The sequence below is a fragment of the Escherichia sp. KTE114 genome, assembly GCF_000407765.1.
Taxonomy (GTDB): Bacteria; Pseudomonadota; Gammaproteobacteria; order Enterobacterales; family Enterobacteriaceae; genus Escherichia; species Escherichia ruysiae.
Map to the genome: position 1 here is coordinate 1,819,543 of NZ_KE136626.1, position 41,612 is coordinate 1,861,154.

Consider the following 41,612-nt stretch of genomic DNA (forward strand, 5'->3'; position numbering starts at 1 on the left):
GGCATGGCTGCGCGCCGTGCCGGTTCCTTCTTCCTTGCCGTCACTCTCTGAAGACGGATTCTGGAGTTTACGATGACTACTATTGTTGACAGCAATCTGCCGGTTGCCCGCCCGTCATGGGATCATTCTCGTCTGGAATCACGCATTGTGCATCTCGGTTGCGGGGCGTTTCACCGCGCGCACCAGGCGCTGTATACCCATCACCTGCTGGAAAGCACCGACAGCGACTGGGGTATCTGCGAAGTTAACCTGATGCCAGGCAACGACCGCGTGCTGATCGAAAACCTGAAAAAACAGCAACTGCTGTACACCGTGGCGGAAAAAGGTGCAGAAAGCACTGAACTGAAAATTATCGGTTCGATGAAAGAAGCCCTGCATCCAGAAATCGACGGTTGCGAAGGTATTCTCAACGCAATGGCGCGTCCGCAAACAGCGATTGTCTCCCTGACGGTCACGGAAAAAGGTTACTGCGCCGATGCGGCGAGCGGTCAGCTGGATCTTAATAACCCGCTGATCAAGCACGATCTGGAAAACCCGACCGCGCCGAAGTCCGCGATTGGTTACATCGTAGAAGCCCTGCGTCTGCGTCGTGAAAAAGGGCTGAAAGCGTTTACCGTGATGTCCTGCGACAACGTGCGTGAAAACGGTCATGTGGCGAAAGTTGCCGTTCTGGGGCTGGCTCAGGCGCGTGACCCGCAGCTGGCGGCATGGATTGAAGATAACGTCACCTTCCCATGCACCATGGTTGACCGCATCGTACCGGCGGCGACGCCAGAAACCTTACAGGAAATTGCTGATCAGCTGGGCGTTTACGATCCGTGCGCCATTGCCTGCGAACCGTTCCGTCAGTGGGTGATTGAAGATAACTTCGTTAATGGTCGCCCGGACTGGGATAAAGTGGGCGCACAGTTTGTTGCAGACGTTGTGCCGTTCGAAATGATGAAGCTGCGTATGCTTAACGGCAGCCACTCTTTCCTGGCGTACCTCGGTTACCTCGGCGGCTATGAAACCATTGCCGACACCATGACTAACCCGGATTATCGCAAAGCAGCCTTTGCCCTGATGATGCAGGAACAAGCGCCAACGCTGTCGATGCCGGAAGGGACTGATCTGAACGCCTATGCGACACTGCTGATCGAGCGTTTCAGCAACCCGTCTCTGCGTCACCGTACCTGGCAGATTGCGATGGACGGCAGCCAGAAGTTACCGCAGCGTCTGCTGGATCCGGTGCGTCTGCACCTGCAAAACGGCGGTAGCTGGCGTCATCTGGCGCTGGGCGTGGCTGGCTGGATGCGTTACACCCAGGGCGTGGATGAGCAAGGTAACGCCATCGACGTAGTTGATCCGATGCTGGCTGAGTTCCAGAAGATCAACGCGCAATATCAGGGAGCAGAACGCGTAAAAGCCCTGTTGAGCCTGAGCGGTATTTTTGCCGATGATCTGCCGCAGAATGCCGACTTTGTTGGTGCGGTGACGGCGGCATATCAGCAACTGTGCGAGCGCGGCGCGCGCGAATGCGTGGCTGCACTGTAACTGACTGATTCCCCGACAGACTTACTGGTCAATCAAACTCATATTTGGTTGACCAGTTTTCGTTTTTTTGCCCACCTGTACGTGCCAACTTCCAGTGCTAATGGTATAGTTTGTCATTAACGATCAACGTAAGATCGCCCGATGCGCACGCTTATCGAGCCTGGGTATCAATCACAACTTATTGAATACGCACTCTTTGTCGGCCGGATAAGGCGTTCACGTCGCATCCGGCAATAATTTGATTAACCGCACCTAACGGACACAACACCATGAAATCTGCCACCTCTGCGCAAAGACCTTACCAGGAAGTCGGGGCGATGATCCGCGATCTGATCATCAAAACACCGTACAATCCTGGCGAACGACTGCCGCCGGAGCGTGAAATCGCAGAAATGCTCGAGGTCACGCGTACTGTGGTGCGTGAGGCGTTGATCATGCTGGAGATCAAAGGGCTGGTAGAAGTGCGGCGCGGCGCCGGTATTTATGTTCTCGACAGTTCAACCAGCCACACTGCCGACAACGCAGATGTCAACGTCTGCAATGACGCCGGTCCTTTTGAGCTGTTACAGGCGCGTCAGTTACTGGAAAGTAACATCGCGGAATTTGCCGCTTTGCAGGCCACCCGCGAAGATATCGTCAAAATGCGCCAGGCATTGCAGCTTGAAGAACGCGAACTGGCCTCCAGCGCGCCGGGCAGCAGTGAAAGCGGTGACATGCAGTTTCACCTCGCCATCGCGGAAGCGACCCATAACAGTATGCTGGTGGAGCTGTTCCGGCAGTCCTGGCAGTGGCGGGAAAACAATCCGATGTGGATCCAGTTGCACAGCCATCTGGATGACAGCTTGTATCGCAAAGAGTGGCTGGGCGATCACAAACAGATCCTCGCCGCGTTAATCAAAAAAGACGCCCGTGCGGCGAAGCTGGCAATGTGGCAGCATCTGGAAAATGTGAAACAGCGCCTGCTGGAGTTTTCCAATGTTGACGATATCTATTTTGACGGCTATCTCTTCGACTCCTGGCCGTTGGATAAAGTTGACGCCTGATCCTTTATTTCTGGTGCAAAGTTGAGCAGCTTTGCACCAGGCCTTTTAGCCACGTAATAACCGATATTATTAATAATAAACGATGAGTAATTTAATAATTACTTATTACATGTCTTTTATAAACATTATATATCTATTTAAATCTGAGTGATTATTCGGAATAATCAAAATATATTGGTTTGTTTCTGTCTGGTTTAGTGACTTTTATCAAATTATATCTTCTTAAATAAAAAGTAAGTGGATCTTCATTTCTGTTCAGGGTCTTATACTTTGCGGGCAAGAATCAAGCCTGTTATCAGGCACGGATGCGATGAGCAAAAAGGAATGACTATGGAAAATGAGCATCAACCCAGTGGTGTCAAGCCGTCAGGGCAAGATATCGATGCCGCTAAACGTCAGGAGTGCGCAAAATGATGCGCCAATTACTTCAGACCGTATTACCTGAAAACACTGGCAGCAATACATCATCGCTGCGTGATTCCGTATGTCGGGATCTCTTTCAACTTTTCAATTCTCCTCACTCACCGCTACCCGCATTACTTATTTCAGGTATGCCACAGTGGCAAGGGGATAATCAGAGCGACAAACATCTCCAGAGCTGGTATTGCCGCCAGTTGCGTTCCGCTCTTTTATTTCATGAACCACGTATTGCTGCATTGCAGGTGAGTCTGAAAGAAGCATATTGCCACAATCTGACGATTAGCCTGGAGATGATGCTGTACCACGATAATGAACCTCTGACGTTTGATCTGGTCTGGCAGCATGGTGGTTGGTACAGTGCGACGGTGGGGAAAGTCAGCTAAATACCATCTTCTGCGTTTTACTCTGTCAGCCGTCCGAACGGGCATCCTACGTCCATTCGGGCGGCTGACAACCGCTTATGCAGTTTCAAACGTTCCTTTCACGCACGCCTTGCCGTCTTTGACCATCAGTTTGCCGTGAGCGTACACCTGCGCAATGCGCAGTTCCGGTGTCATAACCAGCAAATCCGCGTCATTGCCGGGCTGAATTTCGCCTTTCCCGGTCAGGTTGAGGAAACCGGCGACGCTGCTGGTGAGTGGACGCACGGCATCGCTGATACTGAAACCGTAGTCTTTGACCAGCACTTGCACGGTTTCCAGCAACGTCTCAAAACCGGCAACGCCGATATGCGTTAAATTCCCCTCGTCGTCAAAGAACGGCTGGCTACCGTTGCCGTCGGAGCTGAGGGTGATGCGAGCCAGCGGAATACCCGCCTGAACGGCGCGGGCAATCCCTTCGGCAGGGGCGACCGGTTCGTCAATGCTGCTGGTGATGTCGATGGTGCCGCCTTTCAGGGCGAACTCCAGCGCCTGTTCAAACAAAGGAACGTTGCGGTTAACGTGCGTCGGCAGCAACTTGCTGATTGGCACATCGCAATTTTCCAGGAGATCATAGATAGGCTGTAGCGCCTTTTTGCTGTCGCCCATGTGGAACACGGTGACGCCAGGTTTACCACCGAGCAAGCCACCAACGCGGGACTCCGCCGCCATATTGGCCAGATGATAAACATCCGGCGCGGCAGAGCGGTGGTCGGAGATGGCACATTTCACGCCAATCACGCGATCGATAATCGCCACGTCTTTTTCCACAGAACCCGTAATGGTGCGGGAAGGCACATGATAAGCACCGGTCAGCATCCAGGCGCTGATGCCTTCTTCATTGAGCGCACGGGTCTTGGCGAGCAGGGATTCCGGGTGGCGAGAGATAGAGTCGGTGCCAAGCAGGCCAATCACCGACGTGACGCCCGCTTCCGTCAGGCGGCTTAACGCCACTTCCGGCGTGCGTGTAGTGGGGCCAGCTTCGCCGCCGCCGCCAATCAAATGGACGTGTTGATCAATAAAACCAGGGCAGAGGATCTGCCCGCTGAGATCGACAATCGTGCAGTTCGGTACGATGTCAGAAGGGATATTACTGGCAACGGCGATAATCTTGCCGTTAGCGACGAGGACATCACAAACTCCCCGATCTTCCGGCGCATACAAATGCGCTCCCTGCAGCAGGATGAAACCGGCTGCGGAATAATCAATCATGTAAACTCCTTGTTAAACAATAATCTGCATAACCCAGATCGACAGCAATGCGTTAATCGCGCAGACCGTAATGATATGCAGATAGCATTTAGCATTCACTTCGGCTGTCTCCAGGCTGCGACCGACATTTTGCACCGGGTTGGCCATTAAATACATTGCGGGCAGTAAAACGGTGACATCATGGCCGGTTCGCCTGCGGTCGCATGGCTGACAGCAACGCCGACTGCGCTGCCCGTGGCTAAAGGGACAGCGGTAATCCCCACAACGTTTTTGTATCTGCGTGTTGCTACGTGTTTTTTGCAGAGTGGAAAAACAGGATTGAGTTGCAAAAAATTCATAAACCCAGTGACAATGACGTAGCTGAATAAAAACAGGAAATACAGGGAAGAAGACAAAATGGCAAAGTATGGCGAAAAAGAGTTGGCAGATACGAGTAAGTTTTTAAGTTTTGTCCTCCGACATAAACCAGAGGCGATTGGCATCGCGCTGGATCGTGAAGGATGGGCGGATGTCGATAAACTCATACTCTGTGCACAAAAAGTGGGCAAGCGGTTAACCCGTGCCTTACTGGATGTCGTTGTCGCCACTAGCGATAAAAAGCGTTTTAGTTATTCGAATGATGGTAAGTGCATTCGCGCTGTTCAAGGGCATTCGACCTCGCAGGTCGCCATTGCCTTCACCGAAAAAACACCGCCACAATTTCTCTACCACGGTACGGCAAGTCGCTTCCTTGAGGCGATAAAAAATCAGGGATTGATTGCAGGGGAGCGTCATTACGTGCATCTCTCTGCTGATGAAGCGACAGCTCGCAAAGTAGGAGCCAGACATGGATCGCCGGTTATCTTAACCGTCAAAGCCGAAGAAATGGCGAAACGAGGAATACCTTTCTGGCAAGCGGAAAACGGGGTCTGGCTGACAGCAACTGTTGCGGTTGAGTTTCTTGACTGGCAAGGGAAATACTGAGGCGCTCTTCTCTGGTATGGTGGGGAGAAAAATCCCCCCTTATGAAGTCGCCGTTTGCAGCTTAAATAATTGCACTGTGCTGATGAGCGCGGCAACAAACAGCGCCGCTGCGCCACAAAGCGTGGAGTTGGCGAGTGCCGACGTTCCGTTGCCGAGCATACTGGTCAGCGCCGGGCCGAGAATTTGCCCGATGCCATAAATAAGCGTCACAAAGCCTAACAGGTTGAGATTTCCCGGCACACTAAGCTGGCGGGCGATGGTCATCACCAGCGAGGTCGTGCCCATAAAGGTGCCGCCAAAGCCAATACTGCTGATGATGAGTAATAAAGGAGAGCTGCTGGCGAGGGTTAACAGCACGCAGATAGCCTGTACCAGCAAATTTGCCGTCAGGCAGGGTAACGCCCCCCAACGTTTTGCTGCCCACAACCAGCCAAAGCAGCCTGGCACAATCGACAAGCCGACCAGCGTCCAGAGATGGGCGGTCAGTAATGGCAGGCCAGCATCTTTCGCCATGAGCGGCAGATAAGTGGCAACGATGATATAACCAAAACCCGCCAGACCGTACAGAATAGCCAGCAACCACCAGCTCATGGGTTGTTGAGTGGTTTTTGCTAACGGCGTTGGCGCGATGGTGTGTTTTTTCGAAGGAAGCAAAAGCGCCAGTACAATCAATATCATGCCAGAAAGCGCCCCGGCACCTTGCCATAGCGTTTGCGAGGAGAGGGAAAAATGCAGCCCAGCCAGCACATATTCATTGCCTAGCGCGATACCAACACCAACGCCAGAAAACAGTGCCGCAAGTACAAAAGGATGGCGGGTATGTTGCATGATGAGCGTCGAGCCGAAAATCAACATCCCGGCGCTGGCGATGCCTGCCAGAAAGCGAACCAACAACACCAGAATAAACGACGGCAACCACGCCATCGCAAGGATCAACAATCCGGTTGCCAGGGCGCAAGCCAATAAAAACGGGCGCAGACGTGAGGGTAAATGAAATGCGCCGAATGAAAACAACAGGCTTCCAGCCAGATACCCAGCGTAGTTGCCGCTGGCAATCCACGACAGTTCGCTAAATGAAAACTGCCCCTCCGCCAGCATAACTGGCAGCATCGGCGTATAAAGAAAGCGACCTAACCCCATACCTAAGGTCAGAACCAGCATCCCGAAAAGCGCGGTGCTGAAGGAAAAGCGTTCTACGGGATGCGATGACGGGGACATGTTTTACCTTGCTTGTCTTTTTGTTGTTAACAAGTTAATAACAAAAAGGTGAAACATGCCAGTCTGTTAATGTGATGATGTAGGGGTAAAGCGATAAAAACGATTCGGTTCGCCAACGATATAAATATTGCCAGAGGCATCCATCGCAATCCCTTCAGCCTGTTTGATGTTATGTGACAAACCCCGGCTGCCTTTGGTTAGTGACATTTCACCGATAACCTCGCCAGCCAGCGTCACTTCCTGCAGTGCGCGTGACTCATGAGACAGTACCAGCAGCGTATTTTTTTGTTGGTTAAATTCTGCGCCGGACACATCATCTAAAGTAAATTGACGTTGTAGTTCCTGGTCTTTGCTGATGTGCAATTCATTGCTACTTAGTAGCCCGTTAACTTTGTAGACCTCAATCGGATTTTTCTCTTTAAAAAACCAGAAAGTGTGATCCTGGCGAGAATAAGCCAGCCCTTCAAAACCACTATTGGTTGGCGTTTTCTGCAACGGAATTTTTATTTTTTTGAGGATTTTCACTTCTGACTTTTCATTAAGTGAAATCACATAAATGGCATAATCGCGTTCATCACTGATGACGAACTTATTATCACCAATATATTCGATCGTCTCGAGATCTTTCACAAAATCCAGAGGAATGGTGCGGAGCAAATCCCCATTAGTGGTCATTTCAACAATCGCCGCAGGCTTATTGATAGTGCTAAACAGGGTATTACTCTGCGCAGACCAGGTCAGTGAGGAGATATTATTCGTTACACCTGCAATCTCTTTACCATCAATATTAACGTGGTAATTTTGAAACCCTGCGGGATAACTGCTTTTGCGCGCGCAAGATTGCACGAAGAATACACACACTGCGACAATGGCAAAAAGAATAATAATGCTGATACGTTTACTTAACGAAAACCTTTTTGTCATGGCATTTCCATCCAAGAAAATCAATAAGATATCGATAAGTATACGTAGTGATCTTAATGAATCCTTAACGCGGAGCCAGATCGTAATGTGCAATGCATTTCCAGTTGCTGTCTTTCTTTCCATTACTGACGAATGCGGGCAGTCATCGCATTCAGTTTGTTGCGCAATGACAAAGATTGCGCAGGTTCTTGCTCCGCTTCTTCGGTAGTTTCAGCTGAGGTGGAGCAACCGCACCGCAGGCAGTGTGCATCTTCTGCGGCATAAACGTGCAGTAAGTGCCGACCAGCGGAATGACGCACTTTGGAGAACTGCTCGAAAATGGCGGGTAGAACGGTGACAAGTGGCATGATTTTCCTTCCCCGTATACGGGAGACAATGAAAAAGGCCGCATTATTACCATGATTTAAGTGTGCTTTATTTGTTCTCTCTCGCGGTTAAAAATTGCCGAGGGGTAACAAAGTCGGGATTTGCGATAAAAGATACAGTATCAATCCAATACAACCACCAACCAGCGTACCGTTGACGCGGATAAACTGGAGGTCTTTGCCGATATTTAACTCGATTTGCCGTGACATATCCCGCGCATCCCAGCTTTTTACCGTATCAGTAATGTGGCGCGTCAGGAATGCCGAAAACTCTGGTGCGACGCGGTGCGCGGCCTGTTCCAGATGACCATTTAATGACGCCCGCAAGGCGTCATCGGCAATTAACGTCTCGCCAAACCATTGACCCGCCCGCGCGATACGTTCCTTCACGCGAGAATCTTCGCTATTGATATCGGCCTTCAACCATTCCCGCAAATCACCCCACAATTCACCGAGATAGCGATTAAACGCTTCATCTTCTTTCAGATACGCTTTGATATTGTCGGCGCGCGCCGCCATTTCGGGATCGTTTTTTAGCTTGTCGATCAGCGCAAAGGTGGCGCGATCAAACGCATGGCGGATCTGATGCGCGCGATCGCGGCTGATATCGTCAAGCAAGGAATTTACCGCATCGGAAACCAGCTCCGCACTGTGTTCACCCAGCCATTCAGTTGGCAAAATTTTCGCTTTCAGCGGATGTTCGTTCTCCAGCCAGCGGACGATCTGCTGGGCGATAAATTTGCGTGATTTATCGCGCTGGAGCAGGGCGATCAGTTGTGCGATCAGAGTATCCAGCAGCACCTGATGACGATCGTTTTTGGTCATGCTCTCCAGCATTAACGCACTGGTGCCGGAAAGATCCACTTTATCAATCGCCCGATGCACCGCGCGCTTAAGCAGACGCTGAATACGTGCATCATCGGTAAGTTCGAGAAAACCACTCATGATCTGCAAAAGATGCTGCCCAACGCGGCGGGCGTTTTCCGGCTGACTAAACCAGTTACCGATTAACAACGCCGGTTCATGACGACGAATTAACGCCACCAGGGATTGGGTATCGAGAAATTTTTCCTGTACGAACTGCCCGAGATTTTCGCCAATCCGGTCTTTATTACGCGGGATAATCGCCGTATGGCGAGAAATAATCGGAATCGGCACGCGGCGAAACAGCGCCACCACCGCAAACCAGTCAGCCAGAGCGCCGACCATTGCCGCCTCCGCAATCGCCTTCACGCCGCTCACCCAAAAATTGGGGGGCAAAAAAAGCGTAACGATAAAAGTCGCGGCAGCAACGAGCAGTAAAGAGAGCGCCAGCATTTTGGCGCGTCGGAGTTCAATGATTTTATTCATATCGTAAGAATAGAGCCTGACGGCAGGTTCACGCAAAAATCGAGACGCCTTCCAGAAAAATGTATCGCTTGCAGGAGAACAAAAATAGCCTGGAAAGCGCCTCGGGGAATGGGAAATTACCGGATGTGAGCGGAATTAGGAATCGCTAAAGTCGGGCTATCTCTTCAACAGGTGACGGATCGCCATGACAAACTTCACGACCAGCACGCCGCATGACGCATTATTTAAATCTTTTCTCACGCACCCTGACACCGCGCGGGACTTTATGGAGATCCATTTACCAAAAGGTTTACGTGAACTGTGCGATCTCGATACCTTAAAACTGGAATCAGCCAGCTTTGTCGATGAAAAACTGCGGGCGCTGCACTCCGATATTTTATGGTCGGTAAAGACCCGCGAAGGCGATGGTTATATCTACGTGGTGATTGAACATCAGAGCCGCGAGGATATTCATATGGCCTTTCGGCTGATGCGATATTCCATGGCGGTGATGCAGCGTCATATAGAGCATGATAAACGCCAGCCGCTACCGCTGGTTATTCCGATGCTGTTTTATCACGGTAATCGTAGTCCTTACCCCTGGTCTTTGTGCTGGCTGGACGAATTTGCCGACCCGATTACCGCTCGGAAACTTTATACCGCCGCGTTCCCGCTGGTGGATATCACTGTGGTGCCGGACGATGAGATTGTGCAACATCGCAGAGTTGCCCTGCTGGAGCTGATCCAAAAGCATATCCGCCAGCGCAATATGATGGGGCTGATTGATCAACTGGTAGCATTACTGGTTACAGAGTGCGCTAATGACAGCCAGATAACCGCGCTGTTAAATTACATTTTACTGGCTGGTGATGAAGCGAGTTTTGAAGAATTTGTCAATGAGCTTGCCAGGCGAATGCCACAACACAGGGAGCGAATCATGACGATTGCAGAGCGAATACATAATGCGGGATGGCTGTTGGGAAGGGAAGAAGGGAGGATCGAAGGCAAAGAAGAAGGGGAACAGCGTCTTCTCCGGTTGTTTTTGCAGAATGGTGCAGATCCTGAATGGATACAAAAGATTACCGGACATTCATCAGAGCAAATACAGGCATTAGGTCAGTCTTTGCCTGACAGTTACCGCGATTAAGGGATCGAATAATAATCAGAGACTGATGACAAACGCCAAACTTCCTTATGTGCTACGCTTAACAGGCTTACATAGCCCATGCAATATATTGAATTTGCAATATTTTGTATGCCGGATAAGGCGCTCGCGTCACATCCGGCATGAACAAAGCGCACTTTACCTAAGCCACACTGGAACGTAGCGATGTTGCTATAGAGACAAAACGAGCCACAGGCTATTCGTCAGAGGAAATTCAGGCGTGTCGTCACGATTCCGTATTTATTCCATTGCCCGATACACTGCCTCGCCAATTTGCTTCAGTGCTTCGCGATAGGTTTCGCTGAGCGGCAAAGCGCAGTTGATGCGCAGACAATTACGGTATTTGCCGGAAGCTGAGAAAATCGAACCTGCCGCCACCTGGATTTTCATGCGGCACAATTGCCGCGCGACGCAGACCATATCAACCTGTTCAGGCAATTCTATCCACAGTAAAAATCCGCCTTTCGGGCGCGTAATACAGATTTCGCAGGGAAAATATTCCCGTATCCAGCAGGTATAAAGCGCCATATTGCGCTGATAGTTCTGCCGCATCCGCCGGATATGACGATGATAGTGACCTTCCTGCACAAACGTTGCTGCCGCCATTTGCGTGGACGGTACATTAAAGCTGCTGGTGGCATATTTCATATGCAGCAGTTTATCGTGATAACGCCCCGGCGCGACCCAGCCCACGCGCAGGCCTGGCGCAATGCTTTTACTGAACGAACTGCACAGCAGCACCCGACCATCGCTATCCCATGAATGAATGGTACGCGGGCGCGGATATTCCGTTGCCAGTTCGCCGTAGACATCATCTTCAAAAATCACAATATCATGACGCTGAGCGAGAGAGAGAACGGCTCGTTTGCGCGCGTCCGGCATAATAAATCCCAGCGGATTATTACAGTTTGGCACCAGAATGATGCCTTTAATCGGCCATTGTTCCAGCGCCAGTTCCAGTGCTTCAACGCTGATGCCTGTTTCTGGATCGGTTGGGATTTCAATCACGTTCACGCCTATGCCACGCAGCATCTGCATCGAACCGTAATAACAGGGCGATTCAACCGCGACAATATCGCCCGGTTTACACACCGCCATTAACGCCAGCGACATCGAGTTATGGCAGCCGCTGGTGATAATAATGTCATCGGCGGTGACCACCGAGCCGCTGTCGAGCATCAGGCGGGCAATCTGCTCGCGCAATACCCGCTGACCGGTTAACGAATCATAGCTGAGAACGGTTTGCAGATTATGCTGCACCACCCGGCTAAGCTCCCGCCAGAGCGGTTTCAGGCTGGGCGCCTCGACATCCGGCGTGCTTTTACTGAACGGAATAACAGAACTATCGCTATGCGCTTTCAGCATATCCAGCACCTGATCCCACTGGGTAATTTCCACCGGACGTTGCACCGGACGCGTCATCGGCGGCACTGGCGGCTGGGCTTTGTGTTGCGCGACAAAATAACCCGAACGCGGCTGTGGGGTGATGAGCTTCATCGTTTCCAGCGTCTGATACGCCTGCTGCACGGTGCTGATACTGACGCCGTGCTCCTGACTTAAGCTGCGCACCGACGGCAATTTCTCCCCGTGACGATACAGCCCTTGCTCAATCCGCTCGGCAAGTAGAGTCGCCAGATGTTGATAACGCGTCATGCTGTATTCCTTATTTGGAGCATACAGAGAGAAAAACCGGTACAGATGCTGGCAAAAAACCGGATGCAGATGCTGTTTTACCCTGTCTGTATGTTAAATAAAAGTAATATTTGCATCTGTATTGTGAACTGCCAGAAGGCGGATGATGAAGCCTCTGAAAGATGAGGAGGCAGCAGATGGAATTTCACGAAAACAAAGCCAAAGCGCCGTTTATCGGCTTCGTGCAACTCTGGCAGGCGGTGCGAAGCTGGTGGCTGAAAAAGCAGACCCGGCGTGTGTTACAGCAGATGAGTGATGAGCGGTTGAAGGATATTGGGCTACGCAGAGAGGATGTGGAGTGAGGGGACAGTTCGTCGCGGATAAACAGGATTTCTCTATAACCTCCACAAGGAAGTGTTTATTATTGTGAAATCATCGCTTCACGGAAAGACGTCAGAATGAAAGCAACAGAAGCCCGTTTACTCGATTTTTTAAAACGTTCGCAGCAGTTTGTTATTCCCATTTATCAACGCACCTATTCATGGACAGAGCAACAATGTCGGCAACTTTGGGACGACATCATTCGTGCCGGAAAGCGTGACGATATATCAGCGCATTTTATCGGTTCGGTTGTTTATATAGAGCAGGGGTTGTATCAGGTTTCCGGTATTTCTCCGTTGCTGGTCATTGATGGTCAACAGCGGCTGACGACCGCAATGTTGCTGATTGAGGCTTTATCGCGCCATCTTGGCGAAGAAGAAGTTTTTGATGGCTTTTCGGCAATGAAACTGCGTAATTATTATTTACTCAATCCTTATGAGTCCGGTGAGAAAGGATTTAAATTACTGCTGACCGAGACCGATAAAGACAGTTTGCTGGCGTTAATAAAACAAAGACCAATGCCAGAAAACTATTCCCATCGAATAATGGAAAACTTTACTTTCTTTGATGAGCAAATTGCCAAACTCGGTGATGATTTGATCCCCTTATGTCGTGGGTTAGCAAAGTTATTAATTGTCGATGTGGCGCTTAATCGTGGTCAGGATAATCCGCAACTGATTTTTGAAAGTATGAACTCCACCGGTAAGGCGTTAAGTCAGGCCGATCTGGTGCGCAATTTTATTCTGATGGGTCTCGAACCAGAGCATCAAACCCGGTTGTATGAAGATCACTGGCGTCCAATGGAAGTCGCTTTTGGTCAGCAAGGTTACAGCGAATATTTTGACAGTTTTATGCGTCATTATCTGACGGTAAAAACGGGGGAGATCCCTCGGACAGATGAAGTCTATGAGGCATTTAAACTACATGCCCGCAGCCAGAGTGTTGCTGAAAAAGGCGTAGATCGGCTGGTTGAAGATATACACATCTACGCGGAGTATTGCTGTGCAATGGCATTGGGTAAGGAAAGTGACAAATCGCTTGCTACGGCTTTTCAGGATTTGCGCGAGTTAAAGGTCGATGTGGCGTATCCTTTCTTACTGGCGCTTTATCATGACTATAAAAATGGTGATTTGTCTCACGAAGATTTCCTGCGCATAATTCGTTTAATTGAATCTTATGTTTTCCGCCGTGCAGTGTGTGCAATTCCGACAAATTCTTTGAACAAGACGTTTGCCACTTTTTATAAGATCATTAATAAAGAAAAATATCTGGAAAGTATTCAGGTGCATTTTATGAACCTGCCTTCATATCGTCGTTTTCCCAACGATGATGAATTTAAACGGGAATTAAAAGTTCGCGATCTCTATAACTTCCGCAGTCGCAGCTACTGGTTACGACGACTGGAAAACGATAAACGCAGAGAGCGCGTGGAAGAGTTTACGATTGAACACATTATGCCGCAGAACGAAAATCTGTCGGCTAAATGGCGCGAAGAGCTGGGAAGCGACTGGCAGCGTATTCATAAAGAATTGTTGCATACGTTGGGGAATCTCACTTTAACGCGCTATAACTCCCGCTACAGTGACAGACCTTTCGCGGAAAAACGCGATATTGAAGACGGCTTTAAGCATAGCCCGCTCTATTTGAATATCGGTCTTGGACAGTGCGAAAAATGGGATGAAGCCGCCATTCGCACCCGTGCCGATCGTCTGGCCGATCTCGCGGTTCAGGTCTGGCAAGCGCCTTCTCTTCCTGAAGAGGTTTTAGCTGTTTATCGGGGGCAGCCGGAGAACAAAACCAGTTACAGCCTGAATGATTTTCCTTTCCTTGCTGATGGTTCGCATAGCCGGGTGTTATTCGATCATCTTCGCGATGAAGTTATGCGCCTGGACGCAGGGATCACACAGGAAGTTTTAAAGCTGTATATTGCGTTTAAAGCTGAAACGAATTTTGTTGATGTTGTGCCGCAAAAAAGCCGACTGCGGTTGTCGCTTAATATGCAGTTTCATGAACTGGTCGATCCGAAAGGTATTGCCAAAGATGTGACAAATGTTGGGCGCTGGGGCAATGGCGATGTGGAAATTGGTTTCAGCGACCTCACACAACTTCCTTACATTATGGGATTAATTCGTCAGGCATTTGAAAAACAGATGGAGAGCGCGTTGGTATAACGCGGCGAATAATACCCGGTAGCACTTGGCGCTACCGGGTCAATCTATCAGGCAACTTTCTGTTTACCCGCAATCACCCCAATAAATTCCTGCACCTGCTTTTGTTTACGTGCTGACAGCTTGCACACCTGGCGCAGCGACTGCATCAGTTCGCTCTCTTCGGCGGTGGGTGGTTGGGCGGTGAGGACAATACAGCCGTCCATCACTTTGACATCTACCGCTGTGCCAGTGGCAAAACCGGCGGCTTCCAGCCACTGACCTTTCAGGGTGATGGCGGGAATACGACTGTAATCCGGGTAGCGGCTCGCATAACTCACGGTTAATTGACGGTTATTTGCCGGGGAGACTTCTGCTTCGAACGGTTGTGCAATAGAATGCGTGTCAGTCATGATTACTATTCCTTTGAAATAGGGATTGTGATTAGCGGTGCGGGTGTGTTGGCGCACATCCGCACCGCGCTAAATACCTGGATATATCATCAGTAAATACAGGGAAAGTCCAGCTAAAAATTAATGAAAAATAAGATGAAAATTAGCGTGAAATATAATTTTTGATGATGTGAATAAAGCGGCTATTTAGCCGCTTTATTGATTTTTTGATGGCGAGAAAATTAGTTTATCGCCGCGTCAGTGAGTGCGTCTGCAAGGTGCAGTTGGGTTTGTTGGGCAGATTGAATTTGACTCTTTAGAGTTATAAAATAATCCATCATTTCATTTATTTTATCTGTTATTTTTAATTGTTCATGTGTAGTCGGGATAGCTATAGGTGCCATTTTTAAAATATCTTGTGAAATATTCATCTGACTTTCTGCCATGCCAGATTTGGAGTTTTCAAGATATGTTGAAGTAAACCCATAGTTTAGACATAAGGAAATGTATTTCTCGGAGATATCCTCTGATATCAAATGAAATCTGATTATTTTATCTGAAATCATTAAATTTTCTCTTGTTTTTTCAACAAGGCATGAAATACCAACCCGATTTTTAGGACCAGCTCTTGTTATAAGAATATCTCCTGCTTTTACTTCTAGTTGTGGCCTTGGGGCTTTATTTTTAGGGAGCGCCTTGTTTTCGTACTCTCTATATTCAAGAGATTGAACTGCGGTCGTTTTTAACACCCCCCATTCTCCTGGAGTGGCTGGTTCAGAAGAACATGCAGGACTCCACCCAGCATCAATGGAATCAATAAGCTCTCCGAGCCTGCACCATTCCCATCCATTAGGCAGTTCAAACGGTTTTTCCTCATCGCTAATTGGCGGCAACGGTTTTTGTTTTTTTATTTTCCCTTCTTTCACCAGTTGAGCTTTTTCCTGCGCAATTCGTTTGAGCAGTTCAGAGGCTGGTTCGTCATTCGGATCCTGCGGCACAAGTTTACCCATTACGGCCAGTTGCAGAATGGTCTGTTTTAACGCATCCACGCTGGCTTCGGTGGTAAATAGTGTGTCGAAGTGCTCGTTAATACGCGCCCAGTTTTCAGCCAGTTCCTCGGCGTTTTGGCTGTCTGTAAGTGTTCCCAACAGGGTTTCAACCAGTTGCTGATGTGCGTCCAGACTGGTCAGGGATTGCTGTTCCAACTGGTCGCAAAGAGACATGAGTTTTTTGACAGTACTTAAGATCCTATTCTGCTCTGCGAATGGTGGAATCATGAATGGGTGTGATATAAAATCTTCAAACAACAGGCTTTCAACAGTAGTTCCTGTTTTTGTTAAATTCTCAATTATATATCTTTCGAACCCATTCATCATCAATCGTATATAGTATGAAATATCACTAAAAAATGGTGATAATACTTTTATATCTTGATTAACTGTACATTCAATAGATGTTATAGCGACTGGGAAAATTCTTCTTAGAATTCCACTTCTTGCGACAAATAGTATACTGCCTGGAGATACTTTGGTTAAACCATCTTCAATGGCTAAAGGAGTCACCTTATCTTCAGAATCGACTATTAGATTCGTTTTCATATCTTTTGGGGTTACCCATGGAATAGTTCCTCCCCAATATTCATCTTTCATTTTACTTGGAGTTTTACCACCAAAAAAATAGCCTAAATGTGAAAAAGTTACCCACTCCCATCCCTGCGGCAATTCAAACGGCTTCTCTTCCTCGCTAATTTCCGGCAGCGGTTTTTGCTTTTTAATTTTACCTTGCTTCACCAGCTCCGCTTTTTCCGCCGCAATACGCTTCAGCAGCTCCGACGCTGGTTCATCATTCGGATCCTGCGGCACCAGTTTACCGCGTACCGCCAGTTCCAGAATCAGCTCACGCAATTTCTTAATGCCATACAAATCAATTTTACCGGAACTGCCGCGCCCGGCAGTGGAACGGGTTTGCAACGCTGAGGTCCAGGTTGCCATATGATCAACGATCAGCTTTTCCACACTCATCAGTTAACCTCCTTGCCAGACAGCGCAGTGCCAAGAATATCGCGCAGTTGATTACGCAGCGTCTGGATCTCCGCCTGCTGTTTTGCATACTGCGCTAACAGTTCGTCCGGATCATGGCTAACGGTTTCCGCCTGATGTGGGTTTTTAATATCCAGATTGAAGTTACGCGCAATCACGTCATCAATGCTGACTTTCCACGCCTGCTCATTCTCGACGCGGCTGGCAAAACCATCGGCCTCGTTACCCCACCAGTTAATCTCCGCCTGAAACTCTTCAAACTTCATCGGCTTGGTTTTACTGTAATTTTTCACGCCCGCCGGATACGGATGCTCATAGAACCAAATCTCTTTGGTTGGCTGACCTTTGGTAAAGAACAACAGGTTGGTTTTAATGCCGGTATAGGGGTTAAACACACCATTCGGTAAGCGCACGATGGTATGCAGGTTGCACTCTTCGGTAAGTAGCTTTTTGATTTTGGTTTTAACGCCTTCGCCAAATAGTGTGCCATCCGGCAATACCACCGCCGCGCGACCGTTTTTCGCCAGTACTTCCACAATCAGTTGCAGGAACAGATCCGCCGTTTCGCGAGTTTGCATCTCTGCCGGAAAGTTCTTCTCAATACCGTCTTCTTCCGTGCCACCAAACGGCGGGTTGGTAACAATGACATCCAGTTGTTCATCCCAGGAGGAAAGCGGTTTGTTCAGGGTGTTGTCGTGACGAATTTGTACCGGTACTTCAATGCCGTGCAGCAGCATATTGGTGGTCGCCAGCAGGTGCGGAAGCTGTTTTTTCTCAACACCGTGGATCTGTTGTTGCAGCGTCTGATGATCGGCGACGCTCTTCACGTATTTGTTCTTTACATGATCGAACGCGCAGGCAAGAAAACCGCCCGTACCGCAGGCCGGGTCCATAATGGATTCGCCGAGTTTCGGATCAACGCGATCCACCATAAAGCGAGTGACGGCGCGTGGAGTATAGAATTCGCCAGCATTGCCCGCAGATTGCAGATCTTTAAGGATCTGTTCGTAAATATCACCAAACAGATGGCGTTCGCTGGCGCTGGTAAAGTCAATTTCGTTCAGCTTGTTGATCACCTGACGCAGTAGCGTACCGTTTTTCATATAGTTATAGGCATCGCTGAACGCCTGCTTCACCACGTAGCCGCGTGGGTTTTTATCGATAGGCGCAGTGAGGTTTTTCAACGCCGGGAACAGATCATCATTAACGAACTCCAGCAGGGAGTCACCGGTAATGCCCTGCGCGTTTGCGGCCCAACTGCGCCATAAATAACGCTGTGGGATCGGATATTGATAGTTATCCTGCTCCAGTTCCAGCGCCTCTTCCTGGGCATCGAAGATTTTCAAAAACAGCAGCCAGGAGAGCTGACCGAGACGCTGCGCATCGCCGTCCACACCGGCATCTTTGCGCATAATATCTTGTAATGATTTGATTACTGAACTGATAGACATGTTGTATTCCATGAAAAACAAGGCCTTCTGCAACATGATGGTTGCAGAAGGCGCAAAAGAGAGTTGTTAAGCAGAGCGGGGCGGTAATTGGTAGATTTCGTTTTCCAGCTCGCTGAGCGCCTGATTATACCCCTTACGGTCGCCAAATCCGGTTTTAATAATCTCCGGTAAGGTGCCCATGCTGTCAAATGGCTTAAGTTTCAGCACCTGAATACTTTCGATCTCCTGTACGCCCGCATCGGCGTATTTATCCAGCAGATTATCGAGCACGGCTTGCGCTGCTTCAGAGTATTTTGTGAAGTAGTTCCGCTTGCGCACGTTCTCGGCGCGCTCTTTGCGGGTTAACGGCGGCTGACCATACACTACGTGGCAAAGCATGTCGAACGGGTCGAGATCTTTACCGACTTCTTCTGCCAGCACTTCCCAGATAATCCCCTGTTGCTCCAGCTCGTGAATGATCGCTTCTTTGCGATCGGCGTCCTGCCACTTGCGGGTAAAGTCATCCAGCGAGGCATATTCTTTAAGCAGTGTTTTGCGGGTGTAATCTTTAAAGGATTCGGTAACCAGTTTTCCGTCGGCATCGTAATACTGAACGCGCTGTGCAATAACGCCCACCGCCACGCCATTGACGTGAAACTTGCGGATTTTCTTCTCGTCTTCTTCCGGAAGTGGGCCGACATCATCGGTATCGGTAACCTGGTATGGCGGCGCAGGCGGTTCATCAACGCCTGTCACCAGCTCTTCGTCGTGTTCGCTGATTTCTTCGAGTTTCTCTTCAAAATCAGATTCTGGATCGGCGATATCCTCTGGTGTGGTATCCATGACTTTTTCGGGAATGCCATCGAAACGCTCATCGGCAAACAGTTCGGTGGCTTTTTTAAAGTCGAGGATGGTAAACCAGAGTTTTCCGTAACGCTCGTCGATGCGTGTACCACGACCGATAATTTGCTTGAATTTGGTCATCGACTGGATGTTCTGATCCAGTACTACCAGTTTGCAGGTTTTAGCATCCACACCGGTGGTCATCAGCTCTGAAGTGGTCGCGATAACCGGGTACGGTTTTTTCGGGTTGATGAAGTTATCCAACTGAGCTTTGCCAATTTCATCATCACCGGTAATTTTCATGACGTATTTGTCGTTCTTTTTCACCTGCTCCGGGTTGAGATTAACCAGGGCGCGGCGCATACGTTCTGCATGATCGATGTCGTTACAGAAGACGATGGTTTTATCCATCGGGTTGGTGCGCTTGAGGTAGTCGGTAATGGTTCTGGCAACCAGTTCTGTGCGTTCGTCGATTACCATTGTGCGATCGAAATCTTTCTGGTTATAGATACGATCGTCGATCACTTCGCCGTTTAAGTCAGTTTGCCCTTTGGTTGGGCGCCAGCCTTGCAGATCGACATCAATATCAACACGGACAACTTTATAAGGGGCGAGGAAGCCGTCTTCGATCCCTTCTTTTAGCGAGTAGACGTAAACCGGATCGCCGAAGTAATCCGTGCTGGAGACTTCATGCGTCTCTTTTGGCGTGGCGGTTAAGCCAATTTGGGTGGCTGAACTGAAATAATCAAGGATCTCTCGCCAGGCGCTATCTTCGGATGCGCTGCCGCGATGGCATTCGTCGATCACGATCAGATCGAAGAAATCTGGTGCGACTTGTTTAAACGCTTTTTGGTCTTCCTCCGGGCCAGTTATAGCCTGATAGAGCGCGAGGTGAATTTCATAAGCGGGATCAATGGTGCGTCCGCTGACTTTGGTCATTGCCGTACCAAATGGCTGGAAATCATTATTTTTGGTTTGGTCGACCAGAATGTTGCGATCGGCAAGGAACAAAATGCGTTTTTTATTTTTTGATTTCCACAGGCGCCAGATGATCTGGAATGCGGTATAGGTTTTCCCTGTTCCGGTCGCCATGACCAGCAGAACGCGGTTTTGCCCGTTGGAGACGGCTTCTATGGTTTTGTTGATTGCCTGAAGCTGGTAATAACGTGGCGATTTACCGCTGCCATCGTCGTAATAGTCCTGAGTAATCACCGGAAGCTGAGCTTGTGTGTATCCTTTCCAGAGGCAGAATTTTTGCCAGAGTTCAGCGGGGGAGGGGAAGTCATCCAGCGTTATTTGTTTTTCAAGGCGTTCACCTTCGGCTGCGGTAGCATCGCGGAAGATAAAGCCATCACCGTTGGTGGCAAAAACAAAAGGAACGTCCAGCAGGCGCGCATATTCAATGCCCTGTTGCATCCCTTTGCCAATTTCATGTTTGTTGGCTTTTGCTTCAATCACAGCTAAGGGAATGCCTGGCTTGTGGTACAGCACGATGTCAGCAGATTTTACCGTTCTGCGTGCCGCAACTTTACCACGTACGATGACTTTACCGTCCCGGAGTTTGACCTCCTGTCTGATTTGCGTTGTGTTGTCCCAGCCTGCATTAAGAATGGCTGGCATAACGCATTTGGTAATGATGTCTGCTTCCGTCAGGTTACTTAGGTTCAGTTCCGCCATGGGGTGTTCTCATCTAAATGCGATGCGCAAATTCTACACAGAAAAATAGATGAATTCATCTGTTCAAAGAGTATTATCAGCGTTAAGTCACTGTTTTAAAGGTATTCTTGAGTTTCATCAATAGCTGGATAAGGATTCATATGGAGAATGTTCGGTTCTTGCAAGGAGTTAAAAAATATTTTTGTACTAAGGCATTAGATGTCATTCTGCTCGTTTATCTATTTCTTGGTTTTATACTTCTCCCTTATAAATATCTGTGGAAAGATATTACTTTATCTCTGTGTTTTGTTGGTATTCTTCTTTATGCATTAGTAGAAGAAAATCGCATTACAGAATATATGGGGTATTTTGTTAAGTTCAGTAATAAAAACAGGTTGAATAGTTGTGCTGCCTGGTGTTCACTTATTGCATGGTTTATATTTTTGTTTTTTGTGCTTTCAATTAATATTTTTCCAGTCAGTGCCTCTGTATATATTTTTAGTGCTTTTTCAGCATTTGTTTTTCTGGGAGGTGTTTTTATTATATTAGAGTTGGAATTTAAAAATAATAAAAATTTAATGATTATTAGGTCTATGACTATAGCTGCCATACCAATTATATATTTATTCTCAAGTAGTTTTTCTTCCAGTTTATTTTTAAGTTTGAGTAATCTAAACATCACACTATCACCATGGGTTGAGTATTTCTGGAAAGGGATGGCTTTTTTGTTTCTTTTCTTCATGTTAATGCAACTTATTATCTATTTTGCTTTTTTAACTCTGTGGGCTAAATTAAGTGTGTACAGGTTGTTTATACTTGCCGGAGCATTTATAGCATCTACTATTTTAGTGGTTTTTGCTTCAAAAAACGTAGAGAGTATTTCGTACTACGTTTTAAAAAGTACTATAGATTTTGAATGGCGCAGTCAGGTTAAATGTGGACAGTTGAATATTTCACATCCGGATGAAAGGTATTTCGGATTTAATACCGATAAATATACTGTATTTTATTCCAATAGAGAGGGTAAATGGGGGTTCAATGAGTTGAAATGTAAGAAAGGTTCTGACAGGAGAGATGCATATTCCATTGAGAATGTCTCAGAATATAACGTGCCAGGATGGCTGAAATAAGTCATCTTTATAATTAAATCGTAAAGGTTCTGGACATAAATGAGCATGGTTTAACATAAACGGGACACACTCTACACACTTGATGTGCAGCAAGAAGCTGAACTCAAGGCTTTGGTTAATAAATCCGACGATGATATTGATTACAGCGATATTCCTGCGTCTGGTAGCGATGCATGGGCTGACGCCAAACGCGGCAATTTTTTGCCAAATCTAGGTATTCACGCGCAATAAAACTTAGCGGAGGGGAGCACGTCGTTCTGCTTCCCCCTCACTGCTAAATGGGGCATTGAACTGCTTTACACTCAACCTTTCACGCAGACTTCCTCAACCCAGCAAACGCCGCCCGAATCTCATCTTCCGGCAGCTGAATCCCGATAAACACCATCGTGCTATGCGGTTTTTCATCGCCCCACGGGCGGTCCCAGTCGGCGCTGTAGAGGCGCTGGACGCCCTGGAACAGCAGGCGGTTAGGTTCGCCGTCAATCCACAGCATCCCTTTGTAACGCAGCAGTTTATCCGCCGATTCCAGAAGCAGGTTTTCCATAACGCGGGAAACTTCGCTGATATCTACCGGGTAATCCAGTTCCACCACAATCGACGAAATATCGTTTTGTTTATCCGCGATAAAGTGAAAACGTGGCTTGGTGCTGACGACGTTCTCTTCCAGCATAAAACCGTTGGTGTTGAACAGCAGCCCCAGGTCGATATCGCCGTGGGTAACGGTGTAGACCGGTGCACGGGCGTTGATGCGCGCCAGGCGTTCACGCAGTTTCTCTGCTTCGCCTGCGACGTCGGTTTTAGTCAGCAGAATACGGTCGGCGTAGCCAACCTGGGACTGGGCGATGGTGAACTGGTTCATCTGCTCATCGGCATGTACCGCATCCACCAGCGCAATCACACCGTCCAGCAGGTAACGCTGGCATAAAATCTCATGGGAGAAAAAGGTCTGAATAATCGGGCCGGGATCGGCCATGCCGGTGCATTCAATCACCAGACGATCGAACTGAATATTGCCCTTGTCGAGATTATCCAGCAGGTCGAGTAGCGCGTCTTCCAGCTCGTTGGAGCGCGAACAGCAGATGCAGCCGTTGGTCAACGTTTTGATCTGCGTGGCGCGGTCGCCAATTAATTGATCGTCAACGGAGACTTCGCCGAATTCGTTTTCAATCACGGCAATCTTGTAGCCGTGTTGTTCGTTAAGAATATGGCGCAGCAGGGTGGTTTTGCCTGCGCCTAAAAAACCGGTGAGTAGGGTAACTGCAATCGGGTTCATGCTCTCTCCATTAACAACAGCGCATACCGCCTTTACCATCGCCGCCGTAGCGCGCGTTCTGGCGTTCGCGGAAGAATTCTTCATAGCTCATGTACGGCTTGTCGGGATGGTTGGTCTTCATATGCTCGACGTAGTTGTCGTAGTCTGGAATGCCAATCAACATCTTCGCCGCCTGGCCGAGATATTTTTTTGCCTGTCCTAAGTTACCAAACATAGTTCACTCTGATAAGAACAAAGCCCCGCCGAAGCGGGGCTAAACACGGTTAGTGGTGCGAAGAGATCTTCACGCCGCCTTCCGGGATTGGAACGTACGGTGTTTCTTTGTCAGTACGTTTGTCGCTGTTACGCACCTTCAGCCAGGTTTTGAAACCGTAGAAGATGATGCTGTACACCACAATCAGGAACAGAATACTCAGGCCTGCGTTGGTGTAGTTGTTCACAACGATGTGGTTCATGTTGGCAATCTGCTGCGCCGTCAGGTCAGTACCGTTAGCAATCTTCTCTTTGTACTGGCTTGCCATGTAGAAGAAGCCTTCCATCTGCGGGTTGGTGCTGAACAGTTTCAGACCCAGCGCCCAGGTGGTGCAAATAAGCAGCCATACCGCCGGAACAACAGTTACCCAGATGTATTGGGTACGCTTCATCTTAATCAGCACAACGGTGCCTAGTACCAGCGCCACGGCTGCCAGCATCTGGTTAGAGATACCGAACAGCGGCCACAGGCTCTTAACGCCGCCCAGCGGATCGACCACGCCCTGATACAGCAGGTAGCCCCACAGACCCACACAGCCCGCTGTACCGATGATACCGGCAACCAGAGAGTCGGTTTTTTTCAGGAACGGGATGAAGTTACCCAGCAGGTCTTGCAGCATAAAGCGGCCAGAACGCGTACCGGCATCCAGTGCGGTCAGGATGAACAGTGCTTCGAACAGAATACCGAAGTGATACCAGAAGCCCATGTCAGCCATCGGCAGCACTTTGTGGAACACGTGTGCGATACCTACCGCCAGCGTCGGCGCTCCACCTGCACGGTTCAGGACAGAAGGCTCACCAATGTCTTTCGCGGTTTGCAGGATCTGCTCTGGAGAAATCACGAAGCCCCAGGAGCTGACGGTTGCGGCCGCGTGTGCGGTAACGTCTTTCAGCTGCGCCATGATGATCGGCGCGTTCTCGCCACCCATTTCATGCAGGTTAGGCATGGTGATGCCAAGACCCGCAGGCGGGGTGTTCATCGCGAAGTAAAGACCCGGTTCGATGATGGACGCAGCAACCAGCGCCATAATCGCCACGAAGGACTCCATCAGCATTGCGCCGTAGCCAATGAAACGCGCGTCGGTTTCGTTAGCCAGCAGTTTCGGCGTCGTACCGGAAGAGATCAGCGCGTGGAAGCCAGATACCGCACCACAGGCGATGGTGATGAACAGGAACGGGAACAGAGCGCCTTTCCACAGCGGGCCAGTACCGTCAATGTACTGGGTCATCGCAGGCATTTTCAGTTCCGGGTTCAGCACCACGATACCCAGCGCCAGGCCGACGATAACGCCGATTTTCAGAAAGGTTGCCAGATAGTCGCGCGGTGCGAGGATCAGCCACACCGGCAGCAGTGCGGAAACAAACGCATAGCCAATCAGCGCGAAGGTAATGGTGGTGTCTTTAAAGGTCAGTGCCGGCCCCCAGTACGGATCGTGAGCAATCACGCCACCGAAGTAGATAGAGGCAACCAGCAGCACGATACCAATGACAGAGACTTCACCCACACGCCCCGGACGGATAAAGCGCATGTAGATACCCATAAACAGCGCAATCGGTACGGTTGAGCAAACGGTGAAGACACCCCACGGACTTTCGGCCAGGGCTTTAACCACAATCAGCGCCAGGACGGCGAGGATGATGATCATGATTAAGAAACAGCCAAACAGCGCGATAGTCCCCGGTACTGGCCCCATCTCTTCTTTGATCATCTCACCGAGAGATGCGCCATTACGGCGAGAAGAGATAAACAACACCATAAAGTCTTGCACTGCACCGGCCAGCACTACCCCCGCCAGTAGCCACAGCGTACCCGGCAGGTAGCCCATCTGCGCGGCGAGAACCGGACCAACCAGCGGACCGGCACCGGCGATAGCGGCGAAGTGGTGACCAAACAACACGTAACGGTTGGTCGGAACATAGTTCAGACCGTCGTTGTTAATAACCGCAGGCGTCGCGCGCGTGGGATCGAGTTTCATCACCTTCTGAGCGATGTACAGACTATAGTAGCGATACGCCACCAGATACACCGACACAGAGGCGACCACGATCCACAGGGCACTGACGTGCTCCCCCCGACGTAATGCAACTACCGCGAGGCAGAATGCACCGATGATTCCAAGAATCACCCAGGGTATGTGCTTGAATAGTTTTTTCGTATCCATAGTAAAACCTGGCATTTTACTCGTCGTCTTTTGGCTTACTGGTGCGGCAGCTACATTCGCTCCCCCAGTCACTTACTGTTGTAAGCTTCCTGGGATTCACTCACTTGCTGCCTTCCTGCAAACCAAAATCCATAGAGTAATTTGTTAATCATAGGCCGAAGCCGTTCTAGGTTTGCGTTGCGTTTGAGGAGGTAAATTGACCGCTATCCTGCAGTGATGTTGCCAGAGTTACGCGCGCGTAAAGTAAGGTAAATAACTGAGTGGTTATATTAGGGACGTAAGCGGTCAGTTTTGCAGTTGAGCGGTATTGGGCGAGGTTTATGAAGGCTATTTATGTGATATTGATCACAACCGAAGCGATTTTTAGCCCTCGGTTGTGTTACTCATATAAAAATTATATTCACGCTATAAATATTAAATAACAATATAGCAATATGGTGTGTTATTTATTTCTTTAAGTAAAACGTGTTTTTTACGAGATTTAGTAAGGTAAAATTTCTCATCTAAATAACTGTCGATGAGATAATCCAGTCTTTCCTTGTCTATCATGGGGGTGATGCCCAGGGTCCAGAAACTACGCAAATCAAGTTCAGAACGTTTAATTTTGGCACTTTTCTCTAAGTCTGCGATCATATTTTTAACACAACTAGTCGCGTCTCTGTTTTGTTTTATTTCAAGTGCGATATAGCTATCTTGCGTCCAGCCTTTTTTACGTAATAAGAAATCTGTGCGGAGTGTGGGGCGCACGGGATTTCTGCGCTTATCACAGCAAAGTGTTTGTTCTCGCCACCATTCATGGCCTGTTGAGCAGAGCATATTGGCAAATTCAACCTGAAGCCACACTTCCCAACCAGTGATATTGTTTTGGTCAATAATATTAAGTTTTTGACAAATATCCTCACGTTCAAAAAAGAGATGTAATAGCGTTGAGAGATGATCGAAGTCACGGTTTAACATTTCAGACGTCCTTTCTTAAAAATTCACATATAGAACATATTTCGTTCAAAACAGATACAGTTAGTGTGAAAAAAATAAGAAAGAAAAATGTATCAATGAGTGGTTATTGTATTTTTGAACAAAAATAAAAAAGTGAGGTAAATTTAACCAGTTTCAGGTCGCTACCTATAAAGTTTTCTCATTCCAGGCCGAAAATCCTGCTATCGGTCAACAGGAAAAGAGAAACCATGTTAAAACGTATCAGGATCGTGACCAGCTTACTGCTGGTTTTGGCCGTTTTCGGCCTTTTGCAACTGACATCAGGCAGCCTGTTCTTTAACGCTTTAAAAAAGGACAAAGAAAATCTCTCCGTCTTACAAACCATTCGCCAGCAGCAATCTACGCTAAATGGCAGTTGGGTTGCGTTGTTGCAGACGCGTAACACCCTCAACCGTGCGGGTATCCGCTACATGATGGATCAGAACAATATTGGCAGCGGTTCGACCGTCGCCGAGCTGATGCAGAGTGCCACTATTTCGCTGAAACAAGCGGAAAAAAACTGGGCAGATTACGAAGCATTACCGCGAGACTTGCATCAGAGCACAGCGGCTGCCACGGAGATCAAACGTAATTACGATATCTATCACAATGCACTGGCGGAGCTGATCCAGTTGTTAGGGGCGGGCAAAATCAACGAGTTTTTTGACCAACCTACTCAGGGATATCAGGACGGTTTCGAGAAGCAGTATATGGCGTACATGCAGCAAAACGATCGTCTCTATGACATCGCCGTCACCGATAATAATGCTGCCTTTAACCAGGCAATGTGGGTGCTGGCGGGTGTGCTGATTGTCGTACTGGCGGTTATCTTCGCCGTCTGGTTTGGTATTAAAACGTCGCTGGTGGCGCCGATGAATCGCCTGATCGACAACATTCGTCATATTGCTGGCGGTGATCTGGTGAAACCGATCGAGGTAGACGGCTCTAATGAAGTGGGGCAACTGGCAGAGAGTTTGCGCCATATGCAAAGTGAACTGGTACGTACCGTGGGTGATGTGCGTAATGGTGCTAATGCCATCTATAGCGGAGCCAGCGAAATCGCTACCGGTAATAACGATCTCTCTTCACGCACTGAGCAACAAGCCGCTTCGTTAGAAGAGACGGCAGCCAGCATGGAGCAATTGACTGCGACAGTGAAACAGAATGCCGAGAACGCGCGACAGGCAAGCCATCTGGCGTTAAGTGCTTCCGAAACGGCACAACGTGGCGGTAATGTGGTCGATAGCGTGGTACAAACCATGCGCGATATTTCCACAAGCTCGCAGAAAATTGCCGATATTATCAGTGTCATCGACGGCATTGCTTTCCAGACGAATATTCTGGCCTTGAATGCGGCAGTCGAAGCAGCACGCGCGGGTGAACAAGGTCGTGGTTTTGCGGTGGTCGCGGGAGAAGTGCGTAATCTGGCTCAGCGTAGCGCCCAGGCGGCGCGTGAAATTAAAAGCCTGATAGAAGATTCGGTTGGCAAAGTGGATGTCGGATCGACACTCGTCGAAAGCGCCGGGGAAACTATGGCGGAGATTGTCAGCGCCGTGACCCGTGTGACCGATATCATGGGCGAAATTGCCTCCGCTTCAGATGAGCAGAGTCGCGGTATCGATCAGGTTGGCTTAGCGGTTGTCGAGATGGACCGGGTAACACAACAGAACGCTGCGCTGGTGGAAGAGTCTGCCGCTGCTGCCGCCGCGCTGGAAGAGCAGGCCAGCCGCCTGACTGAAGCTGTGGCTGTATTTCGTATTCAGCAAGAGCAACAGCGTCAGCGCGAAGCGTTGGCGGTAAAAACGGTGGCACCGATGGTGTCGCGTAAAGCGGTAGTGGCTGATAGCGGGGATAACTGGGAAACGTTTTAATTGCCACAAAAAATGCCCGATAAGCGATGACTTATCGGGCAAGGGGAGATTACTCTTTATGCGGATCGCTAATGGGTTGATGTACCATGAAGATGTACGCCAGCGCGCCTGCTGCGGTGACGCAACCGCAGATGAGTAGCGCCAGACGGAATGAGTGAGTGGTATCGACAATAAAACCGGTAATAATCGGCGCTAATGAGGCGCAGATGAAGCTGGCAAAGTTCTGGATACTGCCCACTGACGCGGTCATGCGAGAAGCGACCGCTACGTGAACCAGTCCCCAGCAGGATGTACTGGCAAAGTGAAGGCAGAACAACGCCATGCCAATCAGCAGAACCGCGCTCATGGGGGTTGTCGCTTGCGGTACTATCAGAGTAAAGGCGGCTGAACTGAACATCCCGGTAATAATACAGAGCTTACGGTTCTTAATCGGCTTCATCCCTCCTTTGACCAGCCAGTCGGTCACATATCCGTTGAGTAGCATCCCGATCCCACCGAACAGGAAAGGTATTGCCGCCATCAAGCCCGTGCTTTTTAAATCCAGGTGATAGGCTGTTTGCAGGTAACCCGGCAACCAGGCAATGTACAGCCATGCCGCATAGTTGATACCACTGAAACCGAGCATCATTCCCCACATTGTGCGGTTACGAAACAGGCTGCGCCATTCGGCAAAAGTGAGTGGGTCGCGGCGGGTATTGACACTACCGGCGTTGAGATAGGTTTGTTCAACGGCGGTCAGCACTACCTGCTCGCGGTTGCGATAGAGCATAAACCAGGCGATGGCGAGAAAAATACCCAGTGATCCGATGGTTATAAACATCCCACGCCAGCCGATGGCCAGCATTATCGCTGCCAGAATCGGCGGGCTTATGGCAACACCAATGATGGCGGCTGCGTTAAAAAAGCCCATCGGACGTCCACGTTCTTTGATGTTGAACCAGTCGTTAATCACTTTAACACCGCACGGGTTCATGGGAGCCTCACCGATCCCCATACCAATACGTACCAGCACGAACTGCGTAAAGCTGTGTACCATGCCAGACATTGCCTGGAATAGCGACCAGACTAGCATCCCTAGTCCCAACATCAGACGTGAACCTTTGCGATCCAGCAGTGCGCCTGCTGGCAATTGCGCAATCCCGTAAGAGAGCGAGAACACGGAGAGTAAAGCGCCCATCTCGGTGGCGTTTAACCCCAGTTCTCCACGAATAGTTACATTCGCCACCGACAGCGAACTGCGATCGAGAAAATTTATTACCGCAGCAATAAATAATAACAACATGGCGGTGGTTTGAATGTGTTTAATTCGTGTACTGCGTTGAATTAATCCATTTGGTGGCACGGGGATATCTACCGACGACGTTGAGCGAAAGGAAGATTGCGGATCGAGGGTAATATTTTCTTTTTCCACGCCGAACTCCTGTATCTATAATATATTAATTATTTGCGTAATTATGTATTGCGCAGGGTTAATATTAATGGCAGATGAAATCTTTAGGATTTCACTACCGCTCACAAGAAAACATTTATAGTCGACTGGTTGCGAGCATAGGTAAGTCGGAAATTTCGGGTGTTTATATTTTGATAAAACCGTGCACAAACTAATAGTTTGCTGTTTTTAATCTGTATTTAATAAACGTACCGCTTGTTCTTCTTGATGGAACGAATCATCGCTTGTTTAGCTGAATTCAAATGGTTACGTAGTGCAAGCGTAGCATCCACATAGCTGCGGCAAACCAAAGCACTGAGAATAGTCATATGCTCATCTATGGCTATGATATTGCGCTGCCGGCGATCGTTTTCGTCCCATTGATAGTGGAAATGAAAGATGACGGAGATAATATCAATGGATTGATTGAAAAAGATATTGTCAGTGGCTGAAAGCAATAAGGAATGGAACTCTCTGTCCAGTTGCGAGAACGTGTGAAAATTACTGCCGATGTTGTTACGCAGCATTCGGTGGCGTTCGAGCATGGTTTTCACCTGAAACCAGCGCGGATCATTATCAGGCAGGGTGAGAAAACGCTGGATTGAGCGCGTTTCCAACATTTCGCGCAGTTCAAAAAGCTGCTCGGCGTAGGATTGATCGAAATGCTTTATCCTCCACTGACCGCGTTTTTCGCTTTGGGTGAGGTTATAGCACCATAATTTTAAAAGATATTTTCTTGCCGTAATCGAGCTGACACCTGCCGCTCGCGCCAGTTGCAGCTCAGAAAAAGTTTCACCAGGCAATAACTGACGCTGATTTATCATCGTGAAAAAAAACTGCTCAAATACTTTGTCTTGCTCGCTTATCGAAGCTGCGGGACAGGCAAAACCATCGTTGTGATCAGGTTTACGCGTGATGACGTGGTCATTCCCGACCTGCGTCAGGACACCGCATTCGCGTAAGTGGCTGAGAACATGACGCACCGTGGTGCGACTGACGTTGTACATTTCCGCTAGTGAGCTTTGCGATGGGAGTGGGGAAGGGATATGACCACATACCATCTCATCAATAAACTGGTTAACCACATTATGGCGTAAATTTTGTGAGCGACTCATATTTTTCTCCTTGTCGCGCTATTAAAACCCGATTTAAAACATTTTTATGCGTGTATTTTCACAAAATAGATTTTCTATTTCACTGGCATTTTTCATTTTCATTGATATCTAAGACAACAAAAAATGGAGAGCAGAATTATGCCTAAGATAAATACATTAATTTGCCAGAAACCGAAAGAATTAGTCTGGAAACAATATGAAATGCCAATTCCCGGTGGCGATGAAGTATTGATAAAGATTAAGTCTGTCGGAATTTGTGGTACTGATATTCATGCCTGGGGTGGAAATCAACCATTTTTTAGTTATCCACGCGTGTTAGGCCATGAAATATGTGGAGAGATTGTTGAATTAGGTAAAGATATTGCTGATCTCAAAAATGGCCAGCAAGTTGCAGTGATCCCTTATATCGCCTGTCAGCAATGCCCGGCGTGTAAAAGTGGTCGCACCAACTGCTGTGAAAGCATTTCGGTCATAGGGGTGCATCAGGATGGCGGTTTTAGTGAGTATTTAAGCGTGCCAGAGGCGAACATTTTGCCCGCAGACGGCATCGACCCACAGGCGGCAGCGTTGATTGAACCCTTCGCCATTAGTGCTCATGCGGTGCGCCGCGCGGCAGTTGCGCCTGGCGAGCAGGTGCTGGTGATTGGGGCGGGGCCAATCGGTCTCGGCGCGGCGGCAATTGCTAAAGTTGATGGCGCACAGGTGGTGGTGGTGGATACCAGCCCGGCGCGGCGTGAGCATGTGATAAGGCATCTGGAGCTGCCCGTTCTTGATCCGTTCGCAGAAGATTTTGATGACCAACTACGCGCGCAATTTGGCGGCTCTCTGGCGCAGAAAGTGATCGACGCGACAGGTAATCAACATGCGATGAATAACACTGTTAATCTGATTCGCCACGGTGGCACGGTAGTCTTTGTCGGCCTGTTTAAAGGCGATTTGCAAATCTCTGATCCAGAATTCCACAAAAAAGAGGCCACAATAATGGGCAGCCGTAACGCTACGCCGGAAGATTTTGCGAAAGTCTGGCGACTGATGGCGGAAGGGAAGATCACTGCCGGCATGATGTTAACCCATCGCTATCCGTTCGCCACGCTGGCAGAAACCTATGAGCGCGATGTGATTAACAATCGTGAGTTGATTAAGGGTGTGGTTACTTTCTGATAATGAGTGACTGGTAAAGTGGCTATGCAGTGTTGGACACTATTTTTATTTATCAATAATGTTTTGTTGGTCGGATAAGACGTTTACGCGTCTTATCCGACCTGTAAATCCGTCAGTGTTTACCCTTCACGCGCCACCACTTTAATTTCCACCATCCCGATACCGAGTTTACGCGGCGAGTGACCGAGAATATTCCCTTCGTTGGTTGCGACGGGTTCCGGCGGCACAATCACCAGGGTGTCGGCATCGGTTGGGTTATCGAAATGCAGCGTAGTGGTGGTCACTTCGTTGCCCAGCACAATGGTTTGTTCTTCATTGCCAACGCGTACCGGAATGGGGCGGCTGGCGTTATTACCGTAGGCTTTGGCGGTAATCACCAGATCAAATTTCTTCGGCAGCGGATGCTTGTACTCGATTTTCACTTCATCGCCAAGCTGTGCATTAGACCAGCGACCCCACGACTCCGGACGGGAAATCCCGCTAAACTGTTTCACCTCTTCCGGCGCACCCGCGACGTTAAAGATGAAACTGTCTGCTTTGTAGCGAATATCGTTATCGACAATCTTCAGTGTATCGACATTGCCTTTGTAGCGTGCCATGTCGATGACCGTGTCCTTAAATGCCGTTTTACCTTTCCATTCTGGCTTATCGACATGCTGCACAGTTTGTTGCCCGCCAAGTTGCCCCTGTGAAACACACCAGTCGGTAGAAAGCGCCAGTTCCGGCGCCCACAACTGCCCCATTTTGTAGCAGCGGTCAACCCAGATGAAATTATCACGTGGGGCGAAATCGGCCAGTTGGAAACGCAGTGGTGCGGAGTATTCACTTTCTGGCAGCGGTTCCACTCGTTTGTCTGAAACCCGCAGCAGCAGCGGCAAACGGAAATGACTACCCGAGAAGGCGATCATGTTTTTATTCTGATTGATGGTAAATTCTTTTATCTCGGTGGGGAATTTCCACAGACGAATGATATCCGGCTTCCACGCCAGTACTTTCTCTTTCATGTTCAGGAACACTTCTGACATTGACTGACCAGAAAGGCTACTGCGTCCGAGGCCGATAAAATTATCACCACCAAGGATATCCAGTACCGTAGCGCCGTTATCCATCGTGTTGCGCTTCACTGCCAGCGTCTCTTGCTGCGGTTTGTCGCCACGGATGACAAAAAACAGGTTATTGCGATCCTGCTTATTGAGGTATTTCCACGCCGTGTTATTCATCGCTAAATGGTCAGAAGAGACGACGATGACGGTATCTTTAAACCACGGTGACGCTTTGATTTTGTTGATAAACGTCGCGATGTTCTCCTGGCTGCAACTTACCGCGCTGAATGACTGGTTCGGTTTTCCGTCAAAATCATATTTTTTGCGATTACAGGTACGAGAGATAAAACCATCCGGGTGATGGGTATCGACCGTCAGGGTAAACAGTGAGAACCGCTGACCAGAGCGGGAAAGCTCTTCAAATTTTTTCCATGCTTCATCCAGCACGGTATCGTCGTAGAATCCCCAGTCGTTGCGATAATGCGGGTCTGCGACCACGCTTTTTAGTTCTTCCGAGCCGTACAAATGGTCGAAGCCGTGTGATTTCAGGAACACATCTTTACCGGCAAAACGCAGATTGGCTCCCTGTACGAAATAGTTCTGATAACCCGAGTTTTTCAGGATATCGCCCAGACAGATGTTCTGCGGGAAGAAGCTGGAAACGGATGCAGAAGCGTTGCCTTCAAATGGAGCAAAAAGCGGAATACCACACTGGGAAGCCACCATGCCCGCAATCGTGTAGTCCGTTCCCGGCAACTGCTGCGTGTGGCTGAAATCCAGACTTTCATTTTTCAGCGCGCCCAGTTCAGGCGTGAGATCCGGGAAAGCATCGTTGTCAAAATAGGTGCGTTCGAGGCTTTCTCCGTAGATATAAACCAGGTTGAGTTTCGGGTCAGGAATGGTTTTCGACGGTTCTTTATAATAAGCCGCAAAGTCCGGATCGCCGTCGCGCGACTGGGATTTCACCAGTTCTGTTATCTGACGAAACGCCGGGCTGGCATCGACAGAACCTAGTGCCAGCAAGAGCGCCAAAAGGCTGTAACCAAAATGGTGCGGATGATGACGTCGGCGGCGCAGGATCCAGCCCAGTGCACCGAAAACGACTGCCAGTGCCAGTGCAATGCCAATACCTGGCAGGATATATTTGCTGACGCCTGCACCGGTCAGGCTGTTGGTTAAGGTATAGAGAACCGCGTCGTTAATACCATCGCCAGTAAAATAGTCGCTGGCAAACAGGGTAATATTTAAAACGACAAATAACCCTAACACCGTTAACGTGGCGGCAAACCACCAGGTGTTACGTCCCGCTTTCCATGCGTAGATCAGCACAGAGGCGAGAAACAAGGCAAATGAGAGTAGTTCTGACAACGGGCGATCCTCACTAAACCAGGCTGTGTAGCCGATGCTTAAGATTTTTTGAGAAACACAATGTAATGGCGCTGCCATATTGCTGCAATTCTAGTGTCAAAAAAATGCGATGTTGTTAGGAATTAGTTTATAAACAGACTTTTTTGATCGAGGTTGTTTCCCGCATAGCAGGGGATGAAAGCGTCAGAAGTGGGAAAAAGAGAAGGGGATTGCCGCGCCAGCCGATTAACAGCTAAAACGCGGCGTTATGCGGATCAAGAGATAAAGTTCAGACCTTGCTTTAATACCAGATCGCAGGCTTTGGTTTTCACTTTCTCCGCCAGCGGAGTCGTACCGATGTTATCCAGATTAAGCTGCTGGCCATCTTTGGTTTTCAGCAAACCCTGAATGCCGTCCAGATAGTTGGTGTCTTCTTTCTGCTCTTCGCTGTTCAGACCCAGCTTCTCCAGTACCTGGTTTTTGATGTTTTCCGCATCGGTCACCGAAGCCAGCTTTTGCTTCGCGCAGTATTGCAGAATGCCTGCGGCATTGTTCATGTTATCTGCGCTTAATGCCTGATTGCCGCTACTAAGCAGGTTAGTTAATGAAGCGAGCGACCAGCCGCCTTCCTGTGTGGTGTTTTGATTGCCTAACTCGCTGGCGGCGCTGGAGAGCGCATCTTTCCAGGAAGCGGCATTCACCCCGGCGGAAATTAATGCGCTGGCGGTAATTGCACAGCACAGAAGGTGTTTAACAGTTTTCATCATCATTACTCAAGGTGGAATTTTGTCGCAGTATAACGCCGGGAATGGGGATTAATACTCTTTACCCGTTACCCGACTACGATAACTGTCCCAGTTGAAGATCACCCACAGACTGTTACCCAGGCGCATACGATCCATAACACGCTCGCCCAGCAACTTCGTCATTTCCTCCACATTGCTGTTTGTCAGCATTCCGGTTGGGCGCTTGGAAGAAGAGCGACGATCGACGATCTGATTGATGATCACTTTTTCGTATTTAGATTCGGTCTGCACGCCGATCTCGTCGATCACCAGTAGATCAACGTTGCTCAGATCGTTGAGCAGTTGTTCTTCACTGGCACCGCTATTTTTGAAGGTATCTTTCATCGCCGACATAATATCGGCAACAGTAATAATCAATACCGATTTGCCGCGCAGCAGTAGTTCGTTGCAGATTGCCGCCGCCAAATGGTTTTTACCGGTGCCCGGCTTGCCAGAAAAGATAAAGCTGGCGATGTTGCCGTCGAACTCTTCGACATACTGACGCGCTTTGCTCAACGCATTCATCTGCCCTTCGCATTCAACACGATAGTTCTCAAAGGAACAGTTCTGATGCAGCGGACGAATGCCGGAGCGGTTAAAGGTGCGCTGCATTTTCATCGCCCGATTCTCGCGCTCCAGAGCGGCGGAGCGGAGCGCCCCTTGTTCTTTCTGCCACGCCAGAAGTTCTTCACCCGTTTTGAAGGCGGGTTTGATATGGGCAGGCATCATTTTTTGCAGGCGTTGCATCAGGTCGCCAACGTTTTTCATCGTTAACCTCTGAATCCTGGTGGAATTTGGCTGTCAGGTTCGCTGACCGTGTTCACATCTCGTTTGGCCAGGCCGCCGTTGCTGGCGCGACCAATTTGCAGACTGCGCGCAAGTTTTTGCTGCCACTGTACATGGTGAAAGACTTTGCCTTCCGCCTGCCAGTAGGCAATGAATGAGGCCAGTTCTTCGGCGGTAGCGGGCTCTCTTAGTGCCACGCCCCACAACGCGGCCTGGCGAGTGAAGTCGGCATCGGGTCGCCAGTCTGGGTACATGGCAAATTTTCCCATCGGTACGGCAACGGGGGCAGTTTGCGGTTCCTGATAGAGTTGATCGTCCAGAGCGACATCGCTTCCCGGACGTGCCAGCTTTTCTTCCAGCGCCAGCAGTTCAGCAAGACGCGCGGGCGTGACGGCATAAAACGCCGGAGCGTTGTTAGCAAATACGGCAACCATTCCGCCTTCAGCTTTTGCCAGAACGGTCTGGTGATCGTGTACCAGGGCGTCAATACCAACGACGTCCGGGGTCAAAACTCTGGAAGACATACTGTTTCTCAATATGGAACGATGAACGAGAAGGGAGATTACTTTTATAGTAACACACGGATGAAAGGAGGCTGTCTCTCATCCGTGTGCTTTAAGCGAGGCAATTTTATACGCGAGGGCGCTTGCGGTACAACCATAATCCAGGAATGGAAAGACCGATGGATAATGCACCAACAATTGATGATGCCGTAAGAAAGTTGGTTAACAGGGTAATCATCAACGGCTCGCTATAACCTAACTGACTGATTTTTACAGCTGAAATCATTGCTGTATAAGCAGAAATGCCAGGGAACATGGGGATAACAGCCGCCACGGTAAATACTTTTGGATGCGCCAGATACCAGCGCGACCATTGAATACCAATGGTGCCGACCAGCATAGATGCCATAAAGGTTGACCACTCAATATTCAGCCCGGTAGTCATTAAGATCATTCGTGAACCATGACCAATCGCGCCAAGCAGCGCACACCAGCGTAACGCCCGAACCGGAACATTGAATACCATCGCAAATCCGACCGCAGGAATTGCCGCGAGGATCATATCCTGCACCAACGCTATGAGAAATTCGATCATACCCATCCGCGTAGTCCCCAAATCGTCAGTGCCATCACCACGCCAACGCAGGTAGCCAACGTCAACAGGCTGGCAATTGCCCAGCGTGCCAGCCCGGTATTGATGTGGCCTTTAAACATATCGGCGACGGCATTAATCAACGGAAAGCCCGGCACCAGCAACAGAACGCTGGCCGCCATCGCTATGGTAGGCGTATGACTGAATGTCGGAAGTTGTAAAAGGAGGCCGGAAATCGTGGTGGCGGCAAATGCGGTGAGGCAAAAGTTTATCTGCGGGTGAAGATGGCGTTGTGCCAGCAGTTGGCGGATGTACATGGCGATCATGCTGGCAAAGAACGTAATCAGCGCGCCGTCCCAGCCACCGTTATTCAGTTTGCAGAAACAGGCGCAAGAAAGTCCAACCATCAGGGCTACCAGCCAACGCGGATAGCGCAGAGGATGTATTTGACTAAAACGCTTCTCCACACCTTTGCAATCCAGCAATTTATGTTCCGCCAGAATCACAATGTGCTGTACTTCAGTAACCACATGCATATTAATGCCGCGATCCTGATTTTTACGTGTCGAGGTTAAACATTGACCATCTTTAATGGTGGTCAGCACAATTGCGTTGGAAGAGATGGAGCTTTCAACGCAGTCCATCCCCAGCGCACGCCCAAGTCGTGAAGAAAGCTCATCCACCAGCGCACTTTCCGCCCCGTGCTGCAAAAGAAATAATCCGCACTGGATACATAGCCGTGTTACGGCTCGCTGTTGCTCAGTTTGCATAACTCGCCCTTTGTCATAGACGTGCTGCGTATTGTTCAAATAATGAGACCCCATTTGTATCATGAAGCGCGGTTGTTTTGGGGTTGGTTAAGATCAAAATTGCGCTGATTAATTCTGGTTATGGTCACAGGAAGCGATCCGCGTCGGAGGTCAAATAAATATCCTCATGAATATTATCACTGAAATGAATTTATAGTTTTGTTTTTACTTGTTTGGCTAATAGCAGGAGAAATCAATTTTTCGAATCTGGATAAGAAATATCTTTCAGTTTTTATTGCTTTTTTTGTTGTTCTTTCGGACTAAAGGTCTTGTATTTTGCCTTTGGTCATTATTTTGAATGATATCGTAAACTGATTGGATTTGCGGTTTTTGATTAAGTATTTCTAACAACATAATTTAGATATTTTAAATGTGTCAGAGGTATTTTACCAGGTTATTATTTGATGCTAGCCTCCTGAAACATACAAAGGATTTTTGGTATGTCAGGGGTAAACTGATATGAAAGTGAATGCTAAGGATAATTTATTCGCTAGATCTATTAATTTGTTGGAGTCATTTGAGGGATGAATATCCTGATTAAACCATCATGATTTATAGAGAGTGGATATGGAGGATATATGTTGCCAGGATGCTGCAAAAATGGAATTGTTATCAGTAAAATACCCGTTATGCAGGCAGGATTAAAAGAGGTCATGAGGACCCATCTACCTGAATATGAAATAACGAGTAGCGCCTCTGCGGAGGAGTTGACCTTATTACAATTACGTCGTGCTGGGTTAGTGATTGCCGATTTATCCGGCGAAACGGAAGACCCGCGTTCCGTTTGTGAACATTACTATTCATTGATCTCACAATACCGGGAAATACATTGGGTTTTCATGGTTTCGCGTGCCTGGTACTCCCCGGCAGTAGAACTGCTTATGTGCCCAACAGCGACGTTACTGTCCGATGTCGAACCCATTGAGAATCTGGTTAAGACCGTTCGTTCCGGCAATGCGTATGCGGATCGTATCAGCGCCATGCTGACCTCTCCGGTAATGACTGAAACTCAGGATTTTAGCTATCGCACCGTCATTCTGACCCTTTCAGAGCGCAAGGTACTGCGGCTGTTAGGCAAAGGATGGGGCATCAACCAGATAGCTTCATTGCTCAAGAAAAGTAATAAAACTATCAGCGCACAAAAAAACAGTGCGATGCGTCGGCTGGCAATTCACAGCAATGCTGAGATGTATGCATGGATAAATAGCGCGCAGGGTGCAAGAGAACTTAACTTGCCTTCTGTTTATGGAGATGCCGCAGAATGGAACACAACCGAATTAAGAAGAGAAATGTCGCACTTATAGAAAAATGCGTCATGAGCAGTATCGGTATTGAGAGTTTATTCAGAAAGTTTGCGGGTAACCCTTATAAGCTCCACACCTATACCAGCCAGGAGTCGTTTCAGGATGCCATGTCGCGGTTCTCGTTTGCGGCGGTCATTTTTTCTTTTTCTGCCATGAGAAGTGAGCGTAGAGAAGGATTATCTTGCCTGACTGAGCTGGCGATTAAATTTCCGCGTACCCGACGTTTGGTTATTGCAGATGATGATATTGAAGCACGGTTGATCGGTTCATTATCTCCATCACCACTGGACGGAGTATTAAGTAAAGCATCGACGCTGGAAGTTTTTCATCAGGAGTTATTTCTGTCATTAAATGGTGTGCGTCAGGCAACCGATCGGCTGAACAATCAGTGGTACATTAACCAAAGTCGGACGTTAAGCCCAACGGAGAGAGAAATATTGCGTTTTATGTCGCGTGGCTACTCAATGACACAAATTGCCGAGCAGCTTAAACGCAATATCAAAACGATCCGCGCGCATAAATTTAATGTGATGTCGAAACTGGGCGTCAGTTCTGATGCAGGGTTGTTGGAGGCCGCAGATATTCTGTTATGTATGCGGCATTGCGAAGCAAGTAATGTGTTGCATCCCTATTAATCCGCATGATGCCGGGTTTACTTCCCCGGCAGTGCTTTCATTTCAGCGTACAATCGCCACATTGCTGCACATCCGGTAGGCGATAACGCTGGCAGCAGGTTCGGCGCACCAGCAGGCCGTCGCGCAGTACCACGGTACGCCAGAGTGGATTGTCTTCGCCGCTGGTGAGTGTTTTCTCAAAAAAGAGGGCATGGCGGAGCGATTCAACCGTCGCCTCGCCAAGCAACTGCTTCATTTCTGTCAGATACCAGTTGATCAAATAGCCGGTATTACTCCAGATGAGTTTGCCGTTAATCTCTCCAGTCGCTTCTAATGCCTGCACTACCGGGACAAGTGCCTGGCTGATTAACGTTTCCATTCGCTGTTGTGGAGAATGCGTTGTTGCGTTTTTATCTTCACACACATCGACCCAGAAACAGGCGGCGCGTCCGGTTTCGTGAAACTCAACGTGGAAATGCTCCGGGGAAAGGTCTAACGCTTTTTCCTGCGTCAGCAGCGCCAGCATTAATGGTGGCACCATCAGGCCGATATACCATTGTGCCCACAACGAGATCAGCGGCTTGTTCTCGCGGATCATCATCGGTTGGTTGCGGTAGATATGATCGGAATAGACCGCCAGTAGAGAACTTAGCGCATTCGGTGATGACCATTGCGCCAGCGTCATGGCGTTAAGCGGGGCGGGTTCATCCAGACGGATAAACTCCAGCAAATGCTCACGATGTTTGGCGATCGTCGCACGTACGGCTTGTGCAAGCCCAGCATCCTGCGGCTGGAGATGCGTTCGCCAGATGACATCTTCAGGAAGCGGTGCGGAACGATAGGTCATAATCGTGATGGTAATCTAAATGATAATGATTGCTAATCCTAGCGATAGGTTTACCCGATAGCAAGGGATTTCTCTGGCTTGCAAATGATAAAAATTATCATATGATATTGGTTATCATTATCAATGAAAGAGATGAAACCATGTTGCAACGTACGCTGGGCAGTGGCTGGGGAGTGTTGCTGCCGGGATTGCTGATTGCAGGGCTGATGTATGCGGATTTATCGCCGGATCAGTGGCGGATTGTCATTCTGATGGGATTAGTATTGACGCCGGTGATGCTGTATCACAAACAGTTACGGCATTATGTATTGCTACCATCGTGCCTGGCGCTTATTTCTGGCGTCATGCTGATGATAATAAACTGGAATCAGGGATGATAAAGCAGGGAAGAAACAAGAGAGAAAGTAAAGATAATTGGTGCGAGGGGGGGGACTTGAACCCCCACGTCCGTAAGGACACTAACACCTGAAGCTAGCGCGTCTACCAATTCCGCCACCTTCGCA

At 48.8% G+C, this 41,612-nt stretch carries 35 protein-coding genes, 1 tRNA gene and 3 pseudogenes; 14 read left to right on the forward strand and 25 right to left on the reverse strand.

The window, feature by feature from the left end:
- Positions 1 to 72 precede the first annotated feature (72 nt).
- From WC5_RS12170 to iraD, 3 genes are all read left to right on the forward strand, one after another.
- Complete coding sequence (locus tag WC5_RS12170) at positions 73 to 1,533, forward strand: fructuronate reductase (protein WP_016231564.1); 1,461 nt, start codon at positions 73 to 75, stop codon at positions 1,531 to 1,533.
- A gap of 269 nt (positions 1,534 to 1,802) precedes the next feature.
- On the forward strand, positions 1,803 to 2,576 hold the full coding sequence (gene uxuR, locus WC5_RS12165; protein WP_000833698.1) for a Uxu operon transcriptional regulator: 774 nt from the start codon (positions 1,803 to 1,805) through the stop codon (positions 2,574 to 2,576).
- A 410-nt stretch (positions 2,577 to 2,986) separates the two neighbouring features.
- Positions 2,987 to 3,379 (forward strand): anti-adapter protein IraD, encoded by a 393-nt coding sequence (iraD, locus tag WC5_RS12160; protein WP_010349948.1) that lies wholly within the window; start codon positions 2,987 to 2,989, stop codon positions 3,377 to 3,379.
- 75 nt (positions 3,380 to 3,454) lie between these two features.
- Here iraD and iadA read toward each other — a convergent pair whose 3' ends face one another.
- Positions 3,455 to 4,627, reverse strand: coding sequence for a beta-aspartyl-peptidase (gene iadA, locus WC5_RS12155; protein WP_000568390.1), 1,173 nt, complete (start codon positions 4,625 to 4,627; stop codon positions 3,455 to 3,457).
- A 12-nt stretch (positions 4,628 to 4,639) separates the two neighbouring features.
- Positions 4,640 to 4,860 (reverse strand): annotated as a pseudogene (locus WC5_RS0122180) (hypothetical protein); the annotation flags it as partial.
- A gap of 163 nt (positions 4,861 to 5,023) precedes the next feature.
- Here WC5_RS0122180 and kptA point away from each other — a divergent pair.
- The gene (gene kptA / locus WC5_RS12150) at positions 5,024 to 5,590 is read left to right on the forward strand and encodes an RNA 2'-phosphotransferase (RefSeq protein ID WP_001151801.1); all 567 of its coding nucleotides are present in this window, start codon (positions 5,024 to 5,026) and stop codon (positions 5,588 to 5,590) included.
- Positions 5,591 to 5,629: 39 nt separating this feature from the next.
- On the opposite strand, the gene WC5_RS12145 is transcribed toward kptA, so the two are convergent.
- From WC5_RS12145 to WC5_RS12130, 4 genes and pseudogenes are all read right to left on the reverse strand, one after another.
- Positions 5,630 to 6,808: an MFS transporter gene (locus WC5_RS12145; RefSeq protein ID WP_000075231.1), complete on the reverse strand. Its 1,179-nt coding sequence runs from the start codon at positions 6,806 to 6,808 to the stop codon at positions 5,630 to 5,632.
- A 66-nt stretch (positions 6,809 to 6,874) separates the two neighbouring features.
- Positions 6,875 to 7,732 (reverse strand): SdiA-regulated domain-containing protein, encoded by an 858-nt coding sequence (locus WC5_RS12140; RefSeq protein WP_010349955.1) that lies wholly within the window; start codon positions 7,730 to 7,732, stop codon positions 6,875 to 6,877.
- Positions 7,733 to 7,902: 170 nt separating this feature from the next.
- Positions 7,903 to 8,079, reverse strand: a pseudogene (locus WC5_RS12135) (double-cubane-cluster-containing anaerobic reductase); the annotation flags it as partial.
- A gap of 87 nt (positions 8,080 to 8,166) precedes the next feature.
- Positions 8,167 to 9,447 carry a DUF445 domain-containing protein gene (locus WC5_RS12130; RefSeq protein ID WP_010349958.1) on the reverse strand — a complete coding sequence of 427 codons (1,281 nt, stop codon included), beginning with the start codon at positions 9,445 to 9,447 and terminating at the stop codon, positions 8,167 to 8,169.
- A 184-nt stretch (positions 9,448 to 9,631) separates the two neighbouring features.
- Between WC5_RS12130 and WC5_RS12125 the strand changes: the two genes are divergently transcribed.
- Positions 9,632 to 10,573, forward strand: coding sequence for an Rpn family recombination-promoting nuclease/putative transposase (locus WC5_RS12125; RefSeq protein ID WP_000181185.1), 942 nt, complete (start codon positions 9,632 to 9,634; stop codon positions 10,571 to 10,573).
- A gap of 258 nt (positions 10,574 to 10,831) precedes the next feature.
- Here the strand turns inward: WC5_RS12125 and WC5_RS12120 are convergent, their stop codons facing one another.
- A complete protein-coding gene (locus WC5_RS12120; RefSeq protein WP_000199291.1) occupies positions 10,832 to 12,244 on the reverse strand; it encodes an aminotransferase-like domain-containing protein in 1,413 nt (470 codons plus the stop codon).
- A 176-nt stretch (positions 12,245 to 12,420) separates the two neighbouring features.
- Here WC5_RS12120 and WC5_RS12115 point away from each other — a divergent pair, with 176 nt between their 5' ends.
- The 3 genes and pseudogenes from WC5_RS12115 to WC5_RS25875 all read left to right on the forward strand — a co-directional run bounded on the left by WC5_RS12115 (position 12,421) and on the right by WC5_RS25875 (position 14,775).
- Positions 12,421 to 12,585, forward strand: a complete 165-nt coding sequence (locus WC5_RS12115; protein ID WP_000394260.1) for a DUF1127 domain-containing protein — start codon at positions 12,421 to 12,423, stop codon at positions 12,583 to 12,585.
- Positions 12,586 to 12,681: 96 nt separating this feature from the next.
- Positions 12,682 to 13,335: pseudogene (locus WC5_RS25870) on the forward strand (DUF262 domain-containing protein); the annotation flags it as partial.
- Positions 13,336 to 13,611: 276 nt separating this feature from the next.
- Positions 13,612 to 14,775 carry a GmrSD restriction endonuclease domain-containing protein gene (locus WC5_RS25875; RefSeq protein WP_077629235.1) on the forward strand — a complete coding sequence of 388 codons (1,164 nt, stop codon included), beginning with the start codon at positions 13,612 to 13,614 and terminating at the stop codon, positions 14,773 to 14,775.
- 47 nt (positions 14,776 to 14,822) lie between these two features.
- Here the strand turns inward: WC5_RS25875 and symE are convergent, their stop codons facing one another.
- From symE to hsdR, 4 genes are all read right to left on the reverse strand, one after another.
- Positions 14,823 to 15,164: an endoribonuclease SymE gene (symE, locus tag WC5_RS12105; RefSeq protein ID WP_000132613.1), complete on the reverse strand. Its 342-nt coding sequence runs from the start codon at positions 15,162 to 15,164 to the stop codon at positions 14,823 to 14,825.
- Between the two features lie 221 nt (positions 15,165 to 15,385).
- Complete coding sequence (locus tag WC5_RS12100) at positions 15,386 to 17,164, reverse strand: restriction endonuclease subunit S (RefSeq protein WP_000110071.1); 1,779 nt, start codon at positions 17,162 to 17,164, stop codon at positions 15,386 to 15,388.
- Positions 17,164 to 18,633, reverse strand: coding sequence for an N-6 DNA methylase (locus WC5_RS12095; protein WP_010349965.1), 1,470 nt, complete (start codon positions 18,631 to 18,633; stop codon positions 17,164 to 17,166). The genes WC5_RS12100 and WC5_RS12095 overlap by 1 nt, the downstream gene beginning before the upstream one ends.
- A gap of 66 nt (positions 18,634 to 18,699) precedes the next feature.
- The gene (hsdR, locus tag WC5_RS12090; protein WP_000819028.1) at positions 18,700 to 21,132 is read right to left on the reverse strand and encodes an EcoAI/FtnUII family type I restriction enzme subunit R; all 2,433 of its coding nucleotides are present in this window, start codon (positions 21,130 to 21,132) and stop codon (positions 18,700 to 18,702) included.
- A 140-nt stretch (positions 21,133 to 21,272) separates the two neighbouring features.
- Here hsdR and WC5_RS12085 point away from each other — a divergent pair, with 140 nt between their 5' ends.
- On the forward strand, positions 21,273 to 22,241 hold the full coding sequence (locus WC5_RS12085; protein ID WP_016231565.1) for a hypothetical protein: 969 nt from the start codon (positions 21,273 to 21,275) through the stop codon (positions 22,239 to 22,241).
- Positions 22,242 to 22,551: 310 nt separating this feature from the next.
- On the opposite strand, the gene yjiA is transcribed toward WC5_RS12085, so the two are convergent.
- The 4 genes from yjiA to WC5_RS12065 form a co-directional block, all read right to left on the reverse strand.
- Entirely contained in the window at positions 22,552 to 23,514 is a 963-nt protein-coding gene (gene yjiA / locus WC5_RS12080) for a GTPase (RefSeq protein WP_001068090.1), read from the reverse strand.
- Positions 23,515 to 23,524: 10 nt separating this feature from the next.
- On the reverse strand, positions 23,525 to 23,728 hold the full coding sequence (locus tag WC5_RS12075) for a YbdD/YjiX family protein (protein ID WP_000467859.1): 204 nt from the start codon (positions 23,726 to 23,728) through the stop codon (positions 23,525 to 23,527).
- 49 nt (positions 23,729 to 23,777) lie between these two features.
- Positions 23,778 to 25,928: a pyruvate/proton symporter BtsT gene (btsT, locus tag WC5_RS12070; protein WP_001309197.1), complete on the reverse strand. Its 2,151-nt coding sequence runs from the start codon at positions 25,926 to 25,928 to the stop codon at positions 23,778 to 23,780.
- A gap of 414 nt (positions 25,929 to 26,342) precedes the next feature.
- Positions 26,343 to 26,885, reverse strand: a complete 543-nt coding sequence (locus tag WC5_RS12065) for a hypothetical protein (RefSeq protein ID WP_000934394.1) — start codon at positions 26,883 to 26,885, stop codon at positions 26,343 to 26,345.
- A 227-nt stretch (positions 26,886 to 27,112) separates the two neighbouring features.
- Between WC5_RS12065 and tsr the strand changes: the two genes are divergently transcribed.
- Positions 27,113 to 28,774 carry a methyl-accepting chemotaxis protein gene (gene tsr, locus WC5_RS12060; protein WP_000919637.1) on the forward strand — a complete coding sequence of 554 codons (1,662 nt, stop codon included), beginning with the start codon at positions 27,113 to 27,115 and terminating at the stop codon, positions 28,772 to 28,774.
- A 49-nt stretch (positions 28,775 to 28,823) separates the two neighbouring features.
- Here the strand turns inward: tsr and WC5_RS12055 are convergent, their stop codons facing one another.
- Together WC5_RS12055 and WC5_RS12050 are read right to left on the reverse strand one after the other, a co-directional pair.
- On the reverse strand, positions 28,824 to 30,185 hold the full coding sequence (locus tag WC5_RS12055; protein WP_000410122.1) for an MFS transporter: 1,362 nt from the start codon (positions 30,183 to 30,185) through the stop codon (positions 28,824 to 28,826).
- Between the two features lie 218 nt (positions 30,186 to 30,403).
- The gene (locus tag WC5_RS12050) at positions 30,404 to 31,318 is read right to left on the reverse strand and encodes a GntR family transcriptional regulator (protein ID WP_000091592.1); all 915 of its coding nucleotides are present in this window, start codon (positions 31,316 to 31,318) and stop codon (positions 30,404 to 30,406) included.
- A gap of 138 nt (positions 31,319 to 31,456) precedes the next feature.
- Here WC5_RS12050 and WC5_RS12045 point away from each other — a divergent pair, with 138 nt between their 5' ends.
- Positions 31,457 to 32,479: a zinc-binding alcohol dehydrogenase family protein gene (locus WC5_RS12045; protein ID WP_001124255.1), complete on the forward strand. Its 1,023-nt coding sequence runs from the start codon at positions 31,457 to 31,459 to the stop codon at positions 32,477 to 32,479.
- 119 nt (positions 32,480 to 32,598) lie between these two features.
- Here WC5_RS12045 and opgB read toward each other — a convergent pair whose 3' ends face one another.
- The 6 genes from opgB to WC5_RS12015 all read right to left on the reverse strand — a co-directional run bounded on the left by opgB (position 32,599) and on the right by WC5_RS12015 (position 38,305).
- A complete protein-coding gene (opgB, locus tag WC5_RS12040; protein ID WP_024191056.1) occupies positions 32,599 to 34,890 on the reverse strand; it encodes a phosphatidylglycerol--membrane-oligosaccharide glycerophosphotransferase in 2,292 nt (763 codons plus the stop codon).
- A gap of 254 nt (positions 34,891 to 35,144) precedes the next feature.
- Positions 35,145 to 35,636 carry a DUF2501 domain-containing protein YjjA gene (gene yjjA, locus WC5_RS12035; RefSeq protein WP_016231567.1) on the reverse strand — a complete coding sequence of 164 codons (492 nt, stop codon included), beginning with the start codon at positions 35,634 to 35,636 and terminating at the stop codon, positions 35,145 to 35,147.
- 48 nt (positions 35,637 to 35,684) lie between these two features.
- Positions 35,685 to 36,422: a replicative helicase loader DnaC gene (gene dnaC / locus WC5_RS12030; RefSeq protein WP_000799917.1), complete on the reverse strand. Its 738-nt coding sequence runs from the start codon at positions 36,420 to 36,422 to the stop codon at positions 35,685 to 35,687.
- A gap of 2 nt (positions 36,423 to 36,424) precedes the next feature.
- Entirely contained in the window at positions 36,425 to 36,964 is a 540-nt protein-coding gene (gene dnaT / locus WC5_RS12025) for a primosomal protein DnaT (protein ID WP_010351507.1), read from the reverse strand.
- Between the two features lie 106 nt (positions 36,965 to 37,070).
- The gene (locus WC5_RS12020; RefSeq protein ID WP_000525340.1) at positions 37,071 to 37,544 is read right to left on the reverse strand and encodes a threonine/serine exporter; all 474 of its coding nucleotides are present in this window, start codon (positions 37,542 to 37,544) and stop codon (positions 37,071 to 37,073) included.
- The gene (locus WC5_RS12015) at positions 37,535 to 38,305 is read right to left on the reverse strand and encodes a threonine/serine exporter family protein (RefSeq protein ID WP_010351504.1); all 771 of its coding nucleotides are present in this window, start codon (positions 38,303 to 38,305) and stop codon (positions 37,535 to 37,537) included. The genes WC5_RS12020 and WC5_RS12015 overlap by 10 nt, the downstream gene beginning before the upstream one ends.
- Before the next feature lie 617 nt (positions 38,306 to 38,922).
- On the opposite strand from WC5_RS12015, the gene WC5_RS12010 reads away from it, so the two are divergent.
- Both WC5_RS12010 and bglJ read left to right on the forward strand, forming a co-directional pair.
- Positions 38,923 to 39,648 carry a helix-turn-helix domain-containing protein gene (locus tag WC5_RS12010; protein WP_000936646.1) on the forward strand — a complete coding sequence of 242 codons (726 nt, stop codon included), beginning with the start codon at positions 38,923 to 38,925 and terminating at the stop codon, positions 39,646 to 39,648.
- On the forward strand, positions 39,606 to 40,283 hold the full coding sequence (gene bglJ / locus WC5_RS12005; RefSeq protein ID WP_016159441.1) for a DNA-binding transcriptional activator BglJ: 678 nt from the start codon (positions 39,606 to 39,608) through the stop codon (positions 40,281 to 40,283). The genes WC5_RS12010 and bglJ overlap by 43 nt, the downstream gene beginning before the upstream one ends.
- A 37-nt stretch (positions 40,284 to 40,320) precedes the next feature.
- On the opposite strand, the gene fhuF is transcribed toward bglJ, so the two are convergent.
- Complete coding sequence (gene fhuF / locus WC5_RS12000) at positions 40,321 to 41,109, reverse strand: siderophore-iron reductase FhuF (RefSeq protein ID WP_000222382.1); 789 nt, start codon at positions 41,107 to 41,109, stop codon at positions 40,321 to 40,323.
- Positions 41,110 to 41,249: 140 nt separating this feature from the next.
- Between fhuF and WC5_RS11995 the strand changes: the two genes are divergently transcribed.
- Positions 41,250 to 41,486 carry a DUF1435 domain-containing protein gene (locus WC5_RS11995; protein WP_016231568.1) on the forward strand — a complete coding sequence of 79 codons (237 nt, stop codon included), beginning with the start codon at positions 41,250 to 41,252 and terminating at the stop codon, positions 41,484 to 41,486.
- Between the two features lie 38 nt (positions 41,487 to 41,524).
- On the opposite strand, the gene WC5_RS11990 is transcribed toward WC5_RS11995, so the two are convergent.
- Positions 41,525 to 41,611, reverse strand: a tRNA-Leu gene (locus WC5_RS11990).
- Position 41,612 lies beyond the last annotated feature (1 nt).

Bases quoted from the DNA above. Each gene is read 5' to 3' on its own strand.
- WC5_RS12170 (WP_016231564.1), top strand. From the start codon at position 73: ATGACTACTATTGTTGACAGCAATCTGCCGGTTGCCCGCCCGTCATGG.
- uxuR (WP_000833698.1), top strand. From the start codon at position 1,803: ATGAAATCTGCCACCTCTGCGCAAAGACCTTACCAGGAAGTCGGGGCG.
- iraD (WP_010349948.1), top strand. From the start codon at position 2,987: ATGATGCGCCAATTACTTCAGACCGTATTACCTGAAAACACTGGCAGC.
- iadA (WP_000568390.1), bottom strand. From the start codon at position 4,627: ATGATTGATTATTCCGCAGCCGGTTTCATCCTGCTGCAGGGAGCGCAT.
- kptA (WP_001151801.1), top strand. From the start codon at position 5,024: ATGGCAAAGTATGGCGAAAAAGAGTTGGCAGATACGAGTAAGTTTTTA.
- WC5_RS12145 (WP_000075231.1), bottom strand. From the start codon at position 6,808: ATGTCCCCGTCATCGCATCCCGTAGAACGCTTTTCCTTCAGCACCGCG.
- WC5_RS12140 (WP_010349955.1), bottom strand. From the start codon at position 7,732: ATGACAAAAAGGTTTTCGTTAAGTAAACGTATCAGCATTATTATTCTT.
- WC5_RS12130 (WP_010349958.1), bottom strand. From the start codon at position 9,447: ATGAATAAAATCATTGAACTCCGACGCGCCAAAATGCTGGCGCTCTCT.
- WC5_RS12125 (WP_000181185.1), top strand. From the start codon at position 9,632: ATGACAAACTTCACGACCAGCACGCCGCATGACGCATTATTTAAATCT.
- WC5_RS12120 (WP_000199291.1), bottom strand. From the start codon at position 12,244: ATGACGCGTTATCAACATCTGGCGACTCTACTTGCCGAGCGGATTGAG.
- WC5_RS12115 (WP_000394260.1), top strand. From the start codon at position 12,421: ATGGAATTTCACGAAAACAAAGCCAAAGCGCCGTTTATCGGCTTCGTG.
- WC5_RS25875 (WP_077629235.1), top strand. From the start codon at position 13,612: ATGGCATTGGGTAAGGAAAGTGACAAATCGCTTGCTACGGCTTTTCAG.
- symE (WP_000132613.1), bottom strand. From the start codon at position 15,164: ATGACTGACACGCATTCTATTGCACAACCGTTCGAAGCAGAAGTCTCC.
- WC5_RS12100 (WP_000110071.1), bottom strand. From the start codon at position 17,164: ATGAGTGTGGAAAAGCTGATCGTTGATCATATGGCAACCTGGACCTCA.
- WC5_RS12095 (WP_010349965.1), bottom strand. From the start codon at position 18,633: ATGTCTATCAGTTCAGTAATCAAATCATTACAAGATATTATGCGCAAA.
- hsdR (WP_000819028.1), bottom strand. From the start codon at position 21,132: ATGGCGGAACTGAACCTAAGTAACCTGACGGAAGCAGACATCATTACC.
- WC5_RS12085 (WP_016231565.1), top strand. From the start codon at position 21,273: ATGGAGAATGTTCGGTTCTTGCAAGGAGTTAAAAAATATTTTTGTACT.
- yjiA (WP_001068090.1), bottom strand. From the start codon at position 23,514: ATGAACCCGATTGCAGTTACCCTACTCACCGGTTTTTTAGGCGCAGGC.
- WC5_RS12075 (WP_000467859.1), bottom strand. From the start codon at position 23,728: ATGTTTGGTAACTTAGGACAGGCAAAAAAATATCTCGGCCAGGCGGCG.
- btsT (WP_001309197.1), bottom strand. From the start codon at position 25,928: ATGGATACGAAAAAACTATTCAAGCACATACCCTGGGTGATTCTTGGA.
- WC5_RS12065 (WP_000934394.1), bottom strand. From the start codon at position 26,885: ATGTTAAACCGTGACTTCGATCATCTCTCAACGCTATTACATCTCTTT.
- tsr (WP_000919637.1), top strand. From the start codon at position 27,113: ATGTTAAAACGTATCAGGATCGTGACCAGCTTACTGCTGGTTTTGGCC.
- WC5_RS12050 (WP_000091592.1), bottom strand. From the start codon at position 31,318: ATGAGTCGCTCACAAAATTTACGCCATAATGTGGTTAACCAGTTTATT.
- WC5_RS12045 (WP_001124255.1), top strand. From the start codon at position 31,457: ATGCCTAAGATAAATACATTAATTTGCCAGAAACCGAAAGAATTAGTC.
- yjjA (WP_016231567.1), bottom strand. From the start codon at position 35,636: ATGATGAAAACTGTTAAACACCTTCTGTGCTGTGCAATTACCGCCAGC.
- dnaC (WP_000799917.1), bottom strand. From the start codon at position 36,422: ATGAAAAACGTTGGCGACCTGATGCAACGCCTGCAAAAAATGATGCCT.
- dnaT (WP_010351507.1), bottom strand. From the start codon at position 36,964: ATGTCTTCCAGAGTTTTGACCCCGGACGTCGTTGGTATTGACGCCCTG.
- WC5_RS12020 (WP_000525340.1), bottom strand. From the start codon at position 37,544: ATGGGTATGATCGAATTTCTCATAGCGTTGGTGCAGGATATGATCCTC.
- WC5_RS12015 (WP_010351504.1), bottom strand. From the start codon at position 38,305: ATGCAAACTGAGCAACAGCGAGCCGTAACACGGCTATGTATCCAGTGC.
- WC5_RS12010 (WP_000936646.1), top strand. From the start codon at position 38,923: ATGTTGCCAGGATGCTGCAAAAATGGAATTGTTATCAGTAAAATACCC.
- bglJ (WP_016159441.1), top strand. From the start codon at position 39,606: ATGGAACACAACCGAATTAAGAAGAGAAATGTCGCACTTATAGAAAAA.
- fhuF (WP_000222382.1), bottom strand. From the start codon at position 41,109: ATGACCTATCGTTCCGCACCGCTTCCTGAAGATGTCATCTGGCGAACG.
- WC5_RS11995 (WP_016231568.1), top strand. From the start codon at position 41,250: ATGTTGCAACGTACGCTGGGCAGTGGCTGGGGAGTGTTGCTGCCGGGA.